At 72.7% G+C, this 55,900-nt stretch carries 51 protein-coding genes and 1 pseudogene (2 of these 52 running past the window's edge); 19 read left to right on the top strand and 33 right to left on the bottom strand.

The annotated features are described in order from the left end of the window. A protein-coding gene (locus ACQ614_RS18255; protein WP_431679611.1) for a ScbA/BarX family gamma-butyrolactone biosynthesis protein crosses the window boundary here: on the top strand, positions 1-143 show its 3' portion. Its footprint begins 787 nt before the window's first position; only the last 143 of its 930 coding nucleotides appear in the window; its start codon lies beyond the left edge, outside the window; the stop codon is at positions 141-143. A 60-nt stretch (positions 144-203) separates the two neighbouring features. Then, positions 204-677 carry a LysR family transcriptional regulator gene (locus ACQ614_RS18250; RefSeq protein WP_431679610.1) on the top strand — a complete coding sequence of 158 codons (474 nt, stop codon included), beginning with the start codon at positions 204-206 and terminating at the stop codon, positions 675-677. Here the strand turns inward: ACQ614_RS18250 and ACQ614_RS18245 are convergent. The 5 genes from ACQ614_RS18245 to ACQ614_RS18225 all read right to left on the bottom strand — a co-directional run bounded on the left by ACQ614_RS18245 (position 575) and on the right by ACQ614_RS18225 (position 5,612). Further along, positions 575-1,171: a TetR/AcrR family transcriptional regulator gene (locus ACQ614_RS18245; RefSeq protein ID WP_363494860.1), complete on the bottom strand. Its 597-nt coding sequence runs from the start codon at positions 1,169-1,171 to the stop codon at positions 575-577. The two genes, ACQ614_RS18250 and ACQ614_RS18245, sit on opposite strands and share 103 nt — an antisense overlap. A gap of 182 nt (positions 1,172-1,353) precedes the next feature. Beyond that, positions 1,354-3,021, bottom strand: a complete 1,668-nt coding sequence (locus tag ACQ614_RS18240; RefSeq protein ID WP_431679609.1) for an AMP-binding protein — start codon at positions 3,019-3,021, stop codon at positions 1,354-1,356. Further along, the gene (locus ACQ614_RS18235) at positions 3,018-4,253 is read right to left on the bottom strand and encodes a class I SAM-dependent methyltransferase (RefSeq protein ID WP_431679608.1); all 1,236 of its coding nucleotides are present in this window, start codon (positions 4,251-4,253) and stop codon (positions 3,018-3,020) included. Before ACQ614_RS18235 ends, ACQ614_RS18240 begins: the two co-directional genes overlap by 4 nt. 227 nt (positions 4,254-4,480) lie before the next feature. Further along, positions 4,481-4,720 (bottom strand): class I SAM-dependent methyltransferase, encoded by a 240-nt coding sequence (locus ACQ614_RS18230; RefSeq protein WP_431679607.1) that lies wholly within the window; start codon positions 4,718-4,720, stop codon positions 4,481-4,483. A 130-nt stretch (positions 4,721-4,850) separates the two neighbouring features. Next, complete coding sequence (locus tag ACQ614_RS18225; RefSeq protein ID WP_431679606.1) at positions 4,851-5,612, bottom strand: helix-turn-helix domain-containing protein; 762 nt, start codon at positions 5,610-5,612, stop codon at positions 4,851-4,853. Positions 5,613-5,916: 304 nt separating this feature from the next. On the opposite strand from ACQ614_RS18225, the gene gap reads away from it, so the two are divergent. The 3 genes from gap to hisC all read left to right on the top strand — a co-directional run bounded on the left by gap (position 5,917) and on the right by hisC (position 9,064). Further along, positions 5,917-6,924: a type I glyceraldehyde-3-phosphate dehydrogenase gene (gene gap / locus ACQ614_RS18220; RefSeq protein WP_431679605.1), complete on the top strand. Its 1,008-nt coding sequence runs from the start codon at positions 5,917-5,919 to the stop codon at positions 6,922-6,924. 138 nt (positions 6,925-7,062) lie between these two features. After that, positions 7,063-7,962 carry a pyridoxamine 5'-phosphate oxidase family protein gene (locus ACQ614_RS18215; protein ID WP_431679604.1) on the top strand — a complete coding sequence of 300 codons (900 nt, stop codon included), beginning with the start codon at positions 7,063-7,065 and terminating at the stop codon, positions 7,960-7,962. A gap of 28 nt (positions 7,963-7,990) precedes the next feature. Further along, a complete protein-coding gene (hisC, locus tag ACQ614_RS18210) occupies positions 7,991-9,064 on the top strand; it encodes a histidinol-phosphate transaminase (RefSeq protein ID WP_431679603.1) in 1,074 nt (357 codons plus the stop codon). A gap of 63 nt (positions 9,065-9,127) precedes the next feature. Here hisC and aroA read toward each other — a convergent pair whose 3' ends face one another. The 12 genes from aroA to ACQ614_RS18150 all read right to left on the bottom strand — a co-directional run bounded on the left by aroA (position 9,128) and on the right by ACQ614_RS18150 (position 21,729). After that, on the bottom strand, positions 9,128-10,366 hold the full coding sequence (gene aroA, locus ACQ614_RS18205; RefSeq protein ID WP_431679602.1) for a 3-phosphoshikimate 1-carboxyvinyltransferase: 1,239 nt from the start codon (positions 10,364-10,366) through the stop codon (positions 9,128-9,130). Next, on the bottom strand, positions 10,363-10,833 hold the full coding sequence (locus tag ACQ614_RS18200) for a type II 3-dehydroquinate dehydratase (RefSeq protein WP_431679601.1): 471 nt from the start codon (positions 10,831-10,833) through the stop codon (positions 10,363-10,365). Before ACQ614_RS18200 ends, aroA begins: the two co-directional genes overlap by 4 nt. Before the next feature lie 14 nt (positions 10,834-10,847). Continuing rightward, complete coding sequence (locus ACQ614_RS18195; RefSeq protein ID WP_431683954.1) at positions 10,848-12,011, bottom strand: prephenate dehydrogenase; 1,164 nt, start codon at positions 12,009-12,011, stop codon at positions 10,848-10,850. Then, positions 12,011-12,385, bottom strand: coding sequence for a chorismate mutase (aroH, locus tag ACQ614_RS18190; protein WP_431679600.1), 375 nt, complete (start codon positions 12,383-12,385; stop codon positions 12,011-12,013). The genes ACQ614_RS18195 and aroH overlap by 1 nt, the downstream gene beginning before the upstream one ends. Next, positions 12,385-13,779 carry a class II 3-deoxy-7-phosphoheptulonate synthase gene (locus ACQ614_RS18185; protein WP_431679599.1) on the bottom strand — a complete coding sequence of 465 codons (1,395 nt, stop codon included), beginning with the start codon at positions 13,777-13,779 and terminating at the stop codon, positions 12,385-12,387. Before ACQ614_RS18185 ends, aroH begins: the two co-directional genes overlap by 1 nt. A gap of 160 nt (positions 13,780-13,939) precedes the next feature. After that, positions 13,940-15,190 (bottom strand): multidrug effflux MFS transporter, encoded by a 1,251-nt coding sequence (locus ACQ614_RS18180; protein ID WP_431679598.1) that lies wholly within the window; start codon positions 15,188-15,190, stop codon positions 13,940-13,942. 146 nt (positions 15,191-15,336) lie between these two features. Further along, positions 15,337-15,975: an NAD(P)-dependent oxidoreductase gene (locus ACQ614_RS18175; RefSeq protein WP_363494881.1), complete on the bottom strand. Its 639-nt coding sequence runs from the start codon at positions 15,973-15,975 to the stop codon at positions 15,337-15,339. A 46-nt stretch (positions 15,976-16,021) separates the two neighbouring features. Then, complete coding sequence (locus ACQ614_RS18170) at positions 16,022-16,822, bottom strand: class II aldolase/adducin family protein (RefSeq protein ID WP_363494883.1); 801 nt, start codon at positions 16,820-16,822, stop codon at positions 16,022-16,024. 39 nt (positions 16,823-16,861) lie between these two features. After that, positions 16,862-18,409: an FAD/NAD(P)-binding protein gene (locus tag ACQ614_RS18165; RefSeq protein WP_431679597.1), complete on the bottom strand. Its 1,548-nt coding sequence runs from the start codon at positions 18,407-18,409 to the stop codon at positions 16,862-16,864. A 165-nt stretch (positions 18,410-18,574) separates the two neighbouring features. Continuing rightward, positions 18,575-19,609: a hypothetical protein gene (locus tag ACQ614_RS18160; protein ID WP_431679596.1), complete on the bottom strand. Its 1,035-nt coding sequence runs from the start codon at positions 19,607-19,609 to the stop codon at positions 18,575-18,577. A gap of 21 nt (positions 19,610-19,630) precedes the next feature. After that, on the bottom strand, positions 19,631-20,128 hold the full coding sequence (locus ACQ614_RS18155) for a flavin reductase family protein (protein WP_431679595.1): 498 nt from the start codon (positions 20,126-20,128) through the stop codon (positions 19,631-19,633). 59 nt (positions 20,129-20,187) lie between these two features. Next, positions 20,188-21,729: a 4-hydroxyphenylacetate 3-hydroxylase family protein gene (locus ACQ614_RS18150; protein WP_431679594.1), complete on the bottom strand. Its 1,542-nt coding sequence runs from the start codon at positions 21,727-21,729 to the stop codon at positions 20,188-20,190. 247 nt (positions 21,730-21,976) lie between these two features. Here ACQ614_RS18150 and ACQ614_RS18145 point away from each other — a divergent pair, with 247 nt between their 5' ends. Continuing rightward, positions 21,977-22,714 (top strand): CGNR zinc finger domain-containing protein, encoded by a 738-nt coding sequence (locus tag ACQ614_RS18145; protein WP_431679593.1) that lies wholly within the window; start codon positions 21,977-21,979, stop codon positions 22,712-22,714. 139 nt (positions 22,715-22,853) lie between these two features. Here ACQ614_RS18145 and fbaA read toward each other — a convergent pair whose 3' ends face one another. Beyond that, a complete protein-coding gene (fbaA, locus tag ACQ614_RS18140; protein WP_431679592.1) occupies positions 22,854-23,876 on the bottom strand; it encodes a class II fructose-bisphosphate aldolase in 1,023 nt (340 codons plus the stop codon). Between the two features lie 281 nt (positions 23,877-24,157). Between fbaA and ACQ614_RS18135 the strand changes: the two genes are divergently transcribed. After that, positions 24,158-24,868 carry a DedA family protein gene (locus ACQ614_RS18135; protein ID WP_431679591.1) on the top strand — a complete coding sequence of 237 codons (711 nt, stop codon included), beginning with the start codon at positions 24,158-24,160 and terminating at the stop codon, positions 24,866-24,868. A 123-nt stretch (positions 24,869-24,991) separates the two neighbouring features. On the opposite strand, the gene pyrE is transcribed toward ACQ614_RS18135, so the two are convergent. The 7 genes from pyrE to ACQ614_RS18100 form a co-directional block, all read right to left on the bottom strand. Continuing rightward, positions 24,992-25,531 carry an orotate phosphoribosyltransferase gene (gene pyrE / locus ACQ614_RS18130; RefSeq protein ID WP_363494896.1) on the bottom strand — a complete coding sequence of 180 codons (540 nt, stop codon included), beginning with the start codon at positions 25,529-25,531 and terminating at the stop codon, positions 24,992-24,994. Between the two features lie 32 nt (positions 25,532-25,563). Next, entirely contained in the window at positions 25,564-27,036 is a 1,473-nt protein-coding gene (locus tag ACQ614_RS18125) for an SRPBCC domain-containing protein (protein WP_431679590.1), read from the bottom strand. 105 nt (positions 27,037-27,141) lie between these two features. After that, positions 27,142-28,836, bottom strand: a complete 1,695-nt coding sequence (locus ACQ614_RS18120; protein WP_431679589.1) for a spermidine synthase — start codon at positions 28,834-28,836, stop codon at positions 27,142-27,144. A gap of 154 nt (positions 28,837-28,990) precedes the next feature. Beyond that, positions 28,991-29,536 (bottom strand): DUF2617 family protein, encoded by a 546-nt coding sequence (locus tag ACQ614_RS18115; protein WP_431679588.1) that lies wholly within the window; start codon positions 29,534-29,536, stop codon positions 28,991-28,993. A 386-nt stretch (positions 29,537-29,922) separates the two neighbouring features. Then, positions 29,923-31,083: a pyridoxal phosphate-dependent aminotransferase gene (locus tag ACQ614_RS18110; RefSeq protein WP_431679587.1), complete on the bottom strand. Its 1,161-nt coding sequence runs from the start codon at positions 31,081-31,083 to the stop codon at positions 29,923-29,925. Positions 31,084-31,227: 144 nt separating this feature from the next. Beyond that, positions 31,228-31,779: a YbjN domain-containing protein gene (locus ACQ614_RS18105; protein WP_363494906.1), complete on the bottom strand. Its 552-nt coding sequence runs from the start codon at positions 31,777-31,779 to the stop codon at positions 31,228-31,230. Positions 31,780-31,919: 140 nt separating this feature from the next. Beyond that, positions 31,920-32,273 (bottom strand): beta/gamma crystallin domain-containing protein, encoded by a 354-nt coding sequence (locus ACQ614_RS18100; protein WP_431679586.1) that lies wholly within the window; start codon positions 32,271-32,273, stop codon positions 31,920-31,922. Between the two features lie 296 nt (positions 32,274-32,569). Between ACQ614_RS18100 and ACQ614_RS18095 the strand changes: the two genes are divergently transcribed. Both ACQ614_RS18095 and ACQ614_RS18090 read left to right on the top strand, forming a co-directional pair. Continuing rightward, entirely contained in the window at positions 32,570-32,857 is a 288-nt protein-coding gene (locus ACQ614_RS18095; RefSeq protein WP_431679585.1) for a helix-turn-helix domain-containing protein, read from the top strand. Beyond that, entirely contained in the window at positions 32,854-33,708 is an 855-nt protein-coding gene (locus ACQ614_RS18090; RefSeq protein ID WP_431679584.1) for a hypothetical protein, read from the top strand. The genes ACQ614_RS18095 and ACQ614_RS18090 overlap by 4 nt, the downstream gene beginning before the upstream one ends. 87 nt (positions 33,709-33,795) lie before the next feature. Here the strand turns inward: ACQ614_RS18090 and clpB are convergent, their stop codons facing one another. Then, on the bottom strand, positions 33,796-36,399 hold the full coding sequence (clpB, locus tag ACQ614_RS18085; protein ID WP_431679583.1) for an ATP-dependent chaperone ClpB: 2,604 nt from the start codon (positions 36,397-36,399) through the stop codon (positions 33,796-33,798). Between the two features lie 144 nt (positions 36,400-36,543). After that, positions 36,544-37,461 (bottom strand): LysR family transcriptional regulator, encoded by a 918-nt coding sequence (locus tag ACQ614_RS18080; protein WP_431679582.1) that lies wholly within the window; start codon positions 37,459-37,461, stop codon positions 36,544-36,546. 70 nt (positions 37,462-37,531) lie between these two features. On the opposite strand from ACQ614_RS18080, the gene ACQ614_RS18075 reads away from it, so the two are divergent. From ACQ614_RS18075 to ACQ614_RS18065, 3 genes are all read left to right on the top strand, one after another. Beyond that, positions 37,532-38,701 (top strand): C4-dicarboxylate ABC transporter, encoded by a 1,170-nt coding sequence (locus ACQ614_RS18075; RefSeq protein ID WP_431679581.1) that lies wholly within the window; start codon positions 37,532-37,534, stop codon positions 38,699-38,701. A gap of 902 nt (positions 38,702-39,603) precedes the next feature. Then, positions 39,604-40,578, top strand: a complete 975-nt coding sequence (locus tag ACQ614_RS18070) for a LuxR C-terminal-related transcriptional regulator (RefSeq protein ID WP_431679580.1) — start codon at positions 39,604-39,606, stop codon at positions 40,576-40,578. A gap of 101 nt (positions 40,579-40,679) precedes the next feature. Next, a complete protein-coding gene (locus tag ACQ614_RS18065) occupies positions 40,680-41,660 on the top strand; it encodes a LuxR C-terminal-related transcriptional regulator (protein WP_431679579.1) in 981 nt (326 codons plus the stop codon). A 6-nt stretch (positions 41,661-41,666) separates the two neighbouring features. Here ACQ614_RS18065 and ACQ614_RS18060 read toward each other — a convergent pair whose 3' ends face one another. Further along, on the bottom strand, positions 41,667-42,287 hold the full coding sequence (locus ACQ614_RS18060; protein ID WP_363494923.1) for a hypothetical protein: 621 nt from the start codon (positions 42,285-42,287) through the stop codon (positions 41,667-41,669). A 400-nt stretch (positions 42,288-42,687) separates the two neighbouring features. Between ACQ614_RS18060 and ACQ614_RS18055 the strand changes: the two genes are divergently transcribed. After that, the gene (locus ACQ614_RS18055) at positions 42,688-42,822 is read left to right on the top strand and encodes a hypothetical protein (RefSeq protein WP_431679578.1); all 135 of its coding nucleotides are present in this window, start codon (positions 42,688-42,690) and stop codon (positions 42,820-42,822) included. Between the two features lie 53 nt (positions 42,823-42,875). Here ACQ614_RS18055 and ACQ614_RS18050 read toward each other — a convergent pair whose 3' ends face one another. The 5 genes from ACQ614_RS18050 to dnaK form a co-directional block, all read right to left on the bottom strand. Beyond that, positions 42,876-43,889, bottom strand: coding sequence for a TrmB family transcriptional regulator (locus ACQ614_RS18050; RefSeq protein ID WP_363494927.1), 1,014 nt, complete (start codon positions 43,887-43,889; stop codon positions 42,876-42,878). A gap of 212 nt (positions 43,890-44,101) precedes the next feature. Then, positions 44,102-44,617, bottom strand: coding sequence for a heat shock protein transcriptional repressor HspR (locus ACQ614_RS18045; RefSeq protein WP_431679577.1), 516 nt, complete (start codon positions 44,615-44,617; stop codon positions 44,102-44,104). 4 nt (positions 44,618-44,621) lie between these two features. After that, on the bottom strand, positions 44,622-45,767 hold the full coding sequence (gene dnaJ / locus ACQ614_RS18040; protein ID WP_431679576.1) for a molecular chaperone DnaJ: 1,146 nt from the start codon (positions 45,765-45,767) through the stop codon (positions 44,622-44,624). A gap of 90 nt (positions 45,768-45,857) precedes the next feature. Then, complete coding sequence (gene grpE / locus ACQ614_RS18035) at positions 45,858-46,454, bottom strand: nucleotide exchange factor GrpE (RefSeq protein ID WP_431679575.1); 597 nt, start codon at positions 46,452-46,454, stop codon at positions 45,858-45,860. Beyond that, on the bottom strand, positions 46,451-48,289 hold the full coding sequence (gene dnaK, locus ACQ614_RS18030) for a molecular chaperone DnaK (protein ID WP_431679574.1): 1,839 nt from the start codon (positions 48,287-48,289) through the stop codon (positions 46,451-46,453). Before dnaK ends, grpE begins: the two co-directional genes overlap by 4 nt. Positions 48,290-48,620: 331 nt before the next feature. On the opposite strand from dnaK, the gene ACQ614_RS18025 reads away from it, so the two are divergent. From ACQ614_RS18025 to ACQ614_RS18000, 6 genes and pseudogenes are all read left to right on the top strand, one after another. Next, a complete protein-coding gene (locus ACQ614_RS18025) occupies positions 48,621-50,837 on the top strand; it encodes a (Fe-S)-binding protein (protein ID WP_431679573.1) in 2,217 nt (738 codons plus the stop codon). Between the two features lie 307 nt (positions 50,838-51,144). Then, positions 51,145-52,461 (top strand): IS701 family transposase, encoded by a 1,317-nt coding sequence (locus tag ACQ614_RS18020; protein WP_431675996.1) that lies wholly within the window; start codon positions 51,145-51,147, stop codon positions 52,459-52,461. A gap of 37 nt (positions 52,462-52,498) precedes the next feature. Further along, positions 52,499-53,191 (top strand): annotated as a pseudogene (locus tag ACQ614_RS18015) (sugar phosphate nucleotidyltransferase); the annotation flags it as partial. 216 nt (positions 53,192-53,407) lie between these two features. After that, entirely contained in the window at positions 53,408-54,361 is a 954-nt protein-coding gene (locus ACQ614_RS18010) for a YIP1 family protein (protein WP_431679572.1), read from the top strand. A gap of 154 nt (positions 54,362-54,515) precedes the next feature. Next, complete coding sequence (locus tag ACQ614_RS18005; RefSeq protein ID WP_431679571.1) at positions 54,516-55,406, top strand: metal-dependent hydrolase; 891 nt, start codon at positions 54,516-54,518, stop codon at positions 55,404-55,406. Between the two features lie 165 nt (positions 55,407-55,571). Further along, positions 55,572-55,900, top strand: partial view of an LppU/SCO3897 family protein gene (locus tag ACQ614_RS18000; RefSeq protein ID WP_431679570.1) — the 5' portion only. 232 nt of this gene lie beyond the right edge of the window; 329 of the gene's 561 nt are visible here — the first part of the coding sequence; the start codon lies at positions 55,572-55,574; its stop codon lies beyond the right edge, outside the window.

Genomic DNA, 55,900 nt, shown 5'->3' with positions numbered 1-55,900 from the left:
CGATTCTGCTCGACGCCCAGCCGTCGGGCGGGGCGCCCGGCTCGCGCACCGTGCGCGCCACGGCGGCCCAGGCGGGCCGCACGATCGCCGAGGCGGAGCTGACGTTCCGCCGTGCCGCCCTGACCGGCGGCCCCACGTCCTGACGGACCGTCGGGTGCGCGCAGCGCCGTCCGTGCCCGCCGGCCCGCTCGGAAGGAGTCCTGATGGAACTTCAGCATCTGCGTTCGTTCCTCGAGGTGTCGAGCGAGATGAGCTTCACCCGGGCCGCCAAGAAGTTGAACTACGCGCAGTCCAGCGTGACCGCGCAGATCCAGCACCTTGAGGCCTCGCTCGGCACCGTGCTGTTCGATCGGCGGGGGAGGCGGATCGCGCTCACCGAGAGCGGATTACGGCTGCGTCCCGTGGCCGAGCGGATCGTGGCGCTGGCCGACCTGGCCCACCGCGAGGTGGCCGGGGCGGCCGACCGGCACTCCGGCCGGGCCGCCGAGCGTCCGGCCGGCGGCGGCCCGGCGCTGGGGCGGGCCGCCGCGGCCCGGCCGGCGGGCATGCGGCTCCCCGCCCAGCGGGGCACCCTTCAGCTGACCACCCAGCGGGCGCCCAGGGCCGGCAGCAGCACGTCCCAGGAGGAGCGCACCCGGGTGATCAGATCCAGCTCCTCGCGCACCGACCCGAGGTAGTGCGCACCGAAGATCACGGTGGTCATCAACTGGGCGACGGGCTCCGCCGGATAGGCGGAGTCCATTTCGCCGCACTGCTGCGCCTGGACGACCAGGCGCAGCAGTGTGCGTTCCACGTCCGACACGAACGCCGGCGTCCGCTTGGAGGACTGGGCCTCCTCGAGCAGCAGCCGCAGTGCCGCGTTGACCCTGATGTCGCGGTGCAGCCGTGCGACCAGTGCGCAGGTCACGTCCTTCAGGGTCGCCACCGGTGACTCGGGGTTCTCGCCGACCCCGTCCTCGATCAACTTCCATGCGTCGTCCAGGTGTTGGACGAGTGCTGCGGCCAGCTCCTCCTTGGAGGCGAAGTGGCCGTACAGGGCTCCCTTGGTGACACCGGTGCTCTGGGCCACATGGCCGAGGTTGGTGTTGGTGTAGCCGTGGGCGGCGAACTCCTTCGCCGCGGCGTCCAGCACCGCCTCGTACGTCCTCCTGGCCCGCTCCTGCTGTGCCATCGGCTTCCTTCCGTTCGGCCCTCTGTGCCCGGAACTCACGTACCGCAGTTCACGGTTCGAGGGCAAACACTTCTGCCGGACCCCCGTCTGTTGTCCATTCCCTCTCCATAAACACGGCGAGCGGCCCCCGGCCGACCAGGGTCCGGGTCGGGGGCCGCTCGTGCCGTGCATCGCGAGGGGTGTCAGGCCCGGGCGTTCCGGCCGGCGGCGCCCGCCTCGTACCGCTTGCGCAGCTCGGCGCGGCGGAGCTTGCCGATGCCGGTCTTCGGCACGTCCTCGCGGGCGAGGGTCACCACGTCGCCGAGCCGCACGCCGTACCGCTCGGTGACCAGGTCGCGGATGCGGCGGTCGGCCTCGTCGGCGGAGACGTCGCCGCGCGGGTGGTAGAAGACGACCAGCTCCTCCTCTTCGCCGCCGGCCGCGGTGCACGGCGAGACGATGGTGAAGGACGGCTCCACGAAGGGGAGTTCCTCGACCAGTGCCTCGATCTCGTGGCCGTGGTACTCGGCACCGTTGAGCTCGATCAGGTCGTCGACCCGGCCGGTGACGGTGAGGATGCCGTCCTCGACGACGGCGAGGTCGCCGGAGCGGAACCAGCCGTCCGCGGTGAAGCACTTGGCGTTCTGCTCGGGGTTCTCGTAGTAGCCGGAGAACACCGGGGCGCCGGTGACCTGGAGCCGGCCGACGGTGCCGGCCGGGAGCGGGGCGTCGTGCTCGTCCACGATCCGCAGCGAGACGCCCGGGTGCGGGCGGCCGACCGGGACGAAGCGCTCGTCGCCCATGGTGTCCGGGTCGAAGACGAAGTCGACGATGCCGGCGGAGGTCTCCGACATGCCCCAGCCGGGGTGCATGGAGGTCCGCGGCAGGCCGAACGGCGCCAGCATGTCGAGGAAGCGCCGGATGACCCGGGCCTTGACCGACTCGCCGCCGTTCATGATGTAGCGCAGGCTGCGCAGGTCCCAGTCGCGGCCGGCGATCTCCTCGGCCCGGTCGTTGACCAGGCCGAAGGCGAAGTTGGGCGCCCAGGTGGTGTCGCAGCGGTGCTTGGAGATCTGCTCGAACCAGCGGGTCGGGTCGGCCAGGACCCAGTCGGTTCGGGCGTGCACCTGGGTGCAGCCGAGCAGCACGTCGCGGGCGTGGAACATGACCAGGCCGCCGATGTGGTCCAGCGGCATCCAGTTGAAGGAGCGGCTGGTGACGTCCAGGTTCCGCACGGCCGCGGTGGCGGTCGAGCGGGCCAGGATGTTGCGGTGGGTCAGCGCGACGGCCTTGGGGACGCCGGTGCTGCCGGAGGTCAGCAGCAGCACGGCGAGGTCGTCGGCGCGTGCCGGGTGCAGCTCCTCGGCCGGGGCGTGGGCGCGCAGCTCGCCGGTGCGGCCGAGCCAGCGGTCCGACCCGGCCATCGCCGGGCCGGCGGCGGCACCGTCGTCGCCGACGACCACCCAGGGGTTCCGGTAGCCGGCCCAGATCCACTCCAGCTGCTGGGCGGCCGCCTCGGGGGCGTCGCTGCGGCCGGGCGGCACCGGGATCGGTACCAGTCCGCCGAGGACGGCCGCCCAGAACGCGGCCAGCAGGTCCTGCTCCTCGCGGATCTGGAGCAGCACCCGGTCGCCGGGGCGGGCGCCGCCGGCCCGCAGGCCGGTGAGGATGCGGCGGGCGCCGTCGAGCAGCTCGGGGTAGCCCAGCGAGGCGTCGGAGCCGTCCGGGCGGACGAAGTGCATCCGGCCCGCGTCGGGCCGGGCGGCGGCCCGCTGCAGGGCCTCGCCGAGGTTGCAGACCGGGAGTTCGGGCGCCGGGCCGCCGTCGAGGACGGCGGGCGGCAGGGTCCGGGTGGCGGCGGGGGCGGTCATGCGGCGGCCTCCTTGCCGGACGCGGCGGCGCGGGCGACGAACAGCAGCGGGCCGCGGCCCATCCGCGGGCCGGGCTCCTTGCGGAAGCCGCCGTACTCGGCGACCACCTCGAAGCCGGCGTCCACCAGCAGGTCGCGCACCTCGGGGGCGGTGAAGACGGTCTGGTCGAAGAAGTTGGCGTACATCGAGACCGTGCCGCCGCCGTCGCGGGCGATGATGGTCTCCTCGTTGCGCCACACCGCTCGGTGGGCGTGCACGGACTGCCGGGCGAGCCGGGTGACCAGCAGGCCGTCGCCCTGGTGGTGGGCGATGATGTTCGGCTGGTAGCCGTCGACGAAGTTCAGCAGGTGGCCGATGTCGACCACGACGTGGCCGCCGGGGGAGAGCCAGCCGCGGACGGACTCCAGCAGGCTCCGCAGCTCGGCCCGGGTCAGCTGGTTGAGCGTGCTGAACAGGCTGTAGACCAGGTCGAAGCGCTGCTCGGTGCTCCACTCCTCGGCGCGGGTGTGCACGTACTCGACGCCGGCGGCGCCCGGCTCGGCGGCCGCGGCGGTCGCGTACGCGGTGAAGGCCGCGCTCTGGTCGAGGCCGGTACCGGGGTGGCCGAGGGCGGCGAGGGCCCGCAGGTTGGCGCCGGTGGCGCTGCCGATGTCGAGCACCCGGCCGCCCGGCGGCAGGTACGAGGCGAGGAACTCGGTCTCGGTGGCGAGGTCCCGGAAATCCTTGCGGATCACCTCGTAGAACTCGCCTGGGTATTCGAAGCTGGACAAGGGGAGGGCCTTTCGGTCGGGACCGGCGGCGCCGGTCGTCCCTCTCTCTCTCTCTCTCTCTCTCTCTCTCTCTCTCTCTCTCTCTCTCTCTCTCTCTCTCTCTCTCTCTCTCTCTCTCGGCGGCGGCGGCGGCGGCGGCGGCGGCGGCGGCGGCGGCGGCGGCGGCGGCGGCGGCGGCGGCGGCGGCGGCGGCGGCGGCGGCGGCGGCGGCGGCGGCGGCGGCGGCGGCGGCGGCGGCGGCGGCGGCGGCGGCGGCGGCGGCGGCGGCGGCGGCGGCGGCGGCGGCGGCGGCGGCGGCGGCGGCGGCGGCGGCGGCGGCGGCGGCGGCGGCGGCGGCGGCGGCGGCGGCGGGGGGGGGGGGGGGGGGGGGGGGGGGGGGGGGGGGGGGGAAAAAAAAAAAAAAAAAAAAAAAAAAAAAAAAAAAAAAAAAAAAAAAAAAAAAAAAAAAAAAAACAACAACAACTCTCAATCTCTCAATCTCTCAATCTCTCAATCTCTCAATCTCTCATCTCTCATCTCTCTCTCTCTCTCTCTCTCTCATCTCTCATCTCTCATCTCTCATCTCTCATCTCTCATCTCTCATCTCTCATCTCTCATCTCTCATCTCCATCTCTCATCTCCATTCCATTCCATTCCTCTCTCTCTCTCTCTCTCATCTCTCTCTCTCTCTCTCTCTCTCTCTCTCTCTCTCATCTCTCTCTCTCATCTCCGGCGGCGGCGGCGGCGGCGGCCGCGCTCTGGTCGAGGCCGGTACCGGGGTGGCCGAGGGCGGCGAGGGCCCGCAGGTTGGCGCCGGTGGCGCTGCCGATGTCGAGCACCCGGCCGCCCGGCGGCAGGTACGAGGCGAGGAACTCGGTCTCGGTGGCGAGGTCCCGGAAATCCTTGCGGATCACCTCGTAGAACTCGCCTGGGTATTCGAAGCTGGACAAGGGGAGGGCCTTTCGGTCGGGACCGGCGGCGCCGGTCGTCCCGGGGTCGGTCCGGTCGGTGTCGGGCGGCGGTGCTGCGGTGCGGCGGACGGTCCGTCAGGCCGTGGCGGCCCGGCTGTGGTGGTGCCGGTCAGGCGGCGGCGTCGGCCAGGCGTGCGTGGTAGCGGCGGTACTCGCGCGGCGAGATGCCGTAGCGGTCCCGGAACAGCCGGCTGAAGTGCGAGGCGCCGTACAGTCCGGAGCGCTCGCCGATCATCGCGATGGTCAGGTGGGCGAGCCGCGGATCGCGCAGCTCGGTGCAGCTGTGGTGCAGCCGCTCGTCGCGGATCCAGCTGGCCGGGCTCTGGCCGTGCTCCTGGAAGAGCTTCTGCAGGTAGCGCAGCGAGATGTGGTGCTGCTGGGCGAGCATCTCCGGCTTCAGCTCGGGGTCGGCGAGCCGGGCCCGGGCGAAGTGCTTGATCCGCTGCAGCATGGCGCGGCGGGCGAGGCCGGAGCTGCGGGCGGGGCGGGGCGCCTCCAGGCCGCGGTCCATGTAGTCGGCGCAGGCCTGGGCGACGAGCCCGGTGATACCGCGGGCGAGCAGCTCGGTGGTGCGGTCGGCCGGCAGTGCTCCCTGGTCGGCGAGCCGGCGCAGCAGTTCGGGGACGGCGAGCGGGTCGGCCAGCGGGCAGCTGACCCGCAGGTAGGCCTCGCCCGCGCGGTTGCGGTACTGGGAGATCCTGATGTCCTCCCCGGCGGTCTCGGGGGCGGTGCCCTCGACGACGGTGATCAGGACCTTGCCGAGGCTGACCTCGCTGACGTTCTCGGTGGCAGGTGGCGAGAGCGTGTCCGCGTCCGGGCGCCCGGTCGGCCCGCTCTCGGTGTGCCCGTTCTCGATGGGCAATGCATCCATGGCTCCCCCGCTGGGACTTGAGGCCGCGTTTGCCGACACCCGGTCCGCTCCGGGAGGGCGGACCCCTCCATCATGGAAACATACCTTCTGGAAGGTATGCAGATTTCATCGGCAGCAGTGATGCGGGCCCCGCTGTGAAGCCGTCCGGCCGTATCGTGCGCCGCGGTGCAACAACCGGTGCGCGTTCCGACAAGTGGGCCCCGCAGGGCCCGCCTAGCGTCGGCGGTACAGATCAGTGCCGGGCGCGCGGATCACCGGCGCTGCGCGCGCTCCCCTGTGCACCCACCCAGAAGGGGCCCCACCCGTGGCAATCAAGGTAGGCATCAACGGATTCGGCCGGATCGGCCGGAGCTTCTTCCGCGCCGCACTTGAGCAGAACGCCGACATCGAGATCGTGGCCGTCAACGACCTCACCGACGCGGCGACCCTGGCCCACCTCCTGAAGTACGACACCACGCTCGGCAAGCTGCCGGTGCCGGTGGCCGCCGGCGACGGCGAGATCGTCGTGGACGGGCGCAGCATCCGCGTCACCGCCGAGCGCAACCCGGCCGACCTGCCCTGGGCGGAGCTGGGCGTCGACGTGGTCGTGGAGTCCACCGGTGTCTTCACCGACGCGGAGAAGGCCAAGGCGCACCTCGCGGCGGGCGCCCGCAAGGTGATCATCTCGGCCCCGGCCACCAATCAGGACCTCACCATCGCGATCGGCATCAACGACGCGGTGTACGACGAGGACGTCCACAGCGTCGTCTCCAACGCCTCGTGCACCACCAACTGCCTCGCCCCGCTGGCGAAGGTGCTCAACGACGGCCTGGGCATCGAGCAGGGCCTGATGACCACCGTGCACGCCTACACCCAGGACCAGAACCTGCAGGACGGTCCGCACAAGGACCTCCGCCGGGCCCGCGCCGCCGCCGGCAACATCGTGCCCACCAGCACCGGTGCCGCGAAGGCCATCGGCCAGGTGCTGCCGGAGCTCAACGGCAAGCTCGACGGCTACGCGCTGCGCGTCCCGGTCGTCGTCGGCTCGGTCACCGACCTGACCGTGACCGTCGCCCGCGAGACCACCGTCGAGGAGGTCAACGCGCTGTTCGCGCAGGCCGCCGAGGGCGCGCTGGCCGGCGTCCTGCGCTACAGCGACGAGCCGCTGGTCTCCAACGACATCGTCACCGACCCGGCGTCCTGCATCTTCGACTCGGGCCTGACCAAGGTCATCAACGGCACCACCGTGAAGGTCGCCGGCTGGTACGACAACGAGTGGGGCTTCTCCAACCGCGTCGTCGACACCGTGCTGCTGATCGGCAAGCACGCCTGACCGGCGCCGCCGACCGCACGCGCGGGCCGGGCCCCGGGGGCGCACCCCGGGCGCCCGGCCCGCGCCCGTGAACCGACCGGACGACGGGCGGCCGGGCGCCGCACCGGACACGAACACCCGCACAGAGAGGGCCGACCGATGGTCAAGACGCCGTACCACGAGGGCGAGCAGGCGGTGCAGCAGCGGGCCGGCGAGGGCCACCCCGGCTGGGGCTCGCCGATGTTCGAGGCCGCGATCCCGCCGCCGTTCGACATGTTCCTGCGCCGCCAGCGGATGCTGGTGATCGGCGGCGTGGACGGGGACGGCGCCGCCTGGTCCACCGTGCTCACCGGCCCGCGCGGCTTCGCCGGCGCCGTCGGCAGCCACACCATCCACGTCAAGGCCCTGCCGGTGCCGGGCGACCCGCTGGAGAAGGTCTTCGACGAGCAGCGGGACATCGGCATGCTCGCCATCGAGCCGCAGACCAGCCAGCGCATCCGGATCAACGGCGTCGCGCAGCGGGACGGCGACACGCTCGTCGTCACCACCGAGCAGGTGCTCGGCAACTGCCCCAAGTACCTGCAGCAGCGGGTGCTGCGCCCGGACGCGCCGCAGGCCGCCGCCCCGACCGTGCGCCGCTCGGCCGTCCTCGACGAGGACCAGCAGCGCTGGATCACCGGCGCCGACACCTTCTTCATCGCCAGCCGCGCACCGCAGCACGGCGCCGACGCCTCGCACCGCGGCGGCGCCCCCGGCTTCGTCGAGGTCCCCGCGCCGAACAGGATCGTCTGGCCGGACTACTTCGGCAACTCCTTCTACATGACCCTCGGCAACCTCCAGCTCGACCCCGCCTGCGGCCTCACCTTCCTCGACTGGGAGGCCGGCCACGCCCTGCACGTCACCGGCAAGGCCCGGATCGACTGGGACGAGAGCCGCACCCAGGCCGTCAAGGGCGCCCTGCGGCTGGTCGAGTTCGACGTCGAGCAGGTGGTCGAGGTCCGCGACTTCACCACGCTGCGCTGGAAGTTCGCCGCCCCCTCGCCCTTCAACCCGACCTGATCGGGCCCGACCGCAGGAGGTACCCGCCATGAGCCGCTACGACGCCCCCCGGCTCAGAGCCGAGCTGGCAGCCGTCCCGGACTACGTCCCCGGCCGCTCACCGGGCCGGGACGGCGAGCACCTCAAGCTCTCCTCCAACGAGAACCCCTACCCGCCGCTGCCCTCGGTGGCGGCCGCCGTCCGCCGGCAGGCCGACCGGATCAACCGCTATCCCGATCCGGCCTGCACCGCGCTCACCGAGGCCCTCGCCGACCGCCTGGACGTCCCCGCCGACCGGCTGGTGCTCGGCACCGGATCGGTGGCGGTCGGCCGGGTACTCGTCCGGGCCACCGCCGGCCCCGGCGACGAAGTCCTGTACGCCTGGCGGTCGTTCGAGGCCTACCCGATCATGGCCGAGGTCTGCGGGGCCACCTCGGTACGGGTGCCGCTGCGCGCCGACGAGAGCCACGACCTCGACGCCATGGCCGACGCGATCACCGAACGCACCCGGATCGTCTTCCTCTGCACGCCCAACAACCCCACCGGCACCGTCGTCCGCCGCGCCGAACTGGAGCGCTTCCTCGACCGCGTCCCGCGCGACGTCCTGGTGGTGCTGGACGAGGCGTACATCGAGTTCGTCCGCGACCCGGAGGCCGCCGACGGCATGGAGTTCCAGCGCACCCGCGGCAATGTCGTGGTGCTGCGCACCTTCTCCAAGGCGTACGGCCTGGCCGGCCTGCGGATCGGCTACGCCGCCGCCCACCCCGAGGTGGCGGCCGTGCTGCGCAAGGTGGGTCTGCCCTTCGGCGTCAGCCAGCTCGCCCAGGACGCCGCGGTCGCCTCGCTCGCAGCCGAGGAGGAGCTCCTCGCCCGGGTCGAACTGCTGGTGAAGGAACGGGCCCGGGTCACCACGGCGCTGCGCGAGAGCGGCTTCGCGCTGCCGGACAGCGAGGCGAACTTCGTCTGGCTGCGGTTCGGCGACCGCACCGCCGAGTTCACCGCGGCCTGCGCCGCACTCGGCGCCTTCGTCCGCCCGTACGGCGCGGACGGCGTCCGGATCACGATCGGCGAGCCGGAGGCCAACGACGTGGTCCTGCGGGCGGCCGCCGTCTGGCGGCACTAGGCGTACGGGCGCACCGGGAAGGGGGCGTCACCCACCGGGTGGCGCCCCCTTCCCGGTGCACGGTCAGGCGAAGAGACGGGCGAACTCGGTGTGGAACTCCGGGAAGGTCTTGCCGACGCAGGCCGGGTCGTCCAGGACGATGCCCGGCGCCTTCAGTCCGAGCACCGAGAAGGACATCGCGATCCGGTGGTCCCGGTGGCAGTCGACGGTGCCGCCGTAGACCGGGCCGGGGTGCACGGTGAGCCGGTCCGGGCCCTCCGCCACCTGGACACCGAGCCGCCGCAGGTTGCCGGCGACCGCGGCGATCCGGTCCGACTCCTTGAACCGGGCGTGTCCGATCCCGGTGACGGTGATCGGCCCGTCCGCCAGCGGTGCGATCGCCGCCAGCGTCATGAAGGTGTCGGAGATGTCGCCCATGTCGACCTCGAAACCGCCGCGCAGCCGCCCCGTCCCGGTCACCGTGGTCGCCTCCGGGCCGATCTCCACCTCGGCGCCGGCCTTCCGCAGCACCTCGGCGAACCGCAGGTCGCCCTGCAGGCTGTCGCGGCCCAGCCCCGGCACGGTCACCGTCCGGCCGGTCACCGCGGCCGCGGCGAAGACGTACGAGGCGGTGGAGGCGTCCGGTTCGATCCGCAGGTCGGTGGCCCGGTAGGTGCCGCCCACCCGGAGCCGCCCGCCCGGGTCCTCGGTCACCTCGGCGCCGAAGCGCCGCATCAGGGCCACCGTCATGTCGATGTACGGGCGGCTCACCAGGCCCGCCGCGTGCACCGTCAGCGGGGTCCGCATCAGCGGGGCGGAGAGCAACAGGCCGGTCAGGTACTGGCTGCTGGTGGTGGAGTCGAGCGCGATCTCGCCGCCCTGCAGCCCCTCGGTGCGGACCACCAGCGGCAGGCGGCCGCCGCGGGCGGCCTCCACCCGGGCGCCGAGCCGGACCAGGGCGTCGACCAGCGGGCCGAGCGGACGGGCCCGCAACTGCTCGGTGCCGTCCACCTCGAACCGGCCGAAGCCGGTCGCGGCGAGCACCGGCAGGAAGCGGGCCGCGGTGCCGGCGTCCTCGCACCAGATCCGGGCCCGCCCGTGCGGGCCGCGGCCGGTGCCGTGCACCACCCAGTCGCCGTCCCCCTCGGCCACCTTGACGCCGAGTTCCTCGAGCGCCCGCCGGAAGGCCACGGTGTCCTCGCTGACCAGCGGCGCCCGCAGCCGGCTGGGCCCGAGGGCGGCCGCGGCGAGCAGCAGCGCCCGGTTGGTGATGCTCTTGGAACCCGGGATGCGGGCGGTCGCCCCTCGGGCAGTGGTGGTCACGCGGTGGCTCCTTGGCGTTCCGGGTGGGTGCCCGCCCCGGTGAGGCGGGCGACGGCGTGCAGCGCGAGTCGGTAGGAGTCCGGCCCGAGGCCGGTCACCGTGCCGTCGACCACGTCGGACAGCACCGAGATCCGGCGGAACGGCTCGCGCGCGTACGGGTTGCACAGGTGCACCTCGATCGCCGGTGCCCGCCGCAGCGCCAGGGCGTCCCGCACCGGGTACGAGCAGTGCGTGAACGCGGCCGGGTTGAGCACCAGCGGGGCCGCCTCCTCGGCGACCCGGTGCAGCCAGCCGACCAGCTCCGCCTCGCTGTCGGTCTGCAGCACCACGGCGCGCAGGCCCAGTTCGGCGGCGGTCTCCTGGCAGGCCCGGACGAGTTCCGGGTAGGCGGGGCGGCCGCCCGGGCCCGGCTCGGACAGGCCGAGCCGGGCCAGGTTGGGGCCGTTGAGCACGTAGACCAGCGTCACCGACGGCTCCTTCGTCAGCTCGGCACGGAGACCCGGTCCGCGGGTCCGAAGTCCCGCTCCGCCGAACCGGCGGAGCGGACGGAGGCGTACACCGGGCGGACCCGCTGCACCGTCCAGTTGGCGGCCAGCAGCCGGTCGGCCAGGAGCCCGGCGGTGTCGGTCGCCACCACCAGTTCGACCAGGCCGCTCGGGCGGCCGGTGGAGTGGTCGATGGAGACGTCCTCGATGTTGACCCCGGTCTCCTGGACGGCGGCGAACAGCCGGGCGAGTTCGCCCGGGCGGTCGCCGATCACCACCGGCACCACCGCGCCGCCCGCGGCGCCGGGCTTGCCGGGCAGCCGGGCCCGGCCGGCGTTGCCGCGGCCCAGCAGGTCGATCACCCGGGTCATCTCCTCCGCCCGCTTCGCCGCGTCGACCTCGGCGAGGCCGCGCAGCGCTCGGACGGTGGTGGCGAGGTCGTCGGCGAGCTCGCTGAGTACGTCGGCGACGGCCGTCGCATTGGACTCCAGGATGTCGCCCCACAGGCCGGGGTCGCCGCCGGCGATCCGGGTCATGTCCCGGACGCCCTGGCCGGCCAGCCGGGACGCCTCCTCGGGGGCGTTCTCCAGCCGGGCGGCCATCAGTGCGGCCACCACGTGCGGTGCGTGCGAGACCAGGGCGACCGCCCGGTCGTGCGCGGTGCTCTCCATGACCACCGGCACCGCGCCGCACATGGCGACCACGGCCAGCGCCCGGTTCAGGGTCTCCCGGGAGGTGTGCTCGCAGGCGGTCAGCACCCAGGTGCGGCCCTCGAAGAGGTTGGCGCAGGCGGCCAGCGGCCCGGAACGCTCGCCACCGGCCATCGGGTGGCCGCCGACGAACAGACTCGGGTCCGGTGCGCCGCCCATCACGGCCTGCTCCGGTTCGTGCTTGACGCTCGCCACGTCGGTGTAGGCGTACGCGAGGCCGCGGGTCTGATGCTCGGCCAGCACCCGGCCGACCGCGCTCGGCGGCACGGCGAGGACGGCGATGTCCACCGGCTGCTCCGGCGGGCAGTCCACCCCGCCGCCGAGTGCGACGGCGGTGCGGACGGCGTCCCGGTCGGTGTCGATCAGGTGCACCAGCACCCCGCGGCGGCTCAGTGCGAGCGCCACCGAGGTGCCGATCAGCCCGGCCCCGACCACCGCGGCGGTACGGATCACCGGGCACCCGCCAGCCGGTCGGCCAGGTCTGGGCGCAGCGCCCGGGCGCCCCCGAGGTAGACGTGCCGGATGCGGTCGCGGGTGAGCGGGGTCTCGGCGGTGACGAGCACCCGGACGGTGCGCGGCAGGCCGCCGTCGATGTCCAGCTCCTGGGCGCACATCAGCGGCACGTCGGTCAGCCCGAGGTCGCGGGCGGCCCGGGCGGGGAAGCCGCTGCGCAGGTCGGGGGTGGCGGTGAAGAGGATGGACACCAGGTCGTCGGGGACGAGCGAGTTCGCCGCCATGACCTCCTCCAGCAGCAGCCGGGTGGCGTCCATGACCTCCGCCGGGTCGTCCCGGTCGACCTGGATCGCTCCGCGGACGGCGCGCATCAGATCACCGCCTGCAGGGTCTTGATGCCGGCGGCGGTGCCGCGGCCGCGGTACATCTCGGCGACCAGGAAGGCGAGGTCGAGCGACTGGCTGCGGTTGAGCCGGGGGTCGCAGGCGGACTCGTAGCGCTGGTGGAGGTCCTCGGCGACCAGGCCGAAGCCGCCGCCGACGCACTCGGTGACGTCGTCCCCGGTGATCTCGACGTGGATGCCGCCGGGGTGGGTGCCGAGGGCGCGGTGCACGTCGAAGAAGCCGGCGACCTCGTCCAGGACCGCGTCGAAGCTGCGGGTCTTGTGGCCGGTCGAGGCGGTGAAGGTGTTGCCGTGCATCGGGTCGCAGACCCAGGCGACCTTGGCGCCCTCGGCGGTGACCTTCTCGACCAGGGAGGGCAGCAGGTCGCGGATCTTCTCCGCGCCCATCCGGGTGATGAAGGTGAGCCGGCCGGGGATGCGCTTGGGGTCGAGCCGGTCGATCAGGGTGAGGGCCTCGTCCGCGGTGGTGGTCGGGCCGAGCTTCACCCCGATGGGGTTGCGCACCTTGGAGGCGAACTCGAGGTGGGCGCCGTCCAGTTGGCGGGTACGCTCGCCGATCCACAGCATGTGGGCGGAAACGTCGTAGCGGTCCTTGGAGCGGCTGTCGAGGCGCGACATGGCGCACTCGTAGTCCAGGATCAGCGCCTCGTGGCTGGTGTAGAACTCGGTGCGGTGCAGCTCGGTCGGGTCGACGCCGCAGGCCCGCATGAAGGAGAGCGCGGAGTCGATCTCCTCGGCGAGCTGCTCGTAGCGCTGGCCGGCCGGCGAGGTGCGGACGAAGTCCTGGTTCCAGGAGTGCACTTCGCGCAGGTCGGCGTAGCCGCCGGAGATGAAGGCGCGGACCAGGTTCAGGGTGGCCGCGGAGGAGTGGTACATCCGCAGCAGCCGCTGCGGGTCGGGCGTGCGGGCACCGGCGGTGAACTCCAGTCCGTTGACCGAGTCGCCGCGGTAGGAGGGCAGGGTGACGCCGTCGCGGGTCTCGGTGGACTGCGAACGCGGCTTGGAGTACTGGCCGGCGATCCGCCCGACCTTCACCACCGGCACCGAGGCGCCGAAGGTCAGCACCGCGGCCATCTGCAGCATGGTCTTCAGCTTGGAGCGGATCTGGTCGGCGGAGACCCCGTCGAAGGTCTCCGCGCAGTCGCCGCCCTGGAGCAGGAAGGCCTCGCCCCGGGCGACGGCCGCCAGCCGGGCGGTCAGGTTGTCGCACTCCCCGGCGAACACCAGCGGCGGGTAGGTGCGCAGCTCGTCGCAGACCTGTTCCAGGGCTGCGGGGTCGGGCCACTCCGGCTGCTGGGCGGCGGGCAGGGTCCGCCAGGACTCCTCCCGGGGCAGGACGTTGGTCGAGGTACCGAACGGCATGACGATCTCCGGCTCGTGAAATGGACGCGGTGCGGCAGAGCGTGCGAGGCGACTGGGGGCGCGACGCCCGTCTTTCAGTGGTTCCGGGGGACTTTCGGTGCTTTCGGGGGAGCGGGGTCCGCCCCGCCGGGCGTCGGCCCGGCGGGGCGGGGGTGGCGGATCAGGCGTGCGCGGCCTGCTCGGTGCGGGAGTCCGCGCCGACGGCGGTCGGGGCGGCGCCCGAGGAGCGGGTCAGCGCCGCGAACGAGGCGAGCGCGCCGCAGCCCAGGACGGCGATGACGATGCCCATCGGCACCGCGGTGGACTCGCCGGCCAGGCCGACCAGCGGCACCACGGCCGCGCCGATGATGTGCTGGGACAGGCCGAGCAGGGCGGCGGCCGAACCGGCCGAGTCGCCGTGCTCCTGCAGGGCCAGCGCGGTCGCGGTCGGCATGACCAGGCCGACGCTGGAGACCACCACGAACAGCGCGACCAGCAGCGGCACCAGGCCCGCGTCGGCGAGCACGGTGGCGAGCAGGCCGAGGCCGCCGACGGCGGAGCCGGTCAGGCCGACGGCCAGCAGCGGGCGCGGGCCGGTGCGGTGCACGATCCGGCCGCAGATCTGCGCGCAGACCACCAGGCCGGCCGCGTTGACCGCGAACACCGCGCTGAAGCCCTGCGGCGACATGCCGTGGATGTCCTGCAGCACGAACGGCGAGCCGGCGATGTAGGCGAACATCGCCGCGAACGCCAGGCCGCAGGCCAGGTTGTAGCCGACGAAGACGCGGTCCGAGAGCAGCTTGCGGAAGACCGGGCCGGTGGCCCTGAGGCCGCCGGTGCGCCGCTTCTCCACCGGGTGGGTCTCCGGCAGGGCGACGGCGACGACGGCGAGCATCAGCGCGCCGAGGATGCCGAGCAGGGTGAAGATGCCGTGCCAGGAGGTGAAGCGGAGCAGCTGGCCGCCGGCCACCGGGGCGAGCACCGGCGCCAGGCCGGTGATCAGCATCAGCAGCGCGAAGTACTTGGCGGCCGCGGCGCCCTCGTGCTTGTCGCGGACGACGGCGGCGGCGATCACGATGCCGACCGCACCGCCGAGACCCTGGATCGCGCGCAGCGCGACCAGCAGCCAGATGTTCGGTGCGACGGCGCACAGCAGCGCCGCCACGGTGTAGACGGCGAGGCCCCACAGCAGCGGCTTGCGGCGGCCGGCGGCGTCCGAGATCGGGCCGGCGAAGAGCTGGCCGAGGCCGAGGCCGAGCAGGCAGGCGGTGAGGCTGAGCTGGCCGGCGGAGGCGCTGGCGTTCAGGTCGTGGGTGAGGTCCGGCAGGCCGGGCAGGTAGGTGTCGTTGGACAGCGGGCCGAGGGCGGTGAGTGCGCCGAGGATGGCGACGACGGCGCCGCCGCCCTTGGCCCGGGCGTCGGTGGATGACATGGTTTCGGGTTCCCTCCGGGGTGGTGGCCCGTCCGGCCCGCGCGGTCACCGTGAGGACGGTGACCGGCGGCCGGTCGGGCCGGTGGTGCTGATTCGAGGTGCGGGCCGCCGGGTGGGGGACCGGCGGCCCGGTGACGCGGCTGGCGTCAGTACGCGACGGAGACCCTGGTGCGCAGGGCCTGCCCGCCTTCGAGCTGGTCGGCGAAGGCGACCGCGTAGTCCGGGATGCTGATCCGGGTCCGGCCCTCGGCGTCGACCAGCAGGTCGTCTCCGCCGAGCCGGTAGACCCCGGTGCGCTCGCCGGGCTCGATCAGCTTGGCCGGCGAGATGTACGTCCAGTCGAGGTCGTCGACCGCGCGGTAGCGTTCGAGCGCCTCGATCTGGGCTAGGGCGTTGGCCTTCCACAGGTCGGGGAAGTGCGGGTCGTCCACCACGCGGGTGCCGTCGGCGGTGCGCAGGCTGCCTGCGCCGCCGAGCACCACCAGGCGCTTCACGCCGGCCTTGCGCAGGCCGGCGACGAGTCCTTCGGTGGCGCCGAGGAGGATCGTGCGGTCGTCGTCGGAGCCGATCCGCGGTCCGACCGCGGAGGCGACCGCGTCGTGGCCCTGGGCGAGCTCGGCCACCTGCTCGGCGTCGGCGACGTCACCGGCGACGAGCGGGACGGCCGAGTCGGCGCCGGAGCCGCCGGACCGGGTCACCCCGGTGACCTCGTGTCCGCGGGAGACCAGTTCGGCGGCGATCGCGGCACCGATGTTCCCGGTCGCTCCGAACAGCAGAACCTTCATGACCACTCCTCGTGTGGCAGGGGTGTGCGGGGTGCCCGACGGGGCGTCACTCGTCGAGCAGGTCGGGCTGCTCGTGGACGATCTCGTCCCAGAGCAGCTGGAAGCTGAAGCGGCCGAGCTGGGCGTCGCCGAAGCCGGCGCCGGCGGAGACGGCCTGTTCGTGGGTGAAGCTCTTGGGGGTGCCGGCGGCGAGCGCGAGCAGCTGCACCTCGGCGCAGCTGTCGAAGGTGAAGAACCAGTGCACGGCCTCCTCCAGCGAGCCGCCGACCGTGATCAGGCCGTGGTGCTGGAGCAGGATCGCCCGGTTGTCGCCGAGCTTCTGCGCGATGTCCTTGCCCTGCTCGACGGCGACCGAGGGACCCTCGTACTCGGTGTAGAGCACCTGCTTGCCGTAGAAGGCCGCGGACTCCTGGTCGATCGGCTCGAGCAGCCGGCCGAGCGCGCCGAGCGCCCGGGAGTGGGCGGTGTGGCCGTGCGCGGCGGCCTCGGCGTCCGGGTTCATGTCGTGGATCGCGGAGTGGATGACGAAGGCGCTCGGGTTGACCTTGTGCCTGCCCTCCACCACGTTGCCGTCGGAGTCGACCAGGATGAGGTCGCCGACGGTGACCCGCTTGAACGAGACGCCGAACGGGTTGACCCAGAAGTGGCCGGGCAGTTCGGGGTCGCGGACCGAGATGTGGCCCGATATGCCTTCGCCGAAGCCGTACTTGCCGAACAGCCGCAGGGCGGCCGTGAGCCGCTGCTTGCGGTACCGGCGCTCCTCGGCGGCGGTGGCGAACTGCGCGTCGCCGGGCAGCGGCAGACCGGTGGCGGTGTCCGCCAGGTAGCTCGGGGTGGTCGTGGTCACGGGGTGCTCTCCTTGGCTGTGGGCTCGGTCGGGGCGCGGTCAGGCGCTCTGCAGGACGCGCTCGGCGCGCAGGCCGGCGATCCGGTCGGAGTGCGCGAGGACCGCGCGGACGATGTCCTGGCTCCGGTCCACCAGGGAGGGGATGCCGAAGGTGAAGAACAGCGTCCCGGCGGCGATGTTGCCGAGGGCGTACCAGCGCGGTTCGGGCCGGCCCTCGACGGAGAGTCGGCTGGTCGCCCGCGCGATGTGCAGTCCGCCGTGCGGGTGGCGGTCGGCGAGCCGGTTGCGGGTCAGCGAGTTGACGAGCGGTGCGGCGGCGTTGGGGATCTTGCCCTCGGAGGCGTTGACGGCGTTGATCACCACGTCGGCGCGGAAGGCGTCCTGCTCGGAGGTCTCGATCGTGTAGCCGCCCTCGGGGCCGGCGGAGACGTCCTGCAGGCCGGAGACGATGGACAGCTGGCCCTCGTCGGCGAGCCGCAGCAGCTCGGTGGCGCTGCTCGGCGGCATGGGGCAGCAGAGGCTCATGATGGTGCGGTAGTGGGTGCGCAGCAGCTCGACCTTGTCGCGCTCGGAGAGCAGCGGCCAGATGTCCGGGCCGGTGTCCGGCACGGCGCGCTGGAGGATGCGCAGGCCCAGGTCGGGCGAGTCGACCTCGGACAGCTGGCGGCGCAGCCGCTCCACCGGGTGCTCGCGGTGCGCGCCGGTGATCTCCTCGATCACCGCGGTCAGGTCGGCGCCGGCCTCGGCGAACTCCTTGCCGATGAGGTCGGCGAGCTCCTGGATGCGCAGGCTGGTCTGACGCCGCGACAGGCGCTGCATCTTCTCCGGGGTGACGTGCTTCAGGTCGAAGTGCACCGGCTTCTGCCGGACGCCGGGCAGCATGCCGCGCCGGGAGAGCAGGCTGATCCGGCCGCGGTGCCCGCGGGAGGCCAGCGAGATGATGATGTCCACGGCGGTCAGGCCGCTGCCGATCACCGCGACGTGCTGGTCGGGCCCGACGGCCTGGAGCTTCTGGGTGATCGGGTACGGGTCGCCGATGAACCCCTGGGAGCCGGTGAGCCCGTACACGTCCTTGGGGCTGTCGCCGCCGACGCACAGCACGGCGTAGTCGAAGGCGCGCACCCGGCCCTCGTTGGTGCGGAGCATGGCGCGGCCGGCGGCGAGGTTGGCCGAGGTGACGGACTCGCTCACCAGGTCCACCCGCCAGCCGCGCAGGCGCAGCTTGGCGAGCGCGGCGTGCGCGGTCTGCTCCAGGTACTCCCCGTACTCGGTGCGCGGGGCGAAGCGGGCGCCCGCCCTGGGGTCGAGGCCGGTGACGCCCTCGGGCAGTCCGAGGATCCGGTCCCTGGTCATGAGCCACCGCTCGAAGTGGCGGTCGTCCCCGGCCCGGACCGACATGTCGTCCGGGGTTGCGTTGACCCGCACCGTGGTGGTGTCGGACTGGTACGCCCGGCCGCGCCACAGGTGCGGCGACGGCTCGAAGACCGTGATGCTGCCCGGGACGGTGTCCCGCTGGGCGAGGGCATCGATCAGGCAGACCGCCGAGGCCCCGCCTCCGATGACTGCGAGTGAGATCGCCGATGACATGTCAGTTTCCTGCCACTCGTGGATGTCCGGCGCCGTCCATGCGCTGTCTCCTCCGCGTATCCGAACGGCCTGTGGTTTGGGCCCGGCACCGGGAGCGGGGATGTCCCCCGGTGCCGGGCCGCGGGGCAGGGCGGGGGAGAGCCCTGCCTGATCGATGGCTCAGCCTCAGCTGTGCTGGTAGTTCTCCATCGAGACGATGTAGTCGCTGCGGTTGGCGCGGTACTTGATGCAGTAGTCCTTCGGGTACCAGCCGGACACCTGCCAGGCCTGCGGCTGCTTGATCGGGAAGCATCCGCTCTGGTTGGCGCCGGTGGCCAGGCCGTCCAGGTACGCCTTCGTGATCATCGGCTCCAGGAAGCTGATCTTCGCGTCGTAGGCGCCGTAGATGAAGGTCTGGGTGAACTTCTGGCCGTGCCACTCCGGCGAGCTCTGGTCGATCAGGTGGTTGCCCATCGCGACCTCGGCCACGCCGTTGTCTATGTAGCCGCTCGGCATGTACTGCGAGGGGATCGGCTTGGTGGCCGTGGCGAAGTCGTCGCAGTTGATGGCGAGCGCGCACGGGCCGGGGCGGATCGCGTCCCGCTCCGCCTTCGGCTGCACGTAGAAGTGGAAGTCGAAGTGCGGGGTGTCGTAGATGCCCTCGGGGCCGTGGCCCATCGAGTTGTAGTTCAGCAGCGCCCACTTGTACGGGATGTCGGCCGTGTTGGTGAGGGCCGCCGGCAGGTCCAGCGGGCGCTCGTGGCCGCCCATGCACTCGGTGTGCTCGTCGATCGCGCCGTTGCCGTTGATGTCGTAGCAGTGGTGCTGGTCCGTCATCGTCGTCGGCAGGTTCTGCAGCGTCGACTTCGGGAAGACGAAGCCGATCGAGAGCGGCTTGCCGTTCGGCTCCTGCTGCGCGTAGGTGCGCACGTTGCCGTTGCCCAGGGCGCTCGGCGCGCCGTACGAGGCGCACGGCCCCAGGTATGACGGGGTCGCCTGCAGCACCGGGTCGACGGCCACCTTGGGCAGCGTGACGTTGAACTCGGCGGTGGTGCTGGTGCTCCCGGTCAGACACACCTTCACCGGCGTGGTGTCCGCCGCGGTCGTCGCGGCGTCGGCCGTGGTGGCGGCGGGCGCAAGCAGTGCGGCGGTGCCGAGCAGCGCGGCCGCGGCCGAGGAGGCGATGAGGGGTCTCTTGTACGCGTTCTTCGACGTGCTCATGGTGGTGCGATCTCCGTTGTCTCAGGAACGGGTGAGTTCGAGGGTGTGGAATCCGCCCTGGAGAAAGATGAGCGGCGCGGTGGAGTCGGCGGCGCCGAGCTTCACGACCTCGCCGATCACCATCACGTGGTCGCCGATCACCAGCTCGTCGCGGTACGCGACCTCCATCCAGCCCGCCGCCTCGAGCAGCAGCACGCCGGTGGCCTCGCCGAAGCTGTGTGCGGCCTCGGTCAGGGAGGCGCTGCGCGACTCCGGGTCCTTGGCGAACGCCCGGGCGTAGCCCTCGGAGTCGCCGTCGAGGATGGACACGCCCCACACGCCGGCCGTGCGCAGGTCCGCGAGGAACCGCGAGTCGTGGCGGAAGCAGAGCGTGATGATCGCCGGGTCGAGCGAGACCGACGTCAGCGAGTTGACCGTGATGGCGTCGTGCCGTCGGCCGTCGGCGCCGTCCGTGTAGGTGCTGACGACGCAGACCCCGGTGGCGAAGTGGCGCATGACACTGCGTAGATCGTGGTTCATTACCGCCTCCTGTGAGCGGGGCGGGCGGCCGCTCCGTGCGGCCGCCCGCCGGGCCGGGATCAGTCGGTCTTGGCCCAGCGGCCGGAGCGCCAGCCGTCCAGGTCGTAGTCATCCATGGCCTTCTGCACGAAGTCGCCGTACTGGTCGAGCAGTCCGGCCGCGCGGGTCCAGTTCAGGGTGTCGAGGCGCACCTGGTCCGGGCCGCCCGCGTAGTTGAGCTCGTAGAGCTCGTGCCGCGCACCGAACTCCGAACCGACCGCGTCCCAGGCCATCTTGAAGAGCTTGGCGCGCTCCTCGGCGGTGGTGCCCGAACCGCGGTAGTAGCGGTCGAACAGCGGGCGCAGCTCCGGGTTCTGGAGGTCCTTGTGGCTGGACGGCGTCATCAGCAGCGCGCCCGCCAGGTGCTCCTCGAAGAACTTGTGGGTGCGGTCCCAGCTGATCGGGGCGAGCGCCCGGTAGCCGGCCGAGTAGTCCATGCGCGGCAGGACGGTGCCGCCCTCGGCGGGCTCCGGGTCCATCGCCATCGCGGTGGTGACGGCCCAGGTCTGGTGGCGCCAGGCGAGCAGCTCGCCGAGGCCGGCCTGGACGCCGCGGAACTTGTCGGTGCCGTTGAGGCGGGTGCCGCGGTCCAGGATGCCCGCCATGAACTCCAGCTTCACGGCCATCCGGATCGCGCCCTGGAAGAAGCCGCGGGAGAGCAGGCCGGAGCGCGGGAAGTACTGGTGGATCTTCTCGGTGTCCCGGTAGATCAGGACGTTCTCCCACGGGATGAACGCCTTGTCGAAGATCAGCACCGCGTCGTTCTCGTCGAACCGGCTGGAGAGCGGGTTGTCGAACGGGCTGTTGGCCTTCTTCTCGTACGACGGGCGGCAGATCACCTTCATGCCCGGCGTGTTCAGCGGCGCCATGAAGGCCAGCGCCATGTCCTCGGCCTTGCCCTTCTCCAGGTTGGCGAGGTGGATCTGGCCGACGAAGGCGACGTGGGTCAGCGCCGATGCGGTGGCCATCAGCTTCGCGCCCTCGACGACGATGCCGTCGTCGCGCTCCTCGACGACCTTCAGGTAGACGTCCGGGATGTCGTGCGCGGCCTTGTGGCGGTCCACCGGCGGGTTGACGATCGCGTGGCTGATCGCCAGCGCCTGGCGGGCGTACTTCTCGTACCAGGCACGGGCGTTGTCGCCGAACGGCTCGTAGAACGAGTGGGTGACGGCGAGGCCGGCCATGAAGGACGCCTTGTAGTCCGGCGTGCGGTTCATGAAGCCGTAGCTCAGGCGGGCCCAGTGCTCGATGGCGTCGCGGGCCTTGACCAGGTCGTCCGCCGTGTGGGCCGGGGTGAAGAACCGGTGCACACGGGCGCCGGTGTACCGGTCGACCGTGGTCATCATGTCCTTGGTGTCCGGGTGGTGCAGCGCGTCGTACAGGTGCGCCATGGAGCGGGCGGCGTTGCGGAACGCCGGGTGCTCGGTGACGTCCTTGACCAGTTCGCCGTCGATGTACACCTGGCGCCCGTCACGCAGGCTCTCCAGGTACGTGTCGCCGTTGAGCAGGTCGTTGGGCGCCTCGGCGCCCTGCTGTGCCAGGTCTGATTCGGCCTGAGCCATCGTGCTTCACTCTCCCCATCGGGCATTCGGATCTGCGTGTCCGGGTCTGGCACATCCGAAACTAGAAAAGATTCCCGTGAGTCAGTTATGAGGTCGCGCACGGCCTCTGGCCGTTGCGCGCACACCGGGTGCGGAGCCGTTCCGGCACGCTGGACCCGGCGCCAGACTGGCCCGGAGCCGCCGCACTGCCCGCGCAGTGCCGACCGGGAACCCGGGCGCGAGCGGCGACGACGGCCGAGGGAGCACGATGCGCGCGCACGGCACACCGCTGACCACCCCCGCCGACGCCCGGCTGACCCTGCTCGACCTCGCGCTCGGCGGCCCGGGCCCCGACGTCCGCCGGCACGGCCCGGCCGGCACCGCCCGCACCGCCGACCCGGCCGACCGGCGCCCGCTGCTCGGCGAACCCCTCGCCCTCGACCTGCTGAACACCCGCTGGGACGCCCCGGAGGGCCCCGCCGACCTGCTCGACGACCTGGACGGCTTCCGGATCTGGCTCTCCTCCGCGGGGCTGTCCGGGCTCTGCCCCGCCGACGCCGCCGCCCTCTCCGCCACCCGGCACACCCGCGAGGCGATCCAGGCCACCCTCGCCCCGCCCTACGACCAACGCCGGCCCGGCGGGGCCCCGGCCGACCCGGACGCCGTCCGCGAGATCGACCGGCTGCTCCGGCACGGCGCGCTGCGCCACCGGCTCACCGCCGCCGGGCCCGCCACCACGGTCGAGGTCGACGATCCGGCGTGGCTGGCCGGCTGGCTGGCCCTCGAGGACTACCTGCAGCTGCTCGGCTCCTCCCCGGAACGCATCCGCAGCTGTGCCGGGCCGCACCGGCTGCCGCTGTGGTTCCTGGACACCTCGCGCAACGGGATGCGCCGCTGGTGCTCGATGGCCGAGTGCGGCAACCGCGCCAAGGCCGCCCGGCACTACCGGCGGCTGCGAGGCGAGGAGCCCGCCCCGCGCGGCTCCGCCCGGGTCGCCGTGGGCTAGTGCCGCGTCAGGCGGAGCCTGCCGGGCGCGCGGCGCCGGAACGCGGAACGGCCGTGCCCCCGGGAGCGGACTCCCGGGGGCACGGCCGTCTGTCACGCGCCCTCGCGGACGCGGTGCGTCCTGGACGACGCGGTGCGCCCTACTTGATGCGGTTGCCCGCCGAGCGCAGCTGCTGCGCGGCCTCGACCACGCGCGAGGCCATGCCGGCCTCGGCCAGCTTGCCCCAGGTGCGCGGGTCGTAGGTGTTCTTCTTGCCGACCTCGCCGTCGACCTTCAGCACACCGTCGTAGTTGCGGAACATGTGGTCCACGACCGGACGGGTGAAGGCGTACTGGGTGTCGGTGTCGAGGTTCATCTTCACGACGCCGTTCTCCAGCGCGGTGGCGATCTCCTCGGCGGTCGAGCCGGAGCCGCCGTGGAAGACGAAGTCGAACGGGTCGGCCTTGCCGTACTGCTTGCCGATCTCGGCCTGGAGCTCCGCGAGCAGCTCCGGCTTCAGCACGACGTTGCCCGGCTTGTACACGCCGTGCACGTTGCCGAAGGAGGCGGCCAGCAGGTAGCGGCCCTTCTCGCCCAGGCCGAGCGCCTCGGCGGTGCGCACCGCGTCGTTGACCGTGGTGTACAGCTCGTCGTTGATCTCGTGCGAGACGCCGTCCTCCTCGCCGCCGGTCGGGGTGATCTCGACCTCGAGGATGATCTTGGCGGCGGCGGCCTGGGCCAGCAGCTCCTGCGCGATCGCCAGGTTGTCGGCCAGCGTCTCGGCCGAGCCGTCCCACATGTGCGACTGGAACAGCGGGTTCCGGCCCTTGGCCACGCGCTCGGCGGAGATCGCCAGCAGCGGGCGGACGTAGCCGTCCAGCTTGTCCTTCGGGCAGTGGTCGGTGTGCAGCGCGACGGTGATGTCGTACTTCGCCGCGACGATGTGCGCGAACTCGGCGAGCGCGACGGCGCCGGTCACCATGTCCTTGTTGTGCTGGCCGCCCAGGAACTCCGCACCACCGGTGGAGATCTGGATGATGCCGTCGCTCTCGGCCTCGGCGAAGCCGCGCAGCGCGGCGTGCAGGGTCTGGGACGAGGTCACGTTGATGGCCGGGTAGGCGAACTTGCCCGCCTTGGCCCGGTCCAGCATCTCGTTGTAGACCTCGGGAGTTGCGATGGGCATGCGAATCCGCTCCTGTCGGTGTGGGGCGATCGGACGACGCTGTCCGACGCTCGATACGCCTGTGGCTCACGGCGTGGTTCGCGGTACGAGAAGAGGGTGGTACTCGACCGCAGGCCGGACACCGGGGCCCATCTTCCCAGACTCCCCGTTTCCGGTCACCCATGGCCCGCCAGTCGGGACGGGCCGGAACGCTACGCGCCGGTAGCCCGGAGTCCGCACCCCGGTACGCCCGGCGGTGCTCTTTAGGCCGCTCTCAACAGGGGGGGCGCTATCCTGCGCGCGTGGACTACAACCAGCTCGCCGTCAATCTCCTCGACGCCAAATCGCTGATCTCGTCGCTGGGCGCCATCGGCCTGCTCGCGATCATCTTCGCCGAGACCGGCCTGCTGGTCGGGTTCTTCCTCCCCGGTGATTCCCTGCTGATCCTGGCCGGTGTGGCCGCCTCGAGCGCGGCCTCGTCGGTGCTCGGGGACGGGGCCAAGCTGCCGATCGCGCTGCTGCTCGTCGGGGCCCCGATCTGCGCCATCGTCGGAGCCCAGCTCGGGCACCTCATCGGGACGAAGGTCGGCCCCCGGCTCTTCGACAAGCCGGACTCGAAGATCTTCCGCCGCGAGTACGTGGTGAAGGCCGAGTACTACTTCGACAAGTTCGGCCCGGCCAAGGCCGTGGTGCTGGCCCGCTTCATCCCGATCGTGCGGACCTTCCTCAACCCGGTCGCCGGCACCCTGGAGATGCCCGCCAAGACCTTCTTCGTCTGGAACGTCGTGGGCGGCGTGCTGTGGACCGAGTCGATGCTGCTGATCGGCTACTTCTTCGGCGACGCCATGGCGCCGGTGATCGACAAGTACCTGATCCCCGCGGTCGCGCTGATCGTGCTGATCTCGATCTCCCCGATCATCGTCGAGGTGATCCGCGAGCGCAGGAAGAAGAAGGCGGGCGGCGACGCCGAGGCCGCCGAGCCGGTCGGCACGGGCCGCCACCGCAAGGGCTGACGAGCGCGGCCCGGCGGACGGGCCCGAGAAACGAGCGACGGCCGGTGTGACACGTGGTTTCACGTGAAACACCGGCCGTCACTGTTTCCGCTGCTCCTGCGGACCGGGAGAGGGCGGGCGGGCTCAGAGGCCCAGGTCGTCCAGGGTGTAGGCGGTGATGTACGGGAGGCCCGTCTCCGCGATCGCCGGGGCCGCACCGCGCTCCACGATCACCGCGACGCCCACCACCTCGGCGCCGGCCTCGCGCAGCGCCTCCACGGCGGTGAGCACCGAGCCGCCGGTGGTGGAGGTGTCCTCGACCGCCAGCACCCGGCGGCCCTTCACGTCCGGGCCCTCGATCCGGCGCTGCAGGCCGTGCGCCTTGCCCGCCTTGCGGACCACGAAGGCGTCCAGCTTCCGGCCGCGGGCAGCGGCGGCGTGCAGCATCGCGGCGGCCACCGGGTCGGCGCCCAGGGTCAGACCGCCGACCGCGTCGAACTCCAGGTCCGCGGCCGCATCCAGCATCACCCGGCCGACCAGCGGCGCCGCCTCGGCGTCCAGCGTGATCCGGCGCAGGTCGACGTAGTAGTCGGCCTCCCGCCCGGAGGAGAGGGTGACCTTGCCGTGCACGACGGCCTTGTTCTTGATCTGCGCCAGCAGGGCGTCGCGGTCCTCAGTGCTCATGAGCAGCCAGTCTACGACGTGTGCACCCACGGTCAGCGACGGCGCAGCGCCCGCACCAGCACCACGGCGCCGCCCAGCAGGGCCACCCCGCCGCCGATCACCCACGGCATCGCACTGCGCTCGCCGGCACCGCCGTTGAGCAGCTTCGGCTCCGCGCCGCCCCAACGGCTGGCCGCCCGGGCGCGGGCGCTGCGGGCCGGCGGGGTGGGGGCGTACCGGCCGTGCGGCGGTGCGTGGTCCACCTCCTCCGCCGAACGGCCGACGATCGAGCGCCGGACGGGGCCGGACATCGCCGGCTCGGGCTCGTACTCGAACGCGGCGGGCTCCTGGTCGGGGGCGGGCAGCGGCTCGTCCTCGTCGGAGAAGGCGATCAGGTCGGACAGGTCGTCGTCGAGGTCGCGCACGGCGTGGTCGTCCAGGTACACGACGGTCGCACCGGCATCCTCGTCCTCGCCGGCCTCGTCCTCGCCGCCCTCCTCGGGCTCCTCCTCGCCACCCTCCTCGGCCTCGGCGGCGGGCTCCTCGGGTGCTTCGGCGGCCACTTCCTCGGTCTCGGCGGCGGGCTCCTCGGGTGCTTCGGCGGCCACTTCCTCGGTCTCGGCGGGCTCCTCGGCCTGCTCGGCCTCGGCGGCGGGCTCTTCGACCTCTGCGGCCACGACCGGCTCCGCGGTCTCCTCGGCGGCCGGGGCCTGCTCCTCGGCGACCTGCTCGGCCTCCGCGGGCACCTCGATCTCGGCAGCGGGTTCCTCGGCCTGGGCGGCCACGACCGGCTCCGCGGTCTCCTCGGCGGTCTGGGCGGCCGGGGCCTGCTCCTCGGCAGCGGGTTCCTCGGCCTGGGCGGCCACGACCGGCTCCGCGGTCTCCTCGGCGGTCTGGGCGGCCGGGGCCTGCTCCTCGGCAGCGGGTTCCTCGGCCTGGGCGGCCACGACCGGCTCCGCGGTCTCCTCGGCGGCCGGTACCTGCTCCTCGGCGGCGGGCTCCTCGGTGACCTCCGTGGTCTCCACGACCTCGGCCGCGGGGGCCTCCTCGGCGGCCTCTTCCTCGGGCTCTGCGGGGGCCGTGCCGCCGCCGGCCTCGGCGGTGAGCGATTCGGCCAGGCGGTCGAGCAGGCGGCGTCCGGCGGTCTCCAGGGCGTCGTCCGGGAACTCGGCGAGTCGGCCCTCGGCGCTCAGGTCGCCGGCGAAGCGCAGCACGCTGCCGTCCGGGTGCTCGTGCACGCTCACCCGCACGGTCGCCGTGACCTCGCCGCTCCCGCGCACCTCCTCGCCCTCGGCGAGGGCCGTCAGTACGCCCTCGCGGCCGGGGATCAGCGACAGCGAGCCGCGGTAGGTGATGGTGGAGCTGCCGACGCGGACCTTCAGCCGGCCGTCGATCTGCCCGTCCGGTGTGCGCGACGACCCGGCGTCGGTGCTCAGGCCGGGGACGCAGCGGGCCAGCAGCTCGCGGTCCTGCAGGGTCTGCCGGACGGCGGTGGCCGGCAGCGGGACGACAACCTCATGCTCCATACCGGCGAGCCTACCCACCCGGGTGCCCGCTGCGGAGGGTTGGCGTCGGGTCGTTCGGCGGACGGTTGCGAGCTGTACACGGACGGCCCCCGGCTGTGGTCGGTCCTAGCCGAGCAGCCGGTACGGCGTCGGCAGGCGGGCGGGCCGCCGGGCGGCCAGGCGGGCGGCCGACTCGCGCAGTCCGGCGGCGGTCAGGGCGCGGGGCGGCGGGGCGTCCCGCGCCAGTGCCAGCACGGGCTGGGTGCGGGAGGCGAGCAGGAACGCCGGGGCGGTGCCCGTACCGCCGGCCCCGCCCTGCACAGCCGTGGCCCGCTGCTCGCCGGCGGCCGCCGGGCGGGCGTACGGGCAGGCCGGCCGGGCGCCGGCGGGTGCCTGGTAGGCGACGGTGCGCAGGCCGTCCGCACGCAGGCCGGCCTCCGCGGTCCACAGCCCCTCGGCGACCGGGCCGCCGCGGACGGCGATCCGCCCGCCGGGGGCGAGCCGCCTGGCCGCCAGCCCGAAGAACTCCTGGCTGTGGGCGGTACGGCCGTCGTCCCCGGACGGCACCGGCAGGTCGGAGACGATCACGTCGTAGGGTGCCGCGCCCGCTCGGCCGGTACGGCGCAGCCAGCCCATCGGTTCGGCGTGCACCAGTCGCACCCGCGGGTCCTCGTAGGCGTGGCCGGTCAGGTCGGCGAGCGCCGGGTCGTCGCGGACGAGGCCGGTGAGCGCGGCGTCCGGCTCGACCACCACGACCTCGCGGACGGCGGAGTGCCGCAGCACCTCGCGCACCGCGGGCCCGCCGCCGCCGATCACCAGCACCCGCCCGCTGGGCCCGCCGGCCAGTGCGGGGTGGACGAGCGCCTCGCTCTCGCGGTACTCGTCGGGGCCGCAGACGGCGAGGCGCCCGCCGACGAACAGCTCCAGCGGGCCGTCCGCCCCCGGGCCCCCGGCGAGCACGATCTCCTGGTCCCGGCCGGGTACGGCGAGCCGGACCTGCGCCCCGTACAGGGCCTGCCGGGCGGCCCGCTCGATCGCGCCGGTGAAGGCGGCGGCGCAGGCCAGGACGGCGAGCACCAGGCCGCAGCCGGCCCACAGCAGCAGCCTGGCCCGCGGCGGGGGCTCCTCGCGGAACAGCCACAGCACCACGGCGGCCCCGGCCACCGCGTTGACCGCGCCGGTGGCCAGTGCGCCGGCGGCCGGGCCGAGGGCGGGGAGCAGCAGGAAGGGGAAGGCCAGGCCGCCGATCAGCGCGCCCACGTAGTCGGCGGCGAACAGGTCGGCGACCGCCCGTCCGGCGTGCTCCCGGCGGATGCGCTGGATGAGGGTCATCAGCAGCGGGATCTCGGCGCCGATCAGCACGCCGATCAGGAAGGTCGTGGCGGTCAGCCCGACCGAGGCCGCCCGGTGGCCGTCCAGCCAGGCCCAGCAGGAGTACAGCGCCAGTACGGAGAGCCCGCCGGTGAGCGCGAGCACGCACTCGACCAGGGCGAAGGAGGTGGCGGGCCGGCGGGCCAGCCGCTTGGCGAGCAGCGAGCCGACGCCCATCGCGAACACCATCACCGACAGCACCAGCGAGGTCTGGGTGACCGAGCCGCCGAGCAGGGTCTGGCCGACGGCGACCAGTTCCAGTTCGTAGACCAGGCCGCAGGCGGCGCAGACGAACGCGGCCAGCAGCACCAGGGGCCGGGCCAGGCGGCGGCGCAGGCCGGGCGGTGCGGCACCGCCCTTCCACGGCCGGGCGAGGGCCCGGACCCGCGGCGTTTCGGGAAGGCCGTCGAGGCCCGGCTGGACGGGTGGACCCGCCGGACGGTTGATCATGCACAAACGCTAGCGACATCGCCCGCCCGCGGCGGCACCCGTTCGAATGACAACGCCCCAGACGGAGTTGACGGCTCGTCGGAAGAGCCGGGCCGCACTGCTCCGTCCGTGTGAACCCCGCGGACCGGTCCGGCCGCCGTCCGGGCCGTCCGGGTCACTCGGCGCGGCCGGTGCCGGACGGGCCCTGCAGCACCAGCGAGGAGCGGGTGCACACCAGGCGCCCCTCCTGCGGGTAGGCGTGCCAGGTGCGCCACAGCACCCGCGTCTCCTCGCACTGCGCGACCAGCGCGGTGAAGGCGCACGGGTCGCCGGGGAAGGTGCCGGCCAGGCCGTACGGGTGCTCCGCCACCAGCGCCAGCAGCTCCTGGGCGCGGGCGGCGAAGGTGTGGGCGGGGAGTTCCTCGATCCGGGCGGCGAACTCGTACTCCCAGTCGGCCACCCGCTCGGCCACCCGGGCCGGCAGCGGGGTGCGCCGGCCGGGCAGGCAGGCCACCGTCTCCAGGCAGTTGCCGGGGCCCGCTGCCACCACGACCTGGTGCGAGGCGCCGAGCAGGCGCAGCTGCAGGGTGGCGCCGCCGCCCGAGGGCGCGTCGAAGCTCAGGTCCCGCACCGCCAGGGCGGGCAGCGGATCACCGCCCAGCTGCCAGGCGAGGTCGCCGGCGCGGGTGTCCGTGTAGGCGGTCTGCAGTGTGGTGAGCATGCTCGCTCCGCGTTTCAAACTCCGTAACGCGCCCGCCGTCAGCGTCCGACCCACCGTCGGGCCGGCGTTCGAGGCTGTGCGGTCCAGGACGCGGCCGACCGTGGAAGGAAGGATTCCGGCTGGAGACTCAGCAGCAGAGAAGCACGAATTCTCCGGGTCCGTCGGGGATTTACCCATCCTCGACCAGCATTCACCGTTCCGAGTGCAGTCGCCGGAGCACCCCGCTCATTCGGGGTGTCGAGTCTGCGAACCGTGTTCCCATGCCCCCGCGCACGCGCCTCCCGCGCCGGCGGTGCGCCCCCGCGCACCCGGCCGCCCGTTCGACCCCGTTTCGGTTGGTGGCCGCCGCATGTGACCGCACGTCGGCCGGGGCGTGCGGCTGCCCGTCAGAGCCGGCGCAGCCGTGCGACGGCCTCCTGGAGGACCTCGTCCCGCTTGCAGAAGGTGAAGCGGACGAGACTGCGCCCCTCGTCCGCGTTGTCGTAGAAGACCACGTTGGGGATGGCGACGACGCCGCAGCGCTCGGGCAGGGAGCGGCAGAACTCGAGGCCGTCCTTCTCGCCGAGCGGGGTGATGTCGGTGGTGATGAAGTACGTGCCCTCGGGCCTGAACACCCGGAACCCGGCCTCGGCGAGCCCGTCCGCCAGCAGGTCGCGCTTGCGGCCCAGGTCGGCCCGGAAGCCGGTGAAGTAGTCGTCGGGCAGCCGCAGCGCCTCGGCGACGGCGTACTGGAACGGGCCGGCGGAGACGTACGTCAGGTACTGCTTGGCGGTGCGGACGGCGGCGACCAGCTCCGGGGCGGCGGTGACCCAGCCGACCTTCCAGCCGGTGAAGGAGAAGGTCTTGCCGGCGGAGGAGATCGAGACGGTGCGCTCGCGCATGCCGGGCAGGGCGGCGATCGGGTGGTGGTTGCCGCTGAACACCAGGTGCTCGTAGACCTCGTCGGTGACCACCAGCAGGTCGTGCTCGACGGCGATCTCGGCCAGGGTGCGGAGCTCCTCGGCGTCCAGCACGAGGCCGGTGGGGTTGTGCGGGGTGTTGACCAGCAGCAGCCGGGTGCGCGGGGTGATCAGCGCGCGCAGCTCGTCCAGGTCGGGCCGGAACGCCGGCGGGCGGAGGGTGAGCGGCACCCGGGTGGCCCCGGCCATGGCGATGCAGGCCGCGTAGGAGTCGTAGAAGGGCTCGAAGGCGATCACCTCGTCGCCCGGCTCCAGCAGGGCGAGCAGGGCGGCGGCGATGGCCTCGGTGGCTCCGGCGGTGACCAGGACCTCGGTGTCCGGGTCCCAGGTGAGCCCGTGGAAGCGCTGCTGGTGCTCGGCGATCGCGGTGCGCAGCTCCGGGATGCCGGGGCCGGGCGGGTACTGGTTGCCGCGGCCCTCGCGCAGTGCCCGGACGGCCGCCTCGCGCACCTCCTCGGGCCCGTCGGTGTCCGGGAAGCCCTGCCCGAGGTTGATAGACCCGGTCGCCGTGGCCAGCGCGGACATCTCGGCGAAGATCGTGGTGCCCAGGCCGTGCAGGCGGCGGTTGAGCAGGGGCCGGGCGTCCATGGGTGTCTCCAGCGGTCTCGGCGGCGAGGTGCGGCCCACCGTAGTGCCCCGGCGGGGCCGTTCCCAGTGGCCGCGGAGCGTGGCGGCGGACGAGCAGGGCCCGCTTCCCGGCATCCGGGAAGCGGGCCCTGTGAGGTGGCGGGGTCAGGCGTCGTCGCCGCCCTCGGACTCCTCGCCGTCCTCGATGTCGTTCTGCAGGCCGAGGCGCTCGACGATCCACTGCTCGAAGCCGACCGAGGCCTGCGTCCAGTTGGCGGTGGTGGTGACGAAGTACTCCAGGCTCACGCCGGTGCCGACGATCATCTGGGACTCGCCGATCAGACGGACGACGCCGTCCTCGTGGGTGTGGGTGTAGACCTTCGGCCAGAGGGTCTCGCGGTTCCACTCGTCGACCAGGTCGAGGATCTCACCCTTGCGCTCCAGCGGGTACGCGCGGTCGTAGAAGGCGCGGACCGCGAAGAGCTCCTTCTGGTCGCCGCGGAACATGTAGTAGACGCGGAAGCCCTCCCAGGGGGCGGTGAGGTCGCCCTCCTCGTCCACCACGTGCTTCAGCTGCATCTGGTCGAGCAGCTGGGCCACCAGGTTCTGGTCCGGCACGATCACCGGCGGGGGGCCGGCCGGGGCACCGCCGGGCTGACCGCCCTGCGGCCCCTGGGGGGCGCCGAACGACGGGATGGACGACGGGTCGATGCTCATGGTGATCCTCAGTCTCAAAGCACGGGGGTGGTCGGCAATGAGAGGCCGCCCTTCCATGTCCCATCCTGCCTCATCCGAGGCCCAGGGCACAGGGGCTCCCGGCGGCGGCGGGTCCGGCCGCTGCCGGGCGGCCCGGCAGGTCAGAAGATCTGCAACCACCGCACGGTGCCCTGGGCGCCGTTGTCGTAGTAGTGGTCGTCCTCCCAGGTCCACGGGTCGAGGTGCCGGGTGACCCCGCCGTTGATGCTGGTGTAGTAGTACAGCAGGTTGTTGCCGGAGTAGATGTTGTCGACGCTGTAGATCGTCACGTCGGCGTAGCCCGCGTTGGCGAAGCACAGGTGGCCGGACCAGCCGTAGTTGTAGATGTTGACGAAGTCCATCCGGCCGGCGCAGTTCACCCGGTTGATGGCGGAGGCGTCGGTCGCGGGCAGGGCCAGGGCGAGTACGGCGGCGGCCGCCGCGGTGAGGGCGGCCTGCTTCCAGCGGCGTGTCATGCGGTCACCGTTCCTGTTGCGTGGCCGGCCGGGCCGGCGGGGGTCGGTCGTGGTCGACCGGATCTTTGCAACAGCCCGGTCGGGCGGCCAGGCGGTTGACCGGACGTTCGGCGGCGGAACAGCCGACGGCCGACGGCAAACCCGACTCTTGAGTGATGCATGTCACGCACCGGGTGGTCGGAACGCGTTGCCGCCCGCCGCCGCCGCGGTTAGTTTGCGGTGCAACCATCTCGGCGGCGCCAAAACCCGCCGCCGGACGTCTGGTTGGGTTTCGTCGGTGGATGGGGGAGTCGTCGGTGGGGCAGTCCGAGACGGGGGCGGTACCGGACCGGCTGGGGGCGCTGCTGCGCAGCCTCCGGCTGGACCGGGGGATGACCCAGGAGGAGCTGGGCGCGGCGTCCGGAATGAGCGTGCGGTCGATCCGGGACCTGGAGCGCGGGGTGTCCTGCCCGCGGATCTCCACGCTCCGGCTGCTCGCCCACACCTGGCAGCTGTCCGAGGCGCAGGGGGCGGAGCTGCACCGGCTCGCCCGCGCCAAGCGGGACGGGACCCCGGGCCGGCAGGGCAGCGCGGTGCGGTCGTGACGGCGGCCGGGAGGGCCGCGACCGCGCTGGCGGCGCTGCTGGCGCTGGCAGGGTGCTCCGGCGGGGGCGGGAGCACCGCCCCGGCGCTCACCCCGCCCGCGGTCGGCTCGCCCGCACCGCCACCGTCCGGCCGGGAGGGCATGGTGGCGCTCCCGCTGTCCGCGTACGGGCTCGACCGCGACCAGGACGCCCGCCAGCAGCAGGCCGTCCGCGCGCTGACCGCCGACTGCATGCACACGGCCGGCTACACAGCCTTCACGAGGGACGACGCCTTCGAGAGCAGCAGCGGACAGGTGTCCGACGCGTCCGCCATGCCGGCCGGCGCCTTCGGCTACCTGCGGGCGGAGATCGCCTCCGTCCAGGGCTTCCACGGGCCGGTGTCCACCGCCCCGCCCAAGGCTCCGAAGCCGCCCGCCTCGGAGGCGGAGGGCGCGGCGACCCAGGAGTGCGTGAAGAAGGCGCTGACCGCCGTCCAGCCGTCCGACACCTCCGGGTCCGAGCTGGTGAAGGGCCTGTTCGGGCAGTCGCTGGAGGCGACCGGCCGGGACGGGCGGGTGGTCGGCGCCACCCGGGCCTGGACCGACTGCATGAAGGCCGCGGGCTTCCCGGACGTGACCCCGGAGGGCCTGGTCACGCGCTACCACGGGCCGGGCCGGCCGACCCCGGAGGAGTTGGCCGCCGCCACCGCGGACGAGCGCTGCACCGCCGGCAGCAACCTGGCCGGCATCTGGTTCGCGGTCGCGGCCGGCTACCAGCAGCAGCTGATCGCGGCCAACCAGGAGAAGCTGACCGCTTACCGGAAGTCGGTGGCCGAGCAGACCGCGAAGCTCACCCGGCTGGTCGGCGGCTGAGACGCCGACCGGCCCGGGCTGCGGGAGGACCCCGCTGCCCGGGCCGGCAGTGCCGTACCCCGGCTCACTCCACCGGTGCGCCCCGGCTCACTTCACCAGCGACGCCTTGGGCTCGACCGAGAGCCGGTCGTGCTCCTCGTCCCGGTCGACCAGGACGGTGTCGCCGTCGTGTACCCGGCCGGAGAGGATCTCCTTCGCGAGCTGGTCGCCGATCGCCGACTGCACCAGGCGGCGCAGCGGCCGGGCGCCGTACGCCGGGTCGTAGCCGGTGAGCGCCAGCCAGTCCCGGGCGGCCTCGGTGACCTCCAGGGTGAGCCGGCGGTCGCGGAGCCGGTCGGCCAGCCGGGACACCTGCAGGTCGACGATCCGGCTGAGCTCGCCGGTGCCCAGCGGGTCGAAGACCACGATGTCGTCGAGGCGGTTCAGGAACTCCGGCTTGAAGGCGGTGCGCACCGACTCCAGGACGAGGTCCTTCTTCCGCTCCTCCGGCGTGGTCGGGTCGACCAGGAACTGGCTGCCCAGGTTGGAGGTGAGGATCAGGATCGCGTTGCGGAAGTCCACCGTGCGGCCCTGGCCGTCGGTGAGCCGCCCGTCGTCCAGCACCTGCAGCAGCACGTCGAAGACCTCCGGGTGGGCCTTCTCCACCTCGTCCAGCAGCACCACGCTGTACGGGCGGCGCCGGACGGCCTCGGTGAGCTGGCCGCCCTCCTCGTAGCCGACGTACCCGGGCGGGGCGCCGACCAGGCGGGAGACCGAGTGCTTCTCGCCGTACTCGCTCATGTCGATGCGGACCATCGCCCGCTCGTCGTCGAAGAGGAAGTCGGCGAGCGCCTTGGCGAGCTCGGTCTTGCCGACGCCGGTCGGGCCGAGGAACAGGAAGGAGCCGGTCGGGCGGTCCGGGTCGGCGATGCCGGAGCGTGTCCGGCGCACCGCGTCGGAGACCGCGGTGACGGCCTCGGCCTGGCCGATCAGGCGGCGTCCGATCTCCTCCTCCATCCGCAGCAGCTTGGCGCTCTCGCCCTCCATCAGGCGGCCGGCCGGGATGCCCGTCCAGGAGGCGACCACGTCGGCGACATCGTCCGGGCCGACCTGCTCCTTGACCATGGTGGCGTTCGGCGCGTCCGCGGCGCGGTCCTGCGCCTCGGCGAGCTCGCGCTCGGCGGCCGGGACCTCGGCGTACATCAGCTTGGAGGCGCGCTCGAAGTCGCCGTCGCGCTGGGCGCGTTCGAGGGAGCCCCGGAGGTCGTCGAGGCGCTCCTTCAGCTCGCCGACCCGGTTGAGGGACTTCTTCTCCTGCTCCCACCGGGCGGTGAGCACGCTCAAGTGCTCCTGCTTGTCGGCGAGATCGCGGCGCAGGCGGGCCAGCCGGTCGACCGAGGCGGCGTCCGACTCCTTCTCCAGCGCCAGCTCCTCCATCCGCAACCGGTCGACGGCGCGCTGGAGTTCGTCGATCTCCACCGGGGAGGAGTCGATCTCCATGCGCAGCCGGGAGGCGGCCTCGTCGACCAGGTCGATGGCCTTGTCCGGCAGGAAGCGGGCGGTGATGTAGCGGTTGGAGAGGGTGGCCGCGGCGACCAGCGCCGCGTCCGAGATCTCCACCTTGTGGTGGGCCTCGTAGCGGCCCTTGAGGCCGCGCAGGATGGCGATGGTGTCCTCGACCGAGGGCTCGCCGACCAGCACCTGCTGGAAGCGGCGCTCCAGGGCCGGGTCCTTCTCGATCCGCTCGCGGTACTCGTCGAGCGTGGTGGCGCCGACCATCCGCAGCTCGCCGCGGGCCAGCATGGGCTTGAGCATGTTGCCCGCGTCCATCGCGGAGTCGCCGCCGGCGCCCGCGCCGACCATGGTGTGCAGCTCGTCGATGAAGGTGATGACCTGGCCGTCGCTGTCCTTGATGTCGGACAGGACGGCCTTCAGGCGCTCCTCGAACTCGCCGCGGAACTTCGCGCCGGCCACCATCGCCGAGAGGTCGAGGGCGACCAGGCGCTTGCCGCGCAGCGACTCCGGGACGTCCCCGGCGACGATCCGCTGGGCGAGGCCCTCGACGACGGCGGTCTTGCCGACGCCGGGCTCGCCGATCAGCACCGGGTTGTTCTTGGTGCGGCGGGACAGCACCTGGACGACCCGGCGGATCTCGGTGTCCCGGCCGATCACCGGGTCGAGCTTGCCGTCGCGGGCGGCCTTGGTCAGGTCGGTGCCGTACTTCTCCAGCGCCTTGTAGGTGCCCTCCGGGTCGGCGGAGGTGACCCGGGCGCTGCCGCGGACGTCCTTGAACGCGGCCAGCAGGGCCTTGGGGGTGGCGCCGTTCTGCTTCAGCAGGTCGGCGACCGCACCGCCCTCGGCGGCGAGGCCGACCATCAGGTGCTCGGTGGAGAGGTACTGGTCGTCCAGGTCGGCGGCGCGCTTGCCGGCCTCCTGGAGCACGGCGAGGGTGTCGCGCGCCAGCTGCGGGGCGGCGACGGTCGAGCCCTGTGCGGTGGGCAGGGCGGCGAGCTGCTGGCGGGCGGCGGCGGCCACCCGCGCCGCGTCCGCCCCGACGGCCTCGAGCAGCGGGCGGGCCATGCCGTCCTGCTGCTCCAGCAGTGCCAGCAGGACGTGCACCGGCTTGACGTCCGGGTTGCCTGCGGCGCTGGCCTGCCGGATCGAGGCTGACAGGGCGTCCTGCGTCCTGCTGGTGAACTTGCCGGCATCCACTGGTGGCGTGCTCCTTCCGGGAGGGTCTGGGGGCGACTTCGACAGACCGGGCTGTCCGGGTCTGACTTGTACAGCATGCAATAAGTTGAGTCTATTCCACTCAACTTTCCCCGTCCAGCAGGTCCGGGTCCCGTCACCCGCTGTTCACCCGCGCCGGGACGGCTCCCGGGTCAGCCCCAGCAGCACCCGGGCCGGGCCCGCGGGCCGTCGGCCGACCGGCCAGACCGCCCGCAGCGGCCGGTGCAGGTCCAGGCCCTCCTCCACCGGCACCGCCACCAGCCGGCGGGTGGCCAGCTCCTCCACCACGGCCAGCTCGGAGAGGCAGACCGGCCCGGCGCCGGTCATCGCCGCCGCCTTCAGCGCGGTGGACGAGGCCAGCTCCAGCCGCGGCGGCGCCGTCCCGCCGTGCGGCGCCAGCGCCTGGTCGAGCACCTCGCGGGTGCCCGAGCCCGGCTCGCGCAGCACCAGCGGGGTGGCCACCAGCTCGGCCCCGGTCAGCGGTCTGCGGCGGCGGGCCCACGGGTGCTCCGGCGCCACCACGACCACCAGCCGGTCGGCCGCCACCACCGCCCCCGACAGCCCCGCCGGCGTGCCGGCGCCCTCGACGAAGCCGAGGTCGGCGTCGCCCGCCAGCACGTGCGCCGCGACGTCGGCGGAGTTGGCCGTCCGCAGGGTCACCGCGGTCTCCGGGCTGACCTCGTTCAGGGCGAGCAGCCACCTCGGCATGAGGTACTCGGCGACGGTCAGGCTCGCGACCACCACCAGCCGGGCGTCCCGCCGTCCGCGCAGTGCGTCGATCCCGGCGTCCAGTGCCTGCGCCGCCTCCACCACGCTGCGGGCCCACTCGACCACCAGCAGCCCGGCCTCGGTGGGGCGCGACCCGCGCGGCGAGCGTTCCAGCAGCGCCACGCCGATCTGCCGCTCCATGCCCCGGATGCGGGCGCTGGCGGCCGGCTGGCTCACCCCCAGCTCCGCGGCGGCCCGGCCCACGCTGCCCAGCCGGGCGACCGCCAGCAGGAGCTCCAGGGCGCCGATGTCGGGGACCCGCGAGGAGAGAGGCATAGAGCCAGGTTATGTCCTCATAGGCCGCCGCCCGCTACCGCCCGGATGCCCGGCACCGGAGGCTGCCGGTGTGTCCACCCTCATCGCCCCCACCCGCCCCGCGCCGCACGACGGCGCCGCCCCGCCCGCCCTGCCGCAGCCCGATGACGTGCTGCCGGACGGACCGAGGCCCACCGCCCCGCGCCCGGGCCTCGGCCGACTCGGGCCGAACTGGTACGCCGCCGTCATGGGCACCGCGATCACCGCCACCGGAGCCGCCGTCCTCCCGGCGGGCGTGCCCGGCCGGGAGGGTCTTGCGGCGGTGCTCTGGCTGCCGGCCGTCCCGGTACTGCTCGCGGTGGCGGCCGCCCGGGCCGTGCAGCTGGTGCGGCGCCCGGCGGTGGTCCGGGCCCAGCTGCTGGAGGAGCCGGCCGCCTCGGTGTTCCAGGGCTGCCCGCCGATGGCGCTGCTCGCCGTCGGGCACGCCACCCTGGTGGCCGGCGGCGCGGTGATCGGCGCCGGCCCGGCCCTCGCCGTCGACCTGGTGCTGTGGTGCCTCGGCACGGTGTACGCGGTCGCGGTCGCTGCGGGCATCCCCTATCTGATGATCACCAGGCACCGGATGGCGCTGCGCGAGGCGAACCCGACCTGGCTGCTGCCGGCCGTCGCCCCGCTGGTGGCGGCCTCGACCGGCGCGGCGCTGGTGCCGCACCTGCCCCAGGCCTGGCAGCCGGCCCTGCTCTACGGCGCGTGCGCCCTGTTCGGCGCGGGTCTGCTCGGGGTGCTGCTCGTCCTGCCGGTGGTCTTCGCCGGCCTGCTGCAGGGGCGGCTCGCCCCGGCCCTGACGCCCTCGCTGTTCCTGGTGCTCGGCCCGCTGGGGCAGTCCGCCACCGCCGCCGGCGGGCTCGCCGACGCCGCGCGGACGGCGGCCCCCGCCCTGGCCGGGTCCGGCCGGGCGCTGTCCGTGCTGTACGGCGTGGTGGTGCTGGGCTTCGCACTGCTCTGGCTCTGCCTGGCCGGTGCCGCGAACCTGCGGGCGGGCCGCGCCGGAATGCCGTTCGCGATGACCTGGTGGGCGTTCACCTTCCCGGTCGGGACGCTGGTCACCGGGATGGCCGCGTTGTCCCGGCACACCGGCTTCGGGGGGTTCGCCGGGCTCGGTGCACTGCTCTACGGGCTGCTGCTCGGGGTGTGGGCGGTGGTGGCGCTGCGCACGCTGGCCGCACTGCCGTTCCGGTTCGGAAAACCCGCCCTCCCTTGACGTATCCGCGTCAAAGTGGCGCGGGGAATGAATGATTCCCGTTGCGGACCGGCGTGCGATGCGGCAGCCTTCCGCAGCGTGGCGGAGAACACGCTGCCGGGGAATTCACCGCCTTTGCGGTGACGCCTTCCGGCTGCCCGCTCCGGTGTTTCGGGAATCCGGCCGCTGTGCCGGCCGGCGAATCGTCCGGGCCGGATTCCCGTTGCGCCGGTGGCCGCCGCACGGCCGCGGCCGCCGGTGGCGGGCCGGTGCCGTCCGCGGCTGCTGCCGTCCAGGTGGGAGCCGCTGCGGCGGGGCGGCGGGTTCGATCGGATGTGCGATCGGGCGGCCCGCCGGGCGTACGGCGGACGAATTCTAGGCAAGGGGGGGATCGTCCGTGTGGAGGCCTCCTGGACGCCCAATGGACGTTTGGTAGGCACCGCACGCCGGTCGGACACCCGGGAACTCCGGCGGACCGGAGATTTCCGTTCCGGTGCGGCGGCCGAAGACTGCAAGTTCCTGCACTTGCGGAAACCTGCAGGCGGTGGCCACTTGTGACCCGGCCGTCACGCTGTGAGGGTGGAACCACGCCAGGTCGTCCGGGCCACCGCAGCCCGAGGACGGCGACTTGCTCTTCAGTGTGGGCGGCAGTGCACAGCACCGCCGCCGCGGGGGGAAGAGCGCCGGCCGGGACGCCATGTGTGGTGATGGCCCCCGGTACCGGAGTCGGCGAGGCGTTGCTGCTCCGCCTCGCTGGAAGCGCCTTCGGCAACGGCGTGACATGACGGGTCCCCCGGTCCGGCGCGCTCCGTGTGCGCCGGACCGGGGGACGCGTCGAAACGGGGTACCGAATCCCTCCCGATCCGAACTTGTTGAGATCATGATCCGACACCGAGGGGAAAGTTCGGCAGGGAGAGTTCGAGGTGGCTGCGGAACCGATGGACCGGGGCTCGGGACTGCCCGACGAGGCGGGCCGCGAGCTCTACCTGTCCGTCCTGGCACAGGGCGGTCGGATTCCGCTGTCCACCGTCCCCGTGGGCGACCGCGAGGCCGTCGACCAGCTCGTGGCGGTCGGCCTGCTCATCCCCAACCTGATCGACGGCGCCTACGTGGCGGTCAGCCCGCGCGCGGTCGGCGAACGGATCGGCTCCGAGATGCGCTCCGCGGCCGCGGACCTCCTCTGGAAGGCCGAACGCCTCCCGGCCGACCTGGACCACCTCACCCGGGCCTACGACTCCCTGCCCCGGCAGAGCGACGACCCGCAGCGCGCCACCTACGTCGACGGCCGCGAGCGCATCCGCCACCGGATCGCCGAGCTGGTCTCCGACTGCAAGCAGGAACTCCTCACCGCCCAGCCCGGCCCGCGCCAGCCGGCCACCATCACCCTCGCCCGCACCCAGGACATCGCCCTGGTGCAGCGCGGCGCCCGGATGCGCACCCTCTACCAGCCGCAGGTCCTCGCCGAGCCCTGGACGCTCGGCTACGCCGCCGAGCTCACCGAGCAGGGCGCCGGCCTGCGCGTCCTCGACGAGCCCTTCGAGCGGATGCTGATCATCGACCGCGAGGTCGCGGTCGTTCCCGCCGCCAACGACTACAGCCGCGCCGCCTTCATCTCCGACCCGGCCGCGGTGTCCGTGCTGGTCAAGATCTTCGACCGGGACTGGGCCCGCGCCGACGTCGTCCAGTGGGCCGAGATCGACGCCCCCGCGGTCGCCGCCTCCGCGGGCCACCGGGTCGGCCGCCTGCTGGCCCAGGGCCTCACCCAGCGCGCCGTCGCCACCAGGCTCGGTCTGAGCGAGCGCACGGTGGCCGCCCACATCTCCCGCCTCCGCGAGAAGTACGGTGCCCAGACGCTCTTCCAGCTCGGCTGGCTGATGCGCGGGAGCCGCCGTGACTGACCGGCCGGGTGCGGCCGTCCGGCCCGCCCGGATGCCCCCTGTGACGTTTTCCGCCGCCGGGCGCTGTTTCACAGCGGGACACTCGGAACGGGGAGAGCGGTATGGCTGACGGCGGCACGGGAGCGCTCCCGAACGAGGAGGAGCGGGCCTTCTACCGGGCTGTGCTGGCCCAGGGCGGGCGCGTCATGTTCCGGGAGGCGCTGGAGGAGAACCCCTCGGCCGTGCTCAGGCTGGTGCAACTGGGCTTCCTGATCCACCACAGCGAGGACGCCTCGCTGACGGCCGTCAGCCCGCGCACGGTCGGCGACCGGCTCAGCGCCGGACTCCGCTCGGCCGGCACGAGGATGCTGCTGCAGGCCGAGGAGATGCCGGACGCGCTGGAGGACCTCGTCCAGGCCTACGACGCCACCCCGCCGCGGGTGGACCGGGCGAGCGAGGTGCAGCACGTGCACGGCTTCGGCCAGATCCGCCACCGCATCCTGCAACTCGAGGCGGAGGCCCGCGAGGAGGGGCTGGCGCTGCAGCCCGGCGGTGCCCGGCCGTCGGCCCACCTGGCCGCCGGGAGGGACCGGGCGCGGGAGTTCCTGGCACGCGGTGCCACCCTGCGGACGGTCTACCAGCCCGGCGCGCGGCTGGACGAGGCGACCGCCGACTATGCCGCCGAACTCACCGAGCACGGCGCCAGGTTCCGCATCCTCGCGGAACCCTTCGTGCGGATGCTGATCTTCGACCGCCGGATCGCGGTGCTGCCCGCCGCTGCCGACAACAGCAGCGCGGCGTTCGTCGAGGACCCGGCGGCGGTCGCCTTCCTGGTCGGCGTCTTCGAGCGCGACTGGGCCCGGGCGGAGCAGGTCCAGTGGCGGACCGTCCACCAGGACGGCAAGGGGCTGCCGGTGCACGAGCAGGTCGGCAGGCTGCTGGCGCAGGGGCTGACCCAGCGCACGGTCGCCGGCCGGCTCGGCCTCGGCGAGCGCACGGTCGCCGGCCACATCGCCCGTCTGCGCGAGCTGTACGGCGCCGAGACGCTCTTCCAGCTCGGCTGGCAGATGCGCGGCGGGGCCGCGGACCAGCAGGCGGACTGACGCCCCTCAGCCGGTGGCGATCTCCGAGGACCAGTAGCCGAACGAGTCGCCCTTGGACTGGCGCGGCACCGGGAACTGCTCGCCGGGGGCCGTCCAGAAGCCCTCGCGCAGGGAGAGCGCCATGCCCGCCCAGTCCAGCGCGGTCTCCACGGTGTGCTGCAGGGCGTCCTGCGACCAGCTGTCGTCGAAGACCAGCGGCAGCACCGGGGCCACCTGCTCGATCGTCGCGATCAGCGGGTTGTGGGTGATCGCCTCGTCCACCAGCAGCACGATCGGCTTGCGCAGCGCCGACGCCCAGCCCAGCTCCAGGCTGACCCCGGCCGAGAGGGGCGCGCCGACGTACGCGAAGACCAGGTCCGCGGTCTGCAGGGCGCGGAAGTCGGAGGGCACCCGCGGCTCGGGGGCGCGGCCGGCCACCGTCCAGGCGTCGCTGTGGTGGGCGCTGTAGACGGCGGCGCCGCTGCGCAGCAGCGTGGTCCGAAGGGTCGTCAGCCGGGTGCGGCTGGCCAGCGTCACCACACTGTCGGCCGGGCCGGTGAGCCGCATCAGCGGCGCTGCCAGGAAGACCCGTGCGCGCCGGCCCTCGGAGGTGTGGGCGGTGCGGTGGCGCAGGTAGGGCTCACTCATGTCGACTCCGGGGATTGGCCGCTGGCTGGTCTGACGTCCGGCGAGCGATTGGTGTCCGGCTCGCCCCGAGGCGAGGTCCGCTGTGGTGTGGTCGGGGGGCGGTGCCGTCGTGGCTGCTCGGGCACCGCACATGTGGTGTGACCGTGCTGATCGTCCAACGTTCGTGACCGACAAGTCCACCGGCACGTGGTGTCATATGGCTGCCTGGCATCGAGATGACGCACCGCGGGAATGCACCGATCGTGACACTGGCCATGCTGTTGCGGCATGATTTGGGCCAATGTTCGAGACTTCTCTATTCACTCGGTAGGGATTACCGGAGAAGGGATTGGTCGCAATGTCTCGTATGCGCCGGTTTGTTCGGCTTGCGATCGTGCCACTTGTCATGGGTGCGGCGATATTGACGGGTAGTAATCCGGCGGCGGCCGACAGCGCGTGGACGCTCCGCGGCGTGGACGCCGCGGAGGCTCCCGCGGTGGCTGCCTCGCAGGTCGCCAGTGCGACGCTGCTGCTGGACGACTCCGCCTGGACGTGACGGGCGGCACTGGCACTGCATCCCGGGCGGGACGGGGCGCCCGGGCCGACCGGTCAGCCGAAGTCGCCCTGGTCGGGCGGTGACTCCTTGGTCGTGCGGGCGAGGACGTAGCCGAGCTGGAACAGCGACTCCACCTGGTAGTCCTCGCGCATCTCGGCGATGTGGCGGGCGAGGGTGCGCTCGCTGATGCCCAGGCGCCGGGCGATGACCCGGTGATTGATTCCCTTGAGCATGAGATCGACGATCGTCTGCCGAAGCCGGGAAACGACCTGCGGCGGAACTGTCGGTGAGCCGTCAAAATCCAGCGCCCGGCTCCAGTTCCGCTCGAAGACCTCCTCGATGAGGTAGCTGATGACCGCCTGATCGTGAATGAACGCGGCCAAGTTGAGGTCCTCGGCCACCGGGATCACCGCGGTCCGCCGATCGATCACGATCAATCTGGTGTAGGGCTCGTCGAGGGTGCGGACCCGCCCCCCGGCCGTGGTTATCGAGGCGACATAGTCGCGGGTGGGCGCGTGATACCGGGTGCTCGGGTGGTAGATCGTCCGAATGGTCGCCCCGCGGCGCAGTGTTTCGAGATCCCGCGCGATCACGCCGGCCAGCGCCTCGGGCGGGCGGGGGCCGCCGGGCTGGGCGGCCAGCATCTCCTCCGTGCAGCCGCTGACCAGCTGACCCAGGCGCTGGTTTATCAGCACCTTGCCGTGGACGTACTCGATGATGCCGCCGGCCTTGCGCGGGGTGCGGAACTCCTCGGCGAGGTCCTGGAGGTCGGCGGGCAGGGCCACCGCCCGGTGGAGCAGGTCGAGGGCCTTCCGCTGCCAGAGGTTGGTCAGTCGCGCGGAGAGCTGCTCGGGGTCGACGGCCACCAGCACGTCCGGATCGTCGGTGTCCGGGACGAGCAGGCCGATCTCCAGCAGCTCGTCGAGGGCCTTGCCGTCGGCCGGGGCCTCCTCGGCGGGTGCCACCCGGCCGTGCGACTTCAGGACGCTGCGGTAGAGCTGACGGGCCTCGTGCGACAGGACGCCCAGCCCGCGTGGGGTGAGGCCCGGTTCGTCGGTCTCACTCATCAGGCTCCTTGCCATCGGTCAAACCGGTACGGCGCGGCCGCTACCGCTTCTCCGGGGATCATAGGCGCCCGGGAGCTGCGGGGAGCGGCCGCGCCGGACATTCACATCGCCCGGGGATGCCGGTCAGACCCGCACCTTCTCATCAAACACCCGGCCGCCGGCACCCCCCGGGAGGAGGGAACCGGCGGCCGGGGAACGGCACGTGCCACGGGTCAGCGCTTGGGGCGCCAGACCACCAGTGCGCTGGACTGCTGGACCTGCTGGTACGGCACCAGGTCGCGGCGGTAGGAGGCGTGCACCGCCGCCTCCCGCTGCTGGATCGCCGTGGCCGCGCCGTCGAGGGCGTCGGCCAGCTCCGCGACCCGGGCCTGCAGGGCGGTGACCTGGTTCTCCAGCTCGATGATCCGCTTGATGCCGGCCAGGTTGATGCCCTCGTCCTGGGACAGGCGCTGGACCTCCCGCAGCTGCTGGATGTCCCGGGCCGAGTAGCGGCGGCCGCGGCCCGCCGTGCGGTCGGGCGAGACCAGGCCGAGCCGGTCGTACTGGCGCAGGGTCTGCGGGTGCAGGCCGGAGAGCTCCGCGGCGACCGAGATCACGTACACCGGGGTGTCCTCGGTCAGGACGTACTGCGGAGCCGGGTTGCCGCGCGCGCCGGACGGGCGGCGCGCAGCCCCGCCGGGGAGGCCTCCGCCGATGCCGGGGCCGATCGGGCTGTCGGGGGTCGTCATCTGGTCACGCTCCCTCCGCCGCCTTGAAGAGGGCGGCACGCGGGTCGTCCGAGGTGGTGGCCTCGCGGTACTGCTCCAGTGCGGTCAGTGCGTCACCGGTGACGTGCTTGGGGACGACGACCTCGACGGTGACCAGTAGGTCGCCGCGGGTGCCGTCCTTGCGGGTGGCGCCCTTGCCGCGGGCCCGCAGGGTGAGGCCGTTGGCGCTGCCGGCCGGCAGCTTGAGCTTCACCGAGGGGCCGTTCAGGGTCGGGACCTCGATCGTCCCGCCGAGAGCCGCTTCGGGGAAGGTGACCGGCACGGTCACCGTGAGGTTGTCCGCCTTGCGGCCGAAGACCGGGTGCTCGTCCACGTGCACGGTGACGTAGAGGTCGCCGGGCTGGCCGCCCCGCTCGCCCTGGGCGCCCTTGCCCTTGAGGCGGATGCGCTGGCCGTCCTGGACACCGGCCGGGATGCGGACCTGCATGGTGCGGGCGGAGGAGGCGCGGCCGCTGCCGTGGCAGACGGTGCAGGGGTCGTCGACGATCATGCCGCGGCCCTTGCAGTCGCGGCACGGGTCGGACAGCGCGAAGGCGCCCTGGCCGCGGCTGACGGTTCCGGCGCCGACGCAGGTCGGGCAGACCCGCGGGGTGGTGCCGGTCTTCGCACCGGTGCCGGCGCAGGCGCGGCACGGGGCCTGACTGGTCATCCGCAGCGGCACGGTGGCGCCGTCCACCGCCTCGACGAAGGCGAGCGTCACCTCGGTCTCGACGTCGGAGCCGCGCCGCGGCTGGGCCTGCCGGCCGCCGCGGTTGAACAGGCCGCCGAAGACGTCGCCGATCCCGCCCCCGCCGCCCCCACCGGAGCCGGAGAACAGGTCGCCGAAGTCGAAGTTGTAGTTGCCGCCGGCACCGCCGGGGCGGAAGCCGCCGTTGCCGAACAGGCTGCGGGCCTCGTCGTACTCCTTGCGGCGCTTCTCGTCCGAGAGGACGTCGTACGCCTCGGAGATGTCCTTGAACCGCTCCTCGGCCTTGGCGTCACCCTTGTTGGCGTCGGGGTGGAACTCGCGGGCCAGCTTGCGGTAGGTCTTCTTGATCTCGGCTGCGGTGGCGTCCTTGGGCACGCCGAGGACCTTGTAGTAGTCCTTCTCCACGTAGTCCTTGGTGCTCATGGCTGCCGCCACCTCCCGAAATGTGTCTGCACGGCGCTGCGGAGTCGCACCCCGACGATGTCGGTGCGCGACTCCGCAGCACACAGATTGTCAGCTGTCCGCCGCACCGTCACCCTTGGCGGACTCCGGCTTGTCGGCGTCCGGGGCGGACGTGGTCTGGGTGCCCGGCTGGGGCTCCGCGACCGCGACCATCGCCGGGCGGATGATCCGCTCGCCGATCCGGTAGCCCGGCTGGAGGATCTGCACGCAGGTGTCCTCGGTGACGTCCGAGGAGTAGCTGTGCATCAGCGCCTCGTGCAGCGTCGGGTCGAAGGGCTCGCCCTCCTTGCCGAACTGCTGGAGGCCCAGCTTGGCGACCACGGTCTCCAGCGACTCGGCGACCGACTTGAAGCCGCCCGTCACCTCGCCGTGGTCGCGGGCCCGGCCGATGTCGTCCAGCACCGGGATCAGCGACTCCAGGATGTTGGAGACGGCGATCTCCCGGACCGTCAGACGGTCGCGCTCGACCCGCTTGCGGTAGTTCTGGTACTCGGCCTGGAGTCGCTGCAGGTCCGCGGTGCGCTCGCCCGCCTCGCGCTTGGCCGCGGCGAGCTCGTCGGCGCCCGCCACGGCCTCCTCGGCGGCCTTGAGGACGGCCTCCTCGGCGGAGTCGTCGCCGGGCTCGCCGCCCTGCGCCTTCTCCGTCATGCGGCACCGCCCTTGGGCTTCTCGTCGTCGATGATCTCGGCGTCGACCACGTCGTCGTCCTTGGCGCCCGCGGCCTCGCCGGCACCGGCCGCACCGGCGGCGTCGGCCTGCGCGTAGAGCGCGGCGCCGAGCTTCTGGGCGGTGGTGGAGACCTTCTCGGTGGCCTCGCGGATGGCGGCGATGTCCTCGCCCTTCAGCGCCTCCTTGAGCTCGCCGATGGCGGTCTCGACCTCGGTCTTGACGTCGGCGGGCAGCTTGTCGGCGTTGTCGGCGATGAACTTCTCGGTCGAGTAGACGAGCTGCTCGCCCTGGTTGCGGGTCTCCACGGCCTCGCGGCGCTTGTGGTCCTCGTCCGCGTACTGCTCGGCCTCGCGGCGCATGCGGTCGACCTCGTCCTTCGGCAGCGAGGAGCCGCCGGTGACGGTCATCTTCTGCTCCTTGCCGGTGCCGAGGTCCTTCGCGGCCACGTGCATGATGCCGTTGGCGTCGATGTCGAAGGTGACCTCGATCTGCGGCAGGCCGCGCGGCGCCGGCGGCAGGCCGGTCAGCTCGAACATGCCGAGCTTCTTGTTGTACGCCGCGATCTCGCGCTCGCCCTGGTAGACCTGGATCTGCACGGAGGGCTGGTTGTCCTCGGCCGTGGTGAAGATCTCGGAGCGCTTGGTCGGGATCGTGGTGTTGCGCTCGATCAGCTTGGTCATGATGCCGCCCTTGGTCTCGATGCCGAGGGACAGCGGGGTGACGTCGAGCAGCAGGACGTCCTTGACCTCGCCCTTGAGGACACCGGCCTGGAGGGACGCGCCGATGGCGACGACCTCGTCCGGGTTGACGCCCTTGTTGGCGTCCTTGCCGCCGGTCAGCTCGCGGACGAGCTCGGCGACGGCCGGCATGCGGGTCGAGCCGCCGACCAGGACCACGTGGTCGATCTCGGACAGCGCGATGCCGGCGTCCTTGATGACGTTGTGGAACGGGTGCTTGCAGCGCTCGAGCAGGTCCGCGGTCAGCTGCTGGAACTGGGCCCGGGTGAGCTTCTCGTCCAGGTGCAGCGGGCCCTCGGCGGAGGCCGTGATGTAGGGCAGGTTGATCGAGGTCTCGGAGGACGAGGACAGCTCGATCTTGGCCTTCTCGGCCGCCTCGCGGAGGCGCTGGACGGCCATCTTGTCCTTGGACAGGTCGACGCCGTGGCCGGCCTGGAAGGTCTTCACCAGGTGGTCGACGACGCGCTGGTCCCAGTCGTCACCACCGAGGTGGTTGTCACCGTTGGTGGCCTTCACCTCGACGACGCCGTCGCCGATCTCCAGCAGGGACACGTCGAACGTGCCGCCGCCGAGGTCGAAGACCAGGATGGTCTGGTCGTCCTTGTCGAGGCCGTACGCCAGGGCGGCGGCGGTCGGCTCGTTGACGATGCGCAGGACGTTGAGGCCCGCGATCTCGCCGGCCTCCTTGGTGGCCTGGCGCTCGGAGTCGTTGAAGTACGCCGGGACGGTGATGACGGCGTCGGTGACCGTCTCGCCCAGGTAGGCCTCCGCGTCCCGCTTCAGCTTCTGCAGGATGAAGGCGGAGATCTGCTGGGGGTTGAAGTCCTTGCCGTCCAGGTTGATCTTCCAGTCGGTGCCCATGTGGCGCTTGACCGACCGGATGGTCCGGTCCACGTTGGTGACCGCCTGGCGCTTGGCGACCTCACCCACCAGGACCTCGCCGTTCTTGGCGAAGGCGACGACGGACGGCGTGGTCCGAGCGCCCTCGGCGTTGGTGATGACCGTGGGCTCACCGCCCTCAAGAACACTGACGACAGAGTTCGTCGTACCGAGGTCGATGCCGACCGCGCGTGCCATCGTAGATACCTCCACGGAGAAGTTGAGCGTTACGGGCTCAAGCATGCATGACCGACCGGGCAGCGTCAACAGCCATGAGTCGGCGCCGCTCAACTTTTCTGCGCGGCTGGGATCAGGGGGCGGGCTGCGAGCCTGGTCGGCGCGTCTGCGGAGTGCCGCCCTCCGCGGGTGCCGCCGGATGGGTGAGTATGTCCTTAGTGACTGTCGCCATACCTTGAGCATCTTCTGGACAGGTGCTACGGGACGGTAATGTCCGGGCGTTGGGTCGATAAGTTACCGACCAGTACACTTGAATCGATTCCTTGACAGAGCCGCTGGAGACGGAGAGCCGATGCAGCTAGCAGCGATCGTCATCTCGCTGGTCACCACTGTGATCGGCACTGCGCTCGCCGCCCGGGCGGCCGCGTACATCTACAAGGTCGTGAAGACCGGCCAGCCGGACGGCACCCGCACCGGGCAGCCGGTGGGCCGGGTGAAGACGGTGGCGACCGAGTTCCTCGGGCACACCCGGATGAACCGGTGGGGCATCGTGGGCATCGCCCACTGGTTCGTCGCCATCGGCTTCTTCACCCTGGTGACCACCCTGGTCACCGCCTTCGGCCAGCTCTTCGACGCGGAGTTCGTGCTGCCCGTCATCGGGCACTGGCTGCCGTTCGAGATCTTCACCGAGCTCGTCGGCACCTTCACCACGCTCGGCATCGCGGTGCTGATCGTCATCCGGCTGCTCAGCCTGCCGTCCCGCTCGGGCCGCAAGTCCCGCTTCGCCGGATCCATCGCCTGGCAGGCCTTCTACGTCGAGTACACGATCCTCGGCATCGGCCTCTGCATCATGATCCTCCGCGGCCTGGAGGGCGCGCTCGCCGGCGTGCACGGGTACGAGGCCGCGTACCTGGTCTCGTACCCGCTGGTGCTGGCCTTCAAGGGCCTGTCCACCGCGACGCTGACCAACCTGATCTACCTCTTCGCGATGCTGAAGATCTGCATCTCCTTCGCGTGGGCGACCACCATCGGCATCAACCCCTCCATGGGTGTGGCCTGGCACCGCTTCCTCGCGTTCTTCAACATCTACTTCAAGCGCGAGGAGGACGGCGGCACCGCGCTCGGCGCCCTGCGCCCGATGACCAGCGGCGGCGAGCCGATCGACTTCGAGGACCCGGCCGAGGACGCCGTCTTCGGCGTCTCCCAGGTCGAGCACTTCTCCTGGAAGGGCATCCTCGACTTCTCCACCTGCACCGAGTGCGGCCGCTGCCAGTCGCAGTGCCCCGCCTGGAACACCGGCAAGCCGCTCTCGCCCAAGCTGCTGATCATGAGCCTGCGCGAGCACGCCTTCGCCAAGGCCCCCTACCTGCTCGCCGGTGGCGGCAAGGACATGGAGGGCGAGGAGAAGGCCACCTCCGAGCAGCTGAAGGACGTCCCCGCCGCGGCCCTCGCCGAGGCCGAGCGCCCGCTGATCGGCACCGCCGAGGAGGGCGGTGTCATCGACCCGGACGTGCTGTGGTCCTGCACCACCTGCGGCGCCTGCGTCGAGCAGTGCCCGGTCGACATCGAGCACATCGACCACATCGTCGACATGCGCCGCTACCAGGTCATGATCGAGAGCTCCTTCCCGACCGAGGCCGGGACGATGCTCAAGAACCTGGAGAACAAGGGCAACCCGTGGGGCATGGCCACCAAGGCCCGCCTCGACTGGGTCAAGGAGCTCAAGAAGGAGACCGGCATCGAGGTGCCGGTGATCGGCGAGGACATCGACCCCGCCGAGGTCGAGTACCTCTACTGGGTCGGCTGCGCCGGCGCCCTGGAGGACCGCGCCAAGAAGACCACCAAGGCCTTCGCCGAGCTGCTGCACACCGCGGGCGTGAAGTTCGCCATCCTCGGCAAGGAGGAGTCCTGCACCGGTGACTCCGCCCGCCGCCTGGGCAACGAGTTCCTCTTCCAGATGCTCGGCGCGCAGAACGTCGAGACGCTGAACGCCGCGCTCGAGGACGCCCCGGTCAAGCGGATCGTGGCCACCTGCCCGCACTGCTTCAACACCATCGCCAACGAGTACCCGCAGCTGGGCGGCCACTTCGAGGTCATCCACCACACCCAGCTGCTGCAGCACCTCATCGACGAGGGCAAGCTGATCCCGGTCAACCCCGTCGAGGGCCTGATCACCTACCACGACCCCTGCTACCTGGGCCGCCACAACAAGGTCTACAGCCCGCCGCGCGAGATCATGGACAAGGTCCCCGGTCTGCGCCAGCAGGAGATGCACCGCCACAAGGAGCGCGGCTTCTGCTGCGGCGCCGGCGGCGCGCGGATGTGGATGGAGGAGCGGATCGGCAAGCGCATCAACACCGAGCGCGTGGACGAGGCGCTGTCCCTCAACCCGGACATCGTCTCCACCGCCTGCCCGTTCTGCCTCGTCATGCTGTCCGACTCGGTCAACGGCAAGAAGAACGAGGGCGCGGCCAAGGAGCACCTGAAGGTCGTCGACGTGGCCCAGCTGCTGCTCGACTCCGTCAAGGCCCAGCCGGTCGAGCCCGAGCCCGAGCGCGTCGAGGCCTGACACCCCGGCACCACCGCACCGGCCCCGTGCGCCCCTCCCGGCGCACGGGGCCGGCGCACGTCCGCCCGCCGTCCGGGGGCATCCACGTGCCTTGACATGCCCTAGCATGTGCGCCCATGAGCGACGGCGGGGGCACAGCGCACACCGGCAGCGGCATACCCGGGCCGGTGGGTCCACCGGACCGCCGACTCGTCTTTCGCGGTTTTCATGATCGAAAGAGGGGGCTTGTGTCGTAGACGTGCGGAAGCATCGACGGGTCTGTTCCACCTCTGTCGAGGGGCCGTCGACCTCTGTCGAGGGGCCGTCGATGCTTCCACCGGGGACCGTACCCCCTTCGCTGTTACTCGTGCTGGCGGTCTTCCGGGATTGCTTCACCGCGCCGTCGTTCGAGACGCTCGCGGCGCTGGTCACGGGGACGGTGACACGTACTGGGCGGCGGACGGTGACCGGGATGCTGACCGGCGCCGGACTGTCGGCCCGGTGGCCGCACGACCGGGCCCACCGGTTCTTCGCCGCCGGGGTGTGGGACCTGGACCGGGTCGGCCTCGTGCTGGCCCGTCTGATCGTGGAGCGGCTGCTGCCCGCGGGGGCTGCGCTGCAGGTCGCCGTCGACGACACGCTGTTCAAGCGCACGGGGCGCAAGGTCTTCGGTGCCGCGTGGCAGTACGACGGTGCGGCCACCGGACCGAAGCCCATCGGGCGGGGGACCTGCTTCGTGGTGGTCGCCCTGGTGGTGCGCCTGCCTTTCCTCACCCGCCCGATCGCGTTGCCCATCCTGGCCCGGCTGTGGCGCCCCAAACAGGGGAAGACGAAAGTCGATCTCGCCCTCGACCTGGTCGCGCTGCTGGCCCGCGCGTTCACCGACCGGCGGATCGACGTGGTGGCCGACGGCGCCTACCACGGCCGCGCCCTGCGCGAGCTGCCCGGCACGGTGACGTGGACGTGCCGGCTGCCGGTCAACGCCGCCCTGTACGAACTCGCCCCGCCGCCGACCGGCCGCCGTGGCCGGCCGTGCCTGAAGGGCGCCAAGATCGGCACCCCGAAGAGCTGGGCCGAGCAGGCAGTCTTCACCGCGCACACCGTCACCCGGTACAACCGGCCGCCCGCGACCGTGCACATCGCCGAGCTCGTCTGCCTGTGGTACGGCAGCTTCCACACCCGCACCATCCGCGTCCTGCTCGTCCGCGACCCGGGCTCGACCAAGCCCTTCGACCTGGCCCTGGTCACCACCGACCTGACCACCCCCGCCGCCGAGCTGGTGGAACGCTACGCCGGCCGCTGGTCGATCGAGACCACCTTCGAGGAAGTCCGCGAACACCTGGACGTCGGCCAGGCCCAGAACAGGGTCCGGGCGGCGGTCGAGCGCACCGTGCCGTTCGGCCTGTACGTCTACAGCCTCACCGTCATCTGGTACGCCCTTCACGGCCACCACCCCGCCGACGTCGCCGAGCACCGGGCCCGCGCCCCCTGGTACACCACCAAGACCACCCCGTCCTTCCAGGACATGGTCGTCAAGCTCCGGCGCACCGTCATTGCGGCCAGGAATATGCCCGAACACGCAGGTCAGCCCACCGACCACGAAATCGCCGCCGTCCACCGGGCCTGGGCCGCCGCAGCCGCGTAGCCCACAAGACGATCAAGAAAACCGCGAAAGACGAGGCCACGTCGCCGCCGGCGCCGACGTCACCCTCCACCTGACCCGGGTCGAGGACCCGCGCGCCTTCGGACTGGTGCCCACCGACGGGAACGGCCGGGTGCTGGAGTTCCTGGAGAAGCCGGAGACCCCGGAGCAGATCGTCACCGACCAGGTCAACGCGGGCTGCTACGTCTTCACCCGTTCGGTGATCGACCGGATTCCGCCCGGCCGGGAGGTCTCCGTCGAGCGCGAGACCTTCCCCGAGCTGCTCTCCACCGGCGCACTGCTGCGCGGTGTCGTCGACACCTCGTACTGGCTGGACCTCGGCACCCCGGGCGCGTTCGTCCGCGGCTCCGCAGACCTGGTGCTCGGCAAGGTCGACTCCCCGGCCGTCCCGGGCCCGACCGGCGAGGCCCTGCTGCTCCCCGGTGCCCAGGTCGACCCGGGCGCCGTGCTCAGCAACGGCACCGTCGTCTCCGAGGGCGCCGAGATCGAGGCCGGCGCGATCGTCGAGGGCAGCGTCATCCTGCCCGGCGCGGTGATCGGGGCCGACGCGTACGTGAAGGACTCCATCGTCGGCGCGTACGCCGTCATCGGCGCCCGCACCTCGCTGGACGGCGCCGTGATCGGCGACGGCGCCACCGTGGAGTCCGACAACGAGCTGCCCAGCGGCCTGCGGATCGCCTGCGGCACGCTGCTGCCGGTCGGCGCCGTCCGCACCACCGCCGGCCCCGGCGGCTGCCCGGCCGGCGAGACCCCGGCCGTCACCGTGCACGGCCCGGCCATCGGCGCCCAGCGCTGAACCCCCGCTGACCGGCTCCCGGCCCGCCCCCGCGGCGGACCGGGAGCCGGCCTCGTCACAGGACGGCTGCAATCCGGTGCCCGGCCGTTGATCAACCGACGGCCGGTCAGTCGGAGCAGGTACCGTCGAGGCGTGGCTGGCAATCGATACGACAACGGGCGGGGCGCCGACCCCCGGCAGGGATGGTCCGCGCCCGCCGGCCCGCCGCCGCGGCAGCAGCCGGGCGGCGGGCCCACGGGGGAGCCCGAGTACTTCACCGCGCCGTACCAGGCGCACCCCGGCAGCAACGCCCCGGGCGGAGACGCCCCGGGCTACGGCGGCGAGCCGTACCAGGCCGGCTACGGCGCCCCGTACGCCGACGGCTACGGGGAGGAGCCGCAGGGGCACACCCGCGCCTTCCCGGTCGGCCAGGACCCGTACGGCCCCGACGGCTACGGCGCCGAGGGGTACGGGCCCGAGGGGTACGGCCAGGACGGCTACGGGGCCCAGGACAACGTCGCCGTGTACCGCGCGGGCGGCCAGGTCGCCCCGCGCGTCGCCGGGCCCCGCCCGACCTGGAAGGAACTGCTCGTCGGGATCTACCGCGAGCCGGCCCGCACCTTCGACCGGATGCGGGACCACCAGGCCTGGCTGCCCGCCCTCACCGTCTCGCTGGTCTACGGCGTGCTCGCCGTGCTCGGCATGGGCGCCACCCACGACGACATCGTCAACTCCACCTTCTCCGTCGCCGCCTGGGCACTGATCGCCGCCGCGATCGGCTTCGCCCTGGCCGGCGCGATGCTCGGCGCGGTCACCTACGCGCTGGCCCGCCAGCTCGGCGGCGACGGCCCGTGGCAGTCCACCGTGGGCCTGGCCGTGCTGATCGGCTGGACGAGCGACACCCCGCGGCTGCTGCTCGCGCTGTTCCTGCCCGCCGACAACATGGCCGTCCAGGTGGTCGGCTGGGCGACCTGGCTGGTCTGTGCGGTGCTGCTCACCACGATGGTCCGCCGGGTGCACGACCTGCCCTGGGGCAAGGCCGCCGGGGCGGCCGCGCTGCAGCTGCTGGCCCTGCTCGTCCTCATCAAGCTGCCGACGCTGAGCTGACGCCGCCTGCCGACGCCGTGTCCCGCCGGCCGGCGCCCCTCCCCGGGGTGCCGGCCGGCGGCATGCTCGGAGCGGAACGGGCCGCGGCGATAGGGTGGACGGTCTGTCCTCTTCTGACCGCGCAGTTCTGCCCGCAGTGCACGGAGCCACCCTCATGACCCTCCCCACCACCCACGTCAGCTTCCCGTCCGGCGCGGTGGCCGGCACCTCGCAGGTGCTCGCCGTGCACCCGCTGGACGGCGGCCGGTACGCCGTCGTCACCGAGGCGACGCCGTTCCACCCGCTCGACCACACCTGGCCCGACCAGCCCGCCGACCTCGGCACGCTCACCGTCGACGGGGTCGCCCACCCGGTGGTCGACTGCCTGACCGGCGCGGTCGGCCCGGCCGGCGGGGAGCTCCTGGTCGGCGCCGACATCCCGGTGCGGCGCGGCGACGAGGAGTGGTCCTGGCTGGTGCTGCACATCGTCGAGCAGGAGCCCGCGGACGCCGTCGGCAGGACCGCCGAACTCGCCGTCGACGCCGAGCGCCGCGGCCTGCTCTCCGCCTCGCACAGCGGCTGCCACCTGCTCGCCCTCGCCCTCAACGCCGCCCTCGCCCCGCGCTGGCGCAAGGACCCGGGCCGCAGCGACGCCTTCGGCAACCCGGACTTCGACAGCCTCGCCATGGCCTCCTCGGTGATGGACACCGAGGCCAGCACCGACACCTACCGGCTCGGCAAGTCGCTCCGGAAGAAGGGCTTCACCACCGAGGCCGGCGAGGACTTCCCGGCGCTCGCCGACGCCCTGCCCTCGCTCACCGAGGCCGTCAACGCACAGCTCGCCGCCTGGGTGGCCGCCGACGCCCCGATCGCCGTCGAGGTGCCCGGGCCCGAGCTCACCGCCCGCCGCCAGTGGCACTGCGAGCTCCCGGCCGGCCCCGCCCGGATCTTCTGCGGCGGCACCCACCTGCACCACCTCGGGGAGCTCGCCGAGCTGCGCACCGAACTGACCCTCTCCGAGGACGGCAGCGAGCTGGTCGCCGTCACCCGGCCGAAGCGCGGCTGAACTCGCGGGGGCGGGCAGGGGTTCCCGGTTTGCACCCCTTTCCGGTTGCAGATCGGTAACGCACTGCAGTTATGCGGCAATTGTTCGAATTGTTCGGCGCGGGGCGGGGTGGCCCTCGGTAGCGTTCGCGTGCACTCAGTAGCCCGCACCCAGCCGAGGAAGACCATGACGACCCCGCAGCCGCCCCAGGGCACGCCCACCGACCCGTCGGCGCAGGGCGCCTTCGGCCCCGCCCAGGGCTACGGGCAGCCTGCCGCCCCCGGTCAGCCCGCCCCCGCCTACGGCCAGCCCGCGCCCGCGTACGGCCAGCCCGCGCCGGGCTACGGCCAGGCTCCGGGCCAGCTGCCCGACGGCTACGCCCAGGCCGCCCAGCAGACCGTGCTCGCGCCGAAGAAGAGCCCGCTCAAGAAGATCCTCATCGGTGTCGGCACCGTGGTGCTGATCATCGCCGTCAAGATCGGCCTCGGCCTCGGCATCGGCTACGCGACCTCAGA

This window comes from Kitasatospora dryopteridis, from assembly GCF_050749075.1.
Taxonomy (GTDB): Bacteria; Actinomycetota; Actinomycetes; order Streptomycetales; family Streptomycetaceae; genus Kitasatospora.
Note: the sequence above shows the minus strand (reverse complement) of the source record. Positions and strands in the feature narration are given on the sequence as shown.

Excerpts from the sequence above, each read along its gene's own strand:
- ACQ614_RS18250 (WP_431679610.1), top strand. The coding sequence starts at position 204 with ATGGAACTTCAGCATCTGCGTTCGTTCCTCGAGGTGTCGAGCGAGATG.
- ACQ614_RS18245 (WP_363494860.1), bottom strand. The coding sequence starts at position 1,171 with ATGGCACAGCAGGAGCGGGCCAGGAGGACGTACGAGGCGGTGCTGGAC.
- ACQ614_RS18240 (WP_431679609.1), bottom strand. The coding sequence starts at position 3,021 with ATGACCGCCCCCGCCGCCACCCGGACCCTGCCGCCCGCCGTCCTCGAC.
- ACQ614_RS18225 (WP_431679606.1), bottom strand. The coding sequence starts at position 5,612 with ATGGATGCATTGCCCATCGAGAACGGGCACACCGAGAGCGGGCCGACC.
- ACQ614_RS18215 (WP_431679604.1), top strand. The coding sequence starts at position 7,063 with ATGGTCAAGACGCCGTACCACGAGGGCGAGCAGGCGGTGCAGCAGCGG.
- hisC (WP_431679603.1), top strand. The coding sequence starts at position 7,991 with ATGAGCCGCTACGACGCCCCCCGGCTCAGAGCCGAGCTGGCAGCCGTC.
- aroH (WP_431679600.1), bottom strand. The coding sequence starts at position 12,385 with ATGCGCGCCGTCCGCGGAGCGATCCAGGTCGACCGGGACGACCCGGCG.
- ACQ614_RS18185 (WP_431679599.1), bottom strand. The coding sequence starts at position 13,779 with ATGCCGTTCGGTACCTCGACCAACGTCCTGCCCCGGGAGGAGTCCTGG.
- ACQ614_RS18180 (WP_431679598.1), bottom strand. The coding sequence starts at position 15,190 with ATGTCATCCACCGACGCCCGGGCCAAGGGCGGCGGCGCCGTCGTCGCC.
- ACQ614_RS18175 (WP_363494881.1), bottom strand. The coding sequence starts at position 15,975 with ATGAAGGTTCTGCTGTTCGGAGCGACCGGGAACATCGGTGCCGCGATC.
- ACQ614_RS18165 (WP_431679597.1), bottom strand. The coding sequence starts at position 18,409 with ATGTCATCGGCGATCTCACTCGCAGTCATCGGAGGCGGGGCCTCGGCG.
- ACQ614_RS18160 (WP_431679596.1), bottom strand. The coding sequence starts at position 19,609 with ATGAGCACGTCGAAGAACGCGTACAAGAGACCCCTCATCGCCTCCTCG.
- ACQ614_RS18155 (WP_431679595.1), bottom strand. The coding sequence starts at position 20,128 with ATGAACCACGATCTACGCAGTGTCATGCGCCACTTCGCCACCGGGGTC.
- ACQ614_RS18150 (WP_431679594.1), bottom strand. The coding sequence starts at position 21,729 with ATGGCTCAGGCCGAATCAGACCTGGCACAGCAGGGCGCCGAGGCGCCC.
- ACQ614_RS18145 (WP_431679593.1), top strand. The coding sequence starts at position 21,977 with ATGCGCGCGCACGGCACACCGCTGACCACCCCCGCCGACGCCCGGCTG.
- fbaA (WP_431679592.1), bottom strand. The coding sequence starts at position 23,876 with ATGCCCATCGCAACTCCCGAGGTCTACAACGAGATGCTGGACCGGGCC.
- pyrE (WP_363494896.1), bottom strand. The coding sequence starts at position 25,531 with ATGAGCACTGAGGACCGCGACGCCCTGCTGGCGCAGATCAAGAACAAG.
- ACQ614_RS18125 (WP_431679590.1), bottom strand. The coding sequence starts at position 27,036 with ATGGAGCATGAGGTTGTCGTCCCGCTGCCGGCCACCGCCGTCCGGCAG.
- ACQ614_RS18120 (WP_431679589.1), bottom strand. The coding sequence starts at position 28,836 with ATGATCAACCGTCCGGCGGGTCCACCCGTCCAGCCGGGCCTCGACGGC.
- ACQ614_RS18115 (WP_431679588.1), bottom strand. The coding sequence starts at position 29,536 with ATGCTCACCACACTGCAGACCGCCTACACGGACACCCGCGCCGGCGAC.
- ACQ614_RS18110 (WP_431679587.1), bottom strand. The coding sequence starts at position 31,083 with ATGGACGCCCGGCCCCTGCTCAACCGCCGCCTGCACGGCCTGGGCACC.
- ACQ614_RS18105 (WP_363494906.1), bottom strand. The coding sequence starts at position 31,779 with ATGAGCATCGACCCGTCGTCCATCCCGTCGTTCGGCGCCCCCCAGGGG.
- ACQ614_RS18100 (WP_431679586.1), bottom strand. The coding sequence starts at position 32,273 with ATGACACGCCGCTGGAAGCAGGCCGCCCTCACCGCGGCGGCCGCCGCC.
- ACQ614_RS18080 (WP_431679582.1), bottom strand. The coding sequence starts at position 37,461 with ATGCCTCTCTCCTCGCGGGTCCCCGACATCGGCGCCCTGGAGCTCCTG.
- ACQ614_RS18065 (WP_431679579.1), top strand. The coding sequence starts at position 40,680 with ATGGCTGACGGCGGCACGGGAGCGCTCCCGAACGAGGAGGAGCGGGCC.
- ACQ614_RS18060 (WP_363494923.1), bottom strand. The coding sequence starts at position 42,287 with ATGAGTGAGCCCTACCTGCGCCACCGCACCGCCCACACCTCCGAGGGC.
- ACQ614_RS18050 (WP_363494927.1), bottom strand. The coding sequence starts at position 43,889 with ATGAGTGAGACCGACGAACCGGGCCTCACCCCACGCGGGCTGGGCGTC.
- ACQ614_RS18045 (WP_431679577.1), bottom strand. The coding sequence starts at position 44,617 with ATGACGACCCCCGACAGCCCGATCGGCCCCGGCATCGGCGGAGGCCTC.
- dnaJ (WP_431679576.1), bottom strand. The coding sequence starts at position 45,767 with ATGAGCACCAAGGACTACGTGGAGAAGGACTACTACAAGGTCCTCGGC.
- grpE (WP_431679575.1), bottom strand. The coding sequence starts at position 46,454 with ATGACGGAGAAGGCGCAGGGCGGCGAGCCCGGCGACGACTCCGCCGAG.
- dnaK (WP_431679574.1), bottom strand. The coding sequence starts at position 48,289 with ATGGCACGCGCGGTCGGCATCGACCTCGGTACGACGAACTCTGTCGTC.
- ACQ614_RS18025 (WP_431679573.1), top strand. The coding sequence starts at position 48,621 with ATGCAGCTAGCAGCGATCGTCATCTCGCTGGTCACCACTGTGATCGGC.
- ACQ614_RS18020 (WP_431675996.1), top strand. The coding sequence starts at position 51,145 with ATGCTTCCACCGGGGACCGTACCCCCTTCGCTGTTACTCGTGCTGGCG.
- ACQ614_RS18005 (WP_431679571.1), top strand. The coding sequence starts at position 54,516 with ATGACCCTCCCCACCACCCACGTCAGCTTCCCGTCCGGCGCGGTGGCC.